Origin of the sequence: Leptothrix ochracea, assembly GCF_041083635.1 — a bacterium.
GTDB classification, from domain to species: domain Bacteria; phylum Pseudomonadota; class Gammaproteobacteria; order Burkholderiales; family Burkholderiaceae_C; genus Sphaerotilus; species Sphaerotilus ochraceus.
The window spans coordinates 1-56,087 of record NZ_JBFPHB010000013.1; the positions used below are offsets into that span (position 1 = coordinate 1).

The window sequence follows — 56,087 nt, forward strand, 5'->3', positions numbered from 1 at the left end:
ATTTCTGCCTGATCGGCCACCACGACCACGACAAGCTGCGCCATGCCGAAGCCCCCGGCCACGGGCCGATCCAAGCGACGTTGTCAGCCTTGGCGCGCCAGCATCAGCTCTGGCTGATCGGCGGCACGCTGCCCTTGGCGGTGGACGGTGACCCGAGCCACGTCTGGAACAGTTCGCTGGTCTTTGACCCTCAAGGCCAGCCCGTGGCGCGTTACGACAAGATCCACCTGTTTCGCTTCGACGACGGCCAGCGGCGCTACGACGAAGCCGCCACCCTCCAAGCCGGCCAGCGCCCCGTGGCCTTCAACGCCACCACCCGCAGCGGCCTAAGCCTGCGGGTAGGGCTGTCGATCTGCTACGACCTGCGATTCCCTGAGCTGTATCGCCAGCTCATGCACCCACCCTGCGATCTGCTGCTCCTGCCCGCAGCCTTCACCGACGTGACGGGCCGCGCGCACTGGGAGCTGCTGCTGCGCGCCCGTGCAGTCGAAAACCAGTGCTACATGCTCGCCGCCGGCCAAGGCGGCCTGCATCCCAACGGCCGGCGCACTTGGGGCCACTCGATGCTCGTCGAACCCTGGGGCCAGATCAGCGCCGTTCGCCCCGAAGGCCCCGGCGTGGTGCTCGGCACCCTTGATCTGAGCCAGCTGCAACACGTCCGCAGCCGCTTGCCCGCGTTGGAGCATCGGGTGCTTTGAGGTCAACACCGCATTCATTCTAATGATGATTAGAATGAACGCATGGATAAGCGCACGCTCAAAGATCTGCTGTTCGAACAAGTCGCCCGCATCGGCAAAGCGGTCGCCAGCCCGAAGCGCTTGGAGCTGCTTGAATTGCTGGCCCAAGGCGAAAAGTCGGTGGAGGTCTTGACCCGTGAGCTCGGCACCGACATCAAGCTCACCAGCGCGCACCTGAAAACCCTCAAAGACGCCCAACTGGTGAGCGTGCGCCGCGAGGGCAAATACATGGTCTATCGCCTCAGCGGGTCGGATGTGGCCAGCTTGTGGGTGCTGCTGCGGTCGGTGGCCGAGGAGCACTTGCTGGAGCTGCAAGGCGCGCTGGCACAGATGGTGTCCGACCCCGCTCAACTGGCCCACGTGGATCGCCACACCCTGCTTGATCAGGCCCGCCGGGGTGAGATCGTGATGCTGGATGTGCGCCCCGAGACCGAATTCACCACCGCGCACCTGCCCTTTGCACGCTCCATGCCCGTGGCCGACATCGAACGACGCCTCGGTGAGTTGCCGCGCGACAAAACCATCGTCGCCTACTGCCGAGGCCCGTTTTGCCTGTTCGCTGACGAGGCCTTGGCGATCCTGCACCGCCACGGCTTGCAGGCTCGCAAGCTGCAAGACGGCGTGAGCGAATGGGCCGCCGCCGGCTTGCCCCTCACCACTCACGCCACTCACGCAACCTGCGCCACCCGCGCTGCGCTGTGATGGCCCGACGCCACGGTCTGCACGCCAACATGGGGCAGATCGGGCATCTGCTCGTGCAAGTGCTCTTGGTCGGCATGACCTTGGGGCTGATGCGCACCGTGGTGCCGACGCTGGCTGAAGCGTCATTTGGCGTGGCGCGCGACTCCTTCTTGCTGCTGGGCAGCTTTGTGGTGGCCTTCGGCGTGGTCAAGAGCGTGATGAATTTGATCGCTGGGCGGCTCTCAGAGCGCTGGGGGCGTCAGCGCGTGCTCTTGCTGGGCTGGATCAGCGCCCTGCCCATCCCGCTGGTGCTGGCTTGGGCCCCAAGCTGGGGTTGGATCGTGTTGGCGACCACCCTACTGGGTGTGCATCAGGGCCTGAGCTGGTCGATGACTCAAACCGCCAAACTCGATCTCAGCCTTCCTGAAGAGCGCGGGCGGATCCTCGGTCTGAACGAATTCGCCGGCTACCTCGGCATGGCCTTGGCCGGGGTGATCACAGCGTATGGCGCGGTGGCCTTGGGCGCTCGGGAAGCGTTGCTCGCTTGGGGCAGTGGCGTGATCGGACTCGGCTTGATCTTGACCCACGGCTGGATCAAGGACACCCGGCCCTGGGTCACCACCTCGGTAGCCACCCCGGTGATCGCCGCCCCCTTCAGAGCGGTCTTTGCCAAGGTGTCGTGGCAAGACCGCCGCTTGGCCGCCTTGGCCCAAGCTGGCTTGGTTGAAAAATTTGTCGATGCCTTGGTCTGGGTGATCTATCCGGTTTTTCTGCACCGACAAGGTCTGGCGCTGCCCGACATCGGCTGGGTGATCGGCACCTACGGGGTGGTTTGGGGCGTGGCCCAAGTCTTTACCGGCCGGCTTTCCGACCGCATCGGCCGCCAACGGCCCAACGTCTGGGGCATGCTGATCTGCGGTACCGGGGTGATGCTGATGGTGGTGGTGCATGGCGTCTGGGGCTGGAGCTTGGCCGCCGGCCTCTCCGGTTTCGGCATGGCGTTGCTCTACCCCAATCTGTCGGCCGCGGTGGCCGATCTGGCGGCACCGGCGTGGCGCGGTACGGCCTTGGGCGTCTACCGCTTCTGGCGCGATCTGGGCTACGGTATCGGCGCGCTCGGCTTGGGTCTGGCCGCACATCTCAGCCAGCAGATCGAAGCTGCGTTCGTTTTTGTCGCTCTGTCGATGGCCGTCTCAGCCGCTCTGCTGGCCTACTTTGGCACCGAGAGCCATCCCAAATTCACCCACCCCACCGTTTGAAGGAGACACGATGAACCGCACCCTGAAAAAAACACTGTGTACCGGCCTGAGCTGTGCCGCCCTGCTGTGGGCACTCCCCGGCTTGGCGGCAGACACCAAAGCGATCGCCACGGACGAGATGGAGGCCTATCTCGATTTCGTCGATTACGGCGGCGCAACGATCGCGCCGGAGCAAATTCCACGGGCATCGTGGCCGACCATGCACGTGATCGACGCCCGCGATGCCGGGCAATACGCCAAGGAGCACATTCCGGGCGCGGTGAATCTGGAATGGCGCAAGGTGCTGGCGCAGCGCAGCACGATTCCGAAGGACAAACCGGTGCTGATTTACTGCAACACCGGCAGTCTTTCGGCCCAAGCTGGTTTTGCCCTGCGGGTGGCGGGCTTTGAGAACGTCCGCATCTTGCAAGGCGGCTTTACCGAATGGAAAGCCAAGGGCGGCTTGGATGCCTCAGCGCCGGCCGAACATCATCTGCCGCGCTAAGCCCGATTTGAACAGCGGCAGGTGCTGTAAACCGGCCAGCGCCAACGAACGCACAGTGGTCAGACCCGGCACGTGCCACGTGAAGCTGCGAGCAAGGAAATCGGTGGTGCCCATCAAAAGCCAACGATCCGGGGCGCGTTCGCGGGCCATCTGACGCAAGGCGGCGTCCACGCCCGCGCTGGTGGGGGCCTTGGCGCGCAAGGCGTCCATCAAACTGCGGGCGTCGCGCAGGCCCAGATTCAAGCCTTGCCCGGCCACCGGATGCATGGTTTGGGCGGCGTTGCCGATACGCACGCTGCGCCCTTGCACCAGTTGGCGTTCGGCATTGAGGCCCAAGGCAAAGGACTTGAGCGGCGACAAGCCCACCAAGCGGCCCACCTCGGGCGGCAGCAAGTAGCGGAGCACCGTCAGCCGCTGGGCCTCGCTCAGGCTCGCGATATCGTCGCCGTCTTCGGCGACGCACCACACCAAGGAGGCGCGGCGGGTTTTGTCTCCTGCTGGCGAAGGCAAGGGCAGCAACGCCAGCGGCCCTTGGGGCGTGAAGCGCTCAAACGCGGTGCCCGCCTCGCCACCTTCCAGCGTGACCGTCCCCACCCAAGCCGTTTGGTGATAGTCACGTTGGATGGCGCGCCGCGCCTGATCAGCAAACACCCCACCCTCAGCCACCACGGCCAAGTCAAAGGTTTCGACCACGCCTTGCTCGTCTTCGATCTCAGCGGGCTGGTTGGGTAGCGCTTTGAGGGCGCGCACCTTGGTGCCCCAGCGCGCGCTATGGCGCTGCGGCTGGTCGGCACACAAAGCCAGCCAAGCCGCGCGCATGGGGGCAACGATGGCGCCGTAATGCGCCACCGCGCCCAACTGCGCCACGCCTTCTTCACGCGCATTGATCCACAACCCGGCGTCCCCCCCCAAGCCCAGCAAACTCAAGCCCGGTTGCTGCTGTGAGACGTGCACGCGGCGAATCGGCGCGGCCACCTCCCGCACCGCCGACCACACACCGAGACGCTCCAAGATCTGCACGCTGCCGAGCGACAAGGCCAAGGCCCGCGGATCCGTCGAAACATCCCGATCTGCGGGCAAGGCGTCGAAGACCGTGATGCGCGCTGCGGGCAGGCGTGCGGAGGCTTCGAGCGCCAAGGCCAAGCCCACGGGTCCAGCGCCGATCACGGCCACGTTCAAAGCAACATGGGGGGTCTTCACATTGGGGGTGTTCATATCGATACAGGGTCCACATCCACTGCCCAGCGCAGCACCTTGGGCAAGGCGGCCCGCTGCGCTTGCAACACATCCAGCCAAGCGCTGAGAAAGCGCTGCAACACCGCGCGCGAAGACGCCTCCAGCAGCATCTGCACGCGCTCCACATTCGCCACCCGCTGCACTTGGGCCGGCACCGGAGGGTAAAGCAACAACTCGCCCGCCGACAAGGCCGTGCCGTCCAAACCCTCGGCCAGCTCGGTCGCGGCCTGCAAAAAGGCTTGCGCGCTGGCTTGATCCCGCGCCTCAACCCGCAGCAGGGCCAGATGGGTGTAGGGCGGCAAGCCGGCGATCTGGCGCTCTTCGAGCTGGCTGCGGGCAAAGGCCACGTAGTCGTGGCGTTGCAAGGCTTGGTAAAGCGGATGGCTGGGGTGCCAAGTCTGAACCCACATCTCGCTGGCAGCCGCTTGTTCGGCGTCACGCCCGGCCCGCCCTGCGGCTTGCATCAGCAAGGCAAAGAGCCGCTCAGGCGCGCGGAAATCCTGCGAAAACAGCGCCGCATCGGCGTTCAAAGCGATCACCAAGGTGATGCGCCGAAAGTCGTGGCCCTTGGCCACCATCTGCGTGCCCACCAGCACATCGACGTGACCATCGTGGACTTGGGCAAGCTGCTCTTCCAAGCTGCCCCGGGTGCGGGTGGTGTCAGCGTCGATGCGCGCCATGCGCGCCTCGGGCAAGAGCGCGCCAAGTTGTTCTTCGAGCCGTTCCGTGCCCCGCCCCAAGGGCTGGATGTCCATGTCACCACAATCGGGGCAAGAGCGCATCACCGGCTCGACCGAGCCACAGTGGTGGCAACGCAAGGTACGGTCGATTTTGTGAAACACCCGCCAAGCGCTGCACTGGCTGCACTGGCTTTTCCAGCCGCAGCTGGTGCAATGCAGCACCGGCGCGTAACCCCGACGGTTCAGCAGCACCAAGCTCTGCTCGCCGCGCGCTAGGCATTGCTTCATGCGCTCGATCAGCGGTGGCGCAATCGGCATCTCGTAAAGCACCGAGCGGCCATGACGGGCCACCACCTCGGCCAAATTAAGCAGCTTGACGGCGGGCAAAGCGCCAGCGCCGATGCGGCTTGGCATGGCCAAGCGCCGATAGCGGCCCTGCACGGACTCACCCACCGGCTGGGCGTTGAGCCAAGTTTCGAGCGACGGTGTGGCCGAGCCGAGCAGCACCGGCACGCCCTCCAAGCGCCCCCGGTAAACCGCCAGATCGCGCGCCGAGTAGCGCGCGCCTTCTTGCTGCTTGTAGGACGGATCGTGCTCTTCATCGACCACGATCAGCCCGAGCCGTGGCAAGGGCGCAAAGATCGCCAAGCGCGTGCCGAGCACCAAATCAGCGTGCCCCAGATGGACCGCCAACCAGTTTTGCAAACGCTGCGCCGGCGTCAGGCCACTGTGCAAAGCGCGCAAGCGTGAGGCCCCGAAACGCTGGGCAAAGCGCGCTTCGAGCTGCGGCGTGAGGTTGATCTCGGGCACCAACACCAGCACTTGGCGGCCTTGGGCCAGCACCCGTTCGGCCTCACGCAAATAGATTTCGGTTTTGCCGCTGCCGGTCACGCCGTGCAGCAAGGAGGTGACCGGCTCGCCCAAGGCCAGTTGCCTCAGCACCTCGGCTTGTTCAGGGCTGAGGTCGGGGCGAAAAGGTCGGGCATCTGCGACCGCTGCTTCTGGGGCTGCGGCTTTCAAGCCTTTGTGGAGTCGGCGCAGACGGCGCTCAAGCTGCGCGGCGTCGATGTCTTTGAGTTCCGGCGGCAAGACGGCCAGCGCCATCTCACCGGGACTGCGCTGGTAATACGCAGCGGCAAACGCCACCAAGCGCAGCCAAGCCGTCGAGAGTGGCGGCAAGGCCGAGAGCACTTCGGTGATGGCCTTGAGCCCGTCCATCGGCGGGGCCTCACCGTCACTGCGTTCACCGTGTTCGCCGTGCGGCCAGACCAAGCCGCAGACCTGCCGCCTACCCAAAGGCACCCGCACGAGCGTGCCGGGGGCGAGCGGTACGGCGGGCTCCGCCCCTGGAGGCTCAAGGTAGTCAAGCGCCCCGGCCGCCAAGCGACTGTGGCGGGGCAGATCGACCAGCACCCGGACCACCGTCGGGATCTCGCTGCGGTGGATGGGTCCGTCCGCTCAGGCGGACTTGCGCATCGCAGCCGAGTGGCTGTGAACCGCATCGACCAGCACCGAGACCGCTTCTGGCGGCGTGTACTGGCTGATGCCGTGGCCGAGGTTGAAGACGTGACCCGGATGCGGACCAAAGCTGTCGAGCACCTTGGCCGCCTCAGCGCGGATCGCGGCTTCGGGCGCAAAGAGCACGTTCGGGTCCAAGTTGCCCTGCAAGGCGACCTTGTGACCGACACGCTGACGCGCCAAGCCGAGGTTCATGGTCCAGTCGAGGCCCACGGCGTCGGTATCGCTGGCGGCGATCTCGTCCAACCACAAGCCACCGCCCTTGGTGAAGACGATGCTGGGGATGTGAACACCGTCCCACTGCTTGTGCAGCTTGGCCAGCACGCGGCGGGTGTAGGCCAGACTGAAGGTCTGGAAAGCACCGTCCGCCAACACGCCCCCCCAGCTGTCAAAGATCATCACGGCCTGCGCGCCGGCTTCGATCTGGGCGTTCAGGTAAACCGCCACGGCGTCGGCCGTGACTTCAAGCATGCGGTGCATCAGGTCGGGGCGCGCGTAAAGCATCGACTTGACCAAACGGTAGTCGTCGCTGCCCTTGCCTTCCACCATGTAGCATGCCAAGGTCCAGGGGCTGCCGGAGAAACCGATCAGCGGCACGCGACCGTTCAAGGCCTTGCGGATCGAGGTGACGGCGTCGGTGACATAGCGCAGCTTGGCCATGTCCGGCACTTCCAGCTTGGCCACGGCAGCTTCGTCGCGCACCGGCGTGGCAAAACGCGGGCCTTCGCCGGCAGCGAACGACAGGCCCAGCCCCATGGCATCGGGCACGGTCAGGATGTCCGAAAACAAAATCGCCGCGTCCAACTTGTAGCGCTCCAGCGGCTGCAAGGTCACTTCGGTGGCGAAATCGACGTTGGTGGCCAAACCCATGAAACTGCCGGCCTTGGCGCGGGTGGCGCAGTACTCAGGCAAGTAACGCCCGGCCTGACGCATCAGCCACAAAGGGGTGTAGTCGGTGGGTTGGCGGCGCAGCGCGCGCAGGAAGGTGTCGTTGACGAGGGGAGCAAACATGGGCGGTTTTGACGAAAAAAAGCCTGAAAAGACCAACGCCCGCACAAAGGCGGGCGTCAGCGTCGTCTCAGATCCACTGCAGAGGGTCTCTGCAGGGGGTCATCACTTCTTGCGGAACTTGCGAATCGCAGCGAGCTGAGCCGCCATGGTGGCGAACTCGCCTTGTGCTAAAGCCAAGTCAAGATCACTTTTGGCATTCTTGATCGCTTCAGCAGCAACACGCTTGGCTTCTTCAGCCTTGGCTTCATCGAGGTCATGGCCGCGAATGGCGGTGTCAGCCAACACGGTCACGCCGTGCGGTTGCACTTCCAAAATGCCGCCAGCGACGAAGATAAATTCCTCTTGGCCGTTATCAGCGCGCTCAATACGCACAGCACCCGGCTTGATACGGGTGATCAGGGGCGTATGGCGGGGCAAAATGCCCAGCTCGCCGGCTTCACCGGGAAGCGCGACAAACTTGGCTTCGCCCGAGAAGATCAACTCTTCTGCGGAAACGACGTCAACGTGGATAGTTGCCATGGTCCTATTCCTTCACAAGGAGGTTCAAGAAGCAGATGCAGTTGGCGCTTTAAGCTTGGGTTTCACCCAAACTCAAAACGCCCAACAGACCGTGCTTACTGAATCTTCTTGGCCTTTTCGAAGGCTTCGTCGATGGTACCGACCATGTAGAAGGCCTGTTCCGGCAGGTGATCGCACTCGCCAGCCACAATCATCTTGAAACCACGGATGGTTTCCTTCAGCGGCACATACTTGCCCGGTGAGCCGGTGAACACTTCAGCCACGTGGAACGGCTGCGACAGGAAACGCTGGATCTTACGAGCGCGCGAAACCAGCAGCTTGTCTTCAGGAGCCAGCTCATCCATGCCCAAGATGGCGATGATGTCGCGCAGTTCCTTGTAGCGTTGCAGGGTGCCCTGCACGCCACGGGCCACGGCGTAGTGATCTTCACCCACCACGTTCGGGTCCAGCTGACGCGAGGTCGAGTCAAGCGGGTCCACAGCGGGGTAGATACCCAGCGAAGCGATGTCACGCGACAGCACCACGGTGGAATCCAAGTGGGCGAACGTCGTGGCAGGCGACGGGTCGGTCAAGTCATCCGCAGGGACGTAGACGGCTTGGATCGAGGTGATCGAGCCGACCTTGGTCGAGGTGATGCGCTCTTGCAGACGGCCCATTTCTTCCGCCAGCGTCGGCTGATAGCCCACGGCAGAAGGCATACGACCCAGCAGTGCGGACACTTCGGTACCGGCCAAGGTGTAGCGATAGATGTTGTCCACGAAGAACAGCACGTCCTTGCCTTCGTCACGGAACGATTCGGCAATGGTCAGACCCGTCAGGGCCACGCGCAGACGGTTGCCTGGCGGCTCATTCATCTGACCGTAGACCATGGCGACCTTGGACTCAGCCAAGTTCTCCAGATTCACGACGCCCGAATCGGCCATTTCGTGATAGAAGTCGTTGCCTTCACGGGTCCGCTCGCCCACACCCGCAAACACCGACAGACCGCTGTGGGCCTTGGCGATGTTGTTGATGAGTTCCATCATGTTCACGGTCTTGCCCACACCGGCGCCACCGAACAGACCCACCTTGCCGCCCTTGGCGAACGGGCAGATCAAGTCGATCACCTTGATGCCGGTTTCGAGCAGTTCTTGCGACGGGCTCAGCTCGTCGTAAGCGGGGGGCAAACGGTGAATCGACGCGGTTTGGGTCTGGCTGACCGGACCACGCTCATCGATGGGCGCGCCCAGCACGTCCATGATGCGACCCAGAGTCGCCTTGCCCACCGGCACAGTGATGTTCTCACCGGTGTTGAAGACTTCGCTACCACGGCGCAGGCCGTCGGAGGAGCCCAAAGCGATGGTACGCACCACGCCGTCACCCAGCTGCTGCTGAACTTCCAGCGTCAGGGTGGAACCTTGCATCTTCAGCGCGTCATAGATCTTCGGCATCTGGTGACGTGGAAACTCCACGTCCACCACGGCGCCGATGCACTGAACGATCTTGCCAACTGCGTTGGTTTGAGTGTTCGACATATCGTTTCCTTCAATCAGTATTCGTTGCGTCTGGTTCAGCGTGCTGCAAGGCGATCAGCCCACAGCGGCCGCGCCGCTGACGATCTCGGACAGTTCCTTGGTGATGGCGGCTTGGCGGGTCTTGTTGTAGACCAGCTTGAGCTCACCAATCAAGGTGCCGGCGTTGTCGGTTGCGGCCTTCATGGCCACCATACGCGCCGACTGCTCTGAAGCCATGTTCTCCGCTACAGCCTGGTAGATCAGAGCTTCCACGTAACGAACCATGAGGTTGTCGATGACCGACCTCGCATCCGGTTCGTAGATGTAGTCCCAGCTGTATTGCTGCTTTTCAACGGGCGTCTGAGCCAGACGATCCGTCGGCAAAGGCAGCAACTGCTCGACCACCGGCTCCTGCTTCATCGTGTTGACAAAGCGGGTGCAGCAGATATAAACCGCGTCCAGCTTGCCCTCAGCATAAAGATCGAGCAACACCTTGACGGGGCCGATGAGCTTTTCCAAGTGCGGCGTATCGCCCAACTGAATGGCGTGCGCAACAACTTGTGCACCGATGCGATTCAGAAAGCCCAAGCCCTTGTTGCCGATGGCCACAGCTTGAACTTTCAAACCCGCCGCATCGAACTCACGCATCTTGTTGGTGGTGGCACGCAACACGTTGGTGTTCATGCCACCGCACAGACCCTTGTCGGTCGTGACCACGATCATCCCAACCTTGCCCGTGCCATTGTTTTTCACCACGAAGGGGTGGTGATACTCCGGAATAGCCCGAGACAGGTTGGCGGTGATGTTGCGGATCTTGTCTGCGTACGGGCGAGACGCACGCATGCGTTCCTGCGCCTTGCGCATCTTGGACGCGGCAACCATCTCCATGGCCTTGGTGATCTTCTTGGTGTTTTCCACCGATTTGATCTTGCCGCGTATTTCCTTGCCTGACGCCATGACGTTGCTCCTTGTCGATCAGTCGCTGGGGATCAGGCGAAGGTCTTCTTGAAGGCAGCGATGGCGCCTTGCAACTCGGCTTCCGCGTCCTTATCCATGGCCTTGCTGTCATCGAGCTTCTTGAGCAGCGCAGCGTGGCTGGCCTTCAGGAACTGATGCAAACCGGCTTCGAAAGGCAACACCTTCTTGACGTCGATGTCGTCCAAGTAGCCCTTGTTGACGGCGTACAACGTCGCACCCATCAAGCTGACCGACAGCGGCGAGTACTGAGCTTGCTTGAGCAATTCAGTCACACGAGCACCACGGTCGAGCTGCTTACGGGTCGCAGCGTCCAGATCGGAAGCGAACTGCGCAAACGCAGCCAGTTCACGGTACTGCGCCAAGTCGGTACGGATACCGCCGGACAGGCCCTTGATCAACTTGGTCTGAGCAGCACCACCGACGCGCGACACCGAGATACCGGCGTTGATGGCGGGGCGGATACCGGCGTTGAACAGGTTGGTTTCCAAGAAGATCTGACCGTCGGTGATCGAGATCACGTTGGTCGGCACGAAAGCAGACACGTCACCCGCTTGGGTTTCGATGATCGGCAGAGCCGTCAGCGAACCGGTCTTGCCCTTGACGGCGCCTTGCGTGAAAGCTTCGACATAGTCGGCGTTCACACGCGCTGCACGTTCGAGCAGACGGCTGTGGAGATAGAACACGTCGCCAGGATAGGCTTCGCGGCCTGGTGGGCGGCGCAGCAACAACGACACTTGGCGATAGGCCACAGCTTGCTTGGACAGATCGTCATAAACGATCAAGGCATCTTGACCACGGTCACGGAAGTACTCGCCCATCGTGCAGCCGGTGTAGGCCGAGATGTATTGCATGGCGGCCGATTCGGACGCCGTGGCAGCCACCACAATGGTGTAGTCCATCGCACCAGCTTGCTCCAAAGAGCGCACCACGTTTTTGATCGACGAAGCCTTCTGGCCGATCGCAACGTAGATACAGGTCATGTTCTGACCCTTCTGGTTGATGATGGCGTCGATGGCCACGGCTGTCTTGCCGGTCTGACGGTCACCAATGATCAGTTCGCGCTGACCACGGCCCACCGGCACCATCGAGTCGATCGACTTCAGACCGGTTTGCACCGGCTGGTCCACCGACTTACGGGCGATCACGCCCGGCGCAACCTTTTCGATCACGTCGGTCATCTTGGCGTTGATCGGGCCTTTGCCGTCGATCGGAGCGCCCAGAGCGTTGACCACGCGACCCACGAGTTCGGGGCCAACGGGCACTTCCAGAATGCGGCCGGTGCACTTGACAACGTCGCCTTCGGAGATGTTCTCGTAAGCGCCCAAGATCACGGCGCCCACGGAGTCACGCTCCAAGTTCAACGCCAGACCAAAGGTGTTGCCCGGGAATTCGAGCATTTCGCCCTGCATCACGTTGCTCAGGCCGTGGATACGGCAGATGCCGTCAGTCACGGAAACGACCGTGCCCTGATTACGGACATCCGTAGAGGCACCGAGACCTTCGATGCGGCTCTTGATCAGTTCGGAAATTTCTGCGGGATTCAGTTGCATAGATTGCTCCCAGTCTGGTCAGGCGGCCACATCTTGGTACATGGACGAACGACGCAGAGAAGATTCGGGTGCGAGCGATTAAGCTCTTACGCGGCCAGGGCCACCTTCATACGTTCGAGACGGGCTTTGACAGAAGTGTCCAACACTTCATCACCCACCACGACGCGGATACCACCGATGAGTTCAGGCTCGACGACCACGGTGGCTTGCAGCTTGCGGCCAAAGCGCTTTTCGAGCACAGCCAGCACCGGACCAAGGTCCGCAGGCGTGATCGGAAAAGCACTGAAGACCACCGCATCAGCCACGCCCTTGGCCGCATCGGCCAGAGCGTGAAACTGCGCGACGATCGCCGGCAAAACCACCAAACGGTCGTTCTCGATCAGGGTGTGCAGAAAATTCTGCACGCCACCCGAAAGCGATTGACCGAACGCAGCCGCCACGACGTCAAACACCTGTGCCGACGTCGACGTCGGACTGGCTGCGAATTGCAGCAAGCCTGCGTCACCGGCGATCAGGGCGAGCCCGTCAAGCTGTTGTGTCCAGGCGGCCAGATCACCTTGGCGAGCGACTTGGTAGAGCGCCTCGGCATAGGGACGCGCGATGGTTGCGAGATCAGCCATGATCAGAGCTCCGTCTGGAGACGACCCAGCAGATCAGCGTGCACAGCCGGATTGACTTCGCGCTTGAGGATCTGTTCGGCGCCCTTGACAGCCAGCACAGCCACTTCGCTGCGCAGGGCTTCGCGAGCCTTGATCGATTGCTGTTCGGCGTCAGCCTTGGCAGCTGCGACGATCTTCAAACCTTCTTCATCGGCACGCTTTTTAGCGTCTTCGATGATCGACTGCGCGCGCTTTTCTGCTTCAGCGAGCAGCTTGGCAGAGTCGTTGCGCGACTGTGTCAGTTGCTCTTCGATCCGCTTGTTCGCGCTGGCCAATTCAGCCTTAGCGTTGTCAGCAGCAGCCAAGCCATCCGAAATTTGCGCAGCACGCTCATCCAGCGCTTTGGCAATCGGCGGCCAGACAAATGACATCGTGAACCAGACCAAGATCGCGAAAACGATCATCTGGACGATCAGAGTTGCAGTAATGCTCACGTGAGTGCCTCAATGGGTAATGGACGCGACGAAAGTCCGTCTCTGCACGCAGCAGGAACGGAGCTGGCGACGCGAATTACTTGGCGGCGATCTGAGCGAGCTGAGCCAGGAACGGATTGGCTGTAGCGAACCACAGAGCAACACCGGTACCGATAATGAAGGCGGCGTCAATCAGGCCAGCCAACAGGAACATCTTGGTTTGCAGTTCGCCCATCAGTTCAGGCTGGCGAGCAGCCGACTCAAGGTACTTGCTACCCATGATGCCGATACCGATACAAGCACCAACGGCACCCAGACCAATGATCAGGCCAGCGGCGAGGGCAACAAAGCTGATAACTTCCATGATGGACTCCTAGTTCGAGAGGTTATGTGGGAAAAGAGAAAGGAAAAACTGACTAACTTGATTCAACGCCGCAAAGCGCGATCAGTGAGCGTCATGCGCTTGGCCGATGTACACCAGCGTCAGCATCATGAACACGAAGGCTTGCAGGGTGATGATCAGGATGTGGAAGATCGCCCAAGCCGAACCAGCGATGATCTGACCGATGGCCAAACCGATGCCCGTTGCACTCAAGGACCAAGCACCGCCCATCATGGCGATCAGCAAGAAGATGAGTTCACCGGCGTACATGTTGCCGAACAACCGCATGCCATGCGAAACAGTCTTGGCCACGAACTCGATGATTTGCATCATGAAGTTGAAGGGATACAAGGCCCAGTGATCACCGAACGGCGCAGAGAACAACTCATGCACCCAGCCGCCAATACCCTTGATCTTGACGTTGTAGACCAAGCAAACCAGCAACACGCCGACCGACAGACCCATGGTCACCGACAAGTCAGCCGTCGGCACAGAACGCAGGTAAGCGTGATGCGCATCGTGGCCCGTCGCACCGTAGATCGAACTCCAGATCGCCGGGAGCAAATCAACCGGCAACAAGTCCATGGCATTCAGGATGAAGATCCAGACAAAGACGACCAACGCCAAAGGAGCAACCAGCTTGCGACTGTTGGCGTTGTGCACGATGCCCTTGGCCTGGGACTCCACCATCTCGACCAGCATTTCAACGGCGATCTGGAAGCGACCCGGCACCCCGGATGTCGCCGCACGCGCAGCGCGCCACAGAACAAAGCAAGCCACGACACCCAACAAGATCGAAAAAATCAGCGAGTCGTAGTTGATCACCGAAAAGTCAACGATCGACTTCGGCTTAGCGCTCTGAAGATGGGTCAGGTGGTGAACGACGTATTCACTCGCTGTGAGGACATGCTGCTCGGCAGAAGACATGGTTCTGATACTTTTAACGACCCCGCCACGAGAGCGCAAGCCAATAGACCTTCATACACAACATCACAGCCACCAGCAAAACCGGCCAACTAAGATGTTGCACGACCCGTGACGCCAACATCAGCATCACGACCGAAACCACAATTTTCAACAGCTCCCAGATCACAAACCCAGCCGCACCGGCCAGAGGTGACCCCAAGGAAAGCCGACTGGTCATTCCACGCGCCATCAAGACACCCGGAACAACCACTGCCGCCGCACCGTAGAGCGCAGACCAAGCTACAGAGATTTCGCCCGACCACCCAAAGGCGACCAAAGCAAACACAACACCGACCAACACCTGAACGCCAACAACTCGCCACGGACTGACCGAAGCAAATTGCGACTTCATGCTAAGCACATCTTCACGACTCAGCCGCTTGAAAGGTGTACTCTCGTACTTGTCAGCCTCGTCTTCCCAGCCATGGGCTCGAACGTTTCGTTCCATTTTTGAGAATTGCTTGGGCTTTTCAGCAGAATTCCGCATTGTATACGTATAAACGAGCAATTCCGACCTGATGCCCTTACGGCGCCCTCAGACATTCTCAAGGCTTGAGCTAGCGCAAGGGATCACAGCCTTCGTGCCAACGGTGCTGCGAGCCCAGCAACAGCGACCCTCATCGACAAGACTCTGCCCGCCCAAGGCTGGGCCAATAGCTCAGCAGCGGGCCGGTTATGGCTTGCTGTCGTGACGTAAAGCGTTCGTAAATCCTCTCCGCCAAAGGTAAGCATGGTGGGACATTGCACAGGCAACGCGATTTCATCCGTCACATGTCCTGATGCATTCAGGCGCAAAAGGCGAGCCCCTTCGTACATGGCGACCCAGTAGCCACCCTCTTGATCCATCGCAGCGCCATCGGGCCGCCCCCCATAAGTTTCAAGGGATTGCTCGGGATGACGCAAAGGGAACGTGGCAAACACACGTCGTCGACTGATGGCACCCGCAGCAGGATCAACGTCAAAGGCATCAATGCGATGGGCCTTGGTATCGGACCAATACATCGTTCGACCATCCACGCTCCACGCCAACCCATTGGCAGTCGTGACATCCGAGGCACAAGCCTTGAAACCATTCGGATCCAATCGATAGAGCGAGGCCAACAACTTGTCACGCGGCTCGTAGAGGGTACCGACCCAAAAACGACCTTGGGGATCACATTTGCCGTCATTGAATCGCTCTTGGCGCACGTCATATGGTGCAGCAGCAAGCAGTTCAACGCACTGCCCCACCAGAGGATCGAAGCGATGCACCCCATCGCGCAACGCGACCCAAAGTCCCCCCTCCGCCGCAGGCACGACACAACCGGGCTCCCAAGGCAGTTGCCACGCTTGCTCTTGCTCGGTCACAGGATCAAGGCGATGAAGGCTTTGACCGGGAATGTCACACCAGTACAAAACTTGGTCGATGGGATGCCAAAAGGGCGATTCACCCAACAAACAAGACCTGCTAACCGGACGAATGGCGGAACACAACATGGCAAAGATGGCTCAGGGCAGTGATTAATAGGCGGATAACGGCCCTTGAAGATCAGCTTTCAGATAGTGCGCTCCGGGGACCGGACTGTAATGGTAGGGGGGTACCTCGATGAAACCCAGCGTGGCATAGAGCTCGCGCGCCGTTTCCATATCATCCAAGGTATCAAGCAACATCGTCGAATACCCGGCTTGGTAGGCCCGATCCATCAAAACGCGCACCAGAACTCGGCCCAATCCGAGGCGGCGAAAAGCAGGGCGAACATACAGGCGCTTCATTTCGCAAGCATTGGGATAATCCACATCCACTTGCTGACGAAAAGCGCCGCATCCGGCAATCGCTCCACGCCACTGCGCAAGCAACAACAACCCGCCTTGCCTTTCTGCATAGCAGCCGGGTAAGGACCGCATCTCCCCCTCAAAGTCACCGAGAACATCGCGCACCGAAAGAGCATCGGCGTAGTCTCTGAAGATCGCCTGAGTCGCATCAAGATGGATCGGCGTCGATGGCGAGAAAAGATGGAGGTCAGACGATTCCATCTGCGTGAGTTTAGCCGCCCGCTTGCCCCAAGCTGACAAGGCCAACGACACCCAGCAGACAAAGACAAAACCAACCCACGGCCTTGACCCGCTGGCGCGCGTTATCCACGGATGGCACCACACTTGCTGCCAACTTCGGCGCATACACCTTGTCGCCATGCCACATGGGCCCGATCAGATCTTCATGGCGCAAGTGCTGGTGATAGATCACGGCACCCAGATGCAAACTGATCCACCCCCACAACAAGCCTTGACCCCAGTGGCGATGCCAATGCGTGGTGCTTTCAGAAAACGAGGCGGTGACTCCATGGACCCAAGGACCTGCGTAGGCAACCCCATCGTCAGCAACCCATCCCGTGAGCACCATCAGGGTCAAGAGCCCCCAGAGTCCCCATACCGAAAGCGCCCCCAACGGGTTATGCCCCACCGTTGGCGGCAACCCGTCACGCAGATACCGCACCCACTGAACCGGCCCCACCATGAGGGTTGTAAACCGCGACCAGTACCCGCCGACAAACCCCCACACCCACCGAAACAGCAGCAGCACAGCCACACCGTGACCAGAGCGCATGTGCCAATCCATCCAGTCGGCACCCACACTGGCCGTGACGAGCGCCCCGGCCACCATCAGCACCAACGCGCCATGGGTCAAACGGGTGGGTAGATCCCAAACCCGCAGCAAGGCAGAAGGATCAGGCTTGCGCAACAAGAGCTGAGCGCATCTTCTTGAGGGCCGCGACTTCAATTTGACGAATGCGTTCGGCACTCACCCCATACTCAGCGGCCAAATCGTGCAAGGTCATGCCACCGCTGCCATCGTCATTGACATGCAACCAACGCTCCTCGACGATGCGACGGCTGCGCGCGTCCAATGCGTCCAAGGCGCGCAACAATCCCGGCCCAGCCAACTCATCCATGCGACGAGCTTCCAGCAATCGAGTCGGCTCTTGGCGTTCATCGGCCAAATAGGCGATGGGTGCGACGGCCTCATCGTCATCGTCCGAACCGGCCTCCAAAGCCACATCACCCCCAGCGAAACGGGTTTCCATCTCGATGATGTCTTCGCGCGCCACGTTCAACTCACGGGCGACCGTTTCGATTTCTGCCTCCGACAGCGACATCCGATGCGTTTGCCCATCGGCGGCCTCAGCCTTGAACTGGCGCTTCATGGAGCGCAGATTGAAAAACAACTTACGCTGGGCTTTGGTCGTCGCGACCTTGACCATGCGCCAGTTTTTCAGCACGTACTCGTGAATCTCTGCCTTGATCCAGTGCGTGGCGTAGCTCACCAAACGCACGCCCTGCTCGGGGTCAAAACGCTTCACAGCCTTCATGAGGCCCACATTGCCCTCTTGGATCAGATCACCTTGAGGCAAGCCATAACCCACGTACTGGCGCGACAGCGACACCACCAGCCGAAGATGCGATAACACCAAACGACCGGCAGCATCCAAGTCACTGTGCTGCTGCAAGCGTTGGGCCAGCGAAACTTCTTCATCTGCCGTCAACATCGGCAACCGATTCACGGCCGAAATATAGGCATCCAGATTTCCCAGCGACGGCACCATCGCCCACGGATCCCGGGGGCTTAACGAAGCAGCAGAAGGAAGAACCATAGCATTCATGAAGAGGGCACAAGGGTGGAGATTGCCCCAGTCTAGCACTCACCCAACAAGAGTGCCAAAGCACTTCATCACAGCCCCAAGAACCCTCTGGGGTATCTTTTCAGAGCCGTCTATCGAGTCGCACCAGCACAACGCTGGAGCTGCGACCGGTTCTGAATCCGGACGGTGTATCCCTGCATGCTGATGAGCCCGCGCTGTTCAAGGTTGCGGATCAAGCGAGAAAGGGTCTCGGGGGTCATCGCCAGTTGTTGCGCAATATCACGCTTGCGTTCTTGCAAGCGAACTTCACAAGTCAAGCTCTCACCCGGCGGACAGCGTTGCAACAACCACTGCGCAAATCGGGCCGAAGCATCGTTGTGCAACAAATTACGCGAGGCCCCCGTCAGGACCCCGATTTGTTGGGCCAAACACACACACAACCGCGCCGACAGAGAGGCATGCGCGGCCAGTTGCAGGCGCAAAGCATCCAAGGGCAACTCGGCCACCGTCACATCAGACAGTGCTTGGGCCTCCATGGCATGCGGCTCAGCCAGCCAAGCCGAGCTCAGATCCAACCATGCGGGCCCCGTCAGCGTGCGCTCGGTACGCAACTCACCATCCATGACCCGAGAACCCAGCACCACATCACCACGCAGCAGCACCACCAAATGCTGAGCAATCCCCCATCGATCCAGCACGGATTCACCCGCAGACACTTCGCGGCGGATCGCTAAGCGAGCCAAGACTCCCCATTCCTCAGCGGTGAGGGGAGCTCCAAAAACTTTCTCCCACGGCGTGGGATCAGCAGGAGGGGGAGGCGGCCCGGACACCCTGCGACGCGGACGCGGCAAGGCTTGGGCACCATCCAGAAAAGCCAAGGCATCGGCAGGCACGTCAAAACCCAAGTAAAAATTGTGGGCGCACTGTCTCCCAACTCCTCAGACCACTCTTTGAGATAGGTCAAGCCCCGCCCACCCCTTAGTCTTCCAGCCCCAGATCTTGAATCTTGCGGGTGATCGTGTTGCGGCCAATCCCTAACTTGTGGGCCGCTTCGATGCGGCGCCCCTTGGTCATGGACAGGGCCGTGCGGATGAGCTGCCCCTCAAAGTCCCGCGCCAAGCGGTCCCATATCTCAGGCTCACCGCGCTCCAGCAGGCTGCGAGCTTGGCGCTCCAGATCAAGCAACCAGCCCTCTCCCATGGCATGCGCAGTGCTCAAACCCTCCACCGAAGACACCGCAGGCATCATGGCCGCAGTCACCAGATGGGGCTCTGCGGGCCCGGTGCGCAACACCCCGGCGCCCGGTGACATGGGCAAACTGGCTGGCGGCGATCCAAGGATCTCTGGTGGCAAATCCTTCGGATCGACCACCTGCGCCGGCGCCATCACGGTCAACCAATGGCACACATTTTCCAGCTGACGTACGTTGCCAGGAAAGTCGAAATCCATCACCCGCAGCAAAGCAGCTTCGGAAATTCGTTTCGCTTCAACACCCAATTCTTTGGCACTGCGAGCCAAGAAATGGCGCGTCAGACCAGCAATGTCTTCGCGGCGTTCCCGCAAAGGTGGCAAGCGCAGGCGGATCACATTCAAGCGATGGAACAAGTCCTCGCGAAAAACCCCCTCACGCACCCGTTCTTCCAAGTTTTGATGCGTGGCAGCAATCACTCGAACATGGGTCTTGATCGGCTGATGCCCCCCCACGCGGTAGTACTGCCCGTCGCTGAGCACCCGCAAAAGACGGGTCTGCAAATCGAAGGGCATGTCGCCGATTTCATCCAGAAACAGCGTGCCGTTGTCGGCTTGCTCAAAACGACCCCGACGCATGGCTTGGGCGCCCGTGAAGGCACCGCGCTCATGGCCAAACAGCTCGCTTTCCAGCAAGTCCTTTGGAATCGCCGCCGTATTGATCGCCACGAAGGGGCCTTCCGCGCGCGGACTGTGCTTGTGCAGCGCCCGCGCCACCAGCTCCTTGCCTGAGCCCGATTCACCGGTGATCAGCACCGTGACTTGGCTCTGGCTCAGCCGCCCGATGGCACGGAAGACGTCTTGCATCGCCGGCGCCTGACCGAGCATTTCAGGCATCTCGGTGGTGCTTTCGTCGATCAGTTCTTCGCGCAAGCTTTCTTCGGCGGCCCGACGGATCAGCTCGACCGCCTTGGTCAGATCAAAGGGCTTGGGCAGATACTCGAAAGCACCGCCTTGGAAGGCCGAAACCGCGCTATCCAGGTCGGAATAAGCCGTCATGATGATCACGGGCAACCCCGGATACATCGTCTTGGCACGCCCCAGCAGGTCGATGCCCGAGCCACCCGGCATGCGGATGTCACTCACCAACACCTGCGGGGAATCCTCTTGCAAAGCGACCAAAACGTCGCGTGGGTTGGTGAAACTGCGCACGGGCAGGCCCTCCCGAGCGAGCGCCTTCTCTAAAACGAAGCGGATAGATTGGTCGTCATCAACGATCCAGATGGATTTCATGTCTTGCCCGTTTCCCTTGCATGTCCTTGGCGTGTCACCGGGCCGGGCACCATGCACACCCGGAATCACGGCAACGGAATCAGGATCCGAAACAACGTCCGCCCAGGTTCGCTCTCACATTCAATCGTGCCCCGGTGCTGCTGGATGAAATCCTGCGCCAGCGTCAGTCCCAAGCCCGACCCGCCGTCCCGGCCGGAAACCAGCGGGAAGAAGATGCGATCACGAATCTCGGCGGCGACGCCGGGTCCGTTGTCCTCGATATGCAATTCCAGTGCCAGTCGGTAGCGATGCAGACCAATGGTGATCTGCCGCGCTGCGCGGGTACGGAGAATGATGCGAGCCGAGCCTTCTTGGCGGCGAGCTGCCAAAGCTTGAGCAGCGTTTTGCGTCACATTGAGCACGGCTTGAATCAACTGCTCACGGTCCCCCCGGAACTCGGGCAGAGAAATATCGTAGTCGCGCACAAGCTCCAAACCCTTGGGGCACTCGATCAGCACCAAGGCACGCACGCGCTCTAGCACCTCGTGGATATTGACGTCAGCCACCATTTGCGGCCGACGATGCGGTGCGAGCAACCGGTCCACCAAACCCTGAAGCCGATCCACCTCGTGGATGATGACTTGGGTGTATTCGATCAAGGCCTTGTCGTTGAGATCCATCTCCAACAACTGCGCCGCTCCCCGGATACCACCGAGCGGGTTTTTGATCTCGTGCGCCAAATTACGGATCAGCTCCTTGGTCATCCGAGCCTGGTCCAAAGTCCGGGTTTCACGGTCTTGGCGAGCCTGCTGCTTGATCTCCACCACCTCCAGCAACACCTGCTGCTGACTGCGCTCGATCTGAGTCACGATCACATGCACCGGCAGCGGCTCTTGGCTCAGCACATGGGGCTGGCGCAAGCTGGCATCAAAGCGCCCGGTGCTGTATTCGTTATCGACCACAGCCTGCACGGTGCTCATGAGCAAGGAGCGCTGAATGAACCAGTCAAACACACACTGCTGCTGCAAGTGACGCCGTGGCAACCCCAAGGTGTTTTCAAACGCAGCATTGGCAAAGACGCACTGTCCTTTGACATCGATCACGGCCACCATGGTGGCGAGATGATCAAAAGCATCGAAAGCCGATGGGCTGCGCGCAAGGGTGTTCATGGCGCGGCCACTTTGGAAAGCTCACGCCGAATCGCCGCAATGTCGGCTTCTTTGCGCGCAATGGCGGCCTTCATGTCAGCGACCCGTTCTTGGTAACGCGAGAAATTACGCTCCTCGCCACGACGCTCAGGCTCGCCGCCGTTGTAATCCTTCTGCATCTGCGCCAGCCGCTCTTCGTCCTTGCGCAACTCGGCTTCCAAGATACGTCGCGCATCGCTGTCACGGGCACGCTGCTCAGCTGGATCGACCCGCACCGCACTGGCTGGGCCCGAAGCGCCTCCCGCCGCGGACGACCCCGCTCGACGAGGGGTGGACGATTGAACGACCGTGACCGGCGCACCATCCAAGGTCTTGCAACCCCGGGCCGCAGCCTCTTTGACACTGATCTGATCGGTGTACAGATTGCCGGGGCATCGGTACACCTGACGGTCCTGAGCATGGGCCGAGCTCAAGGTCAAGCCCAACACACCAGCAACAGACCACAGCACGATGCGTGACATTCAATGAACTCCAGTGATCATGATTTCCAAGCGAGGCGAGTATGGCGCAAAAAAAGAGACGGCCTTGGCGGCCGTCTCTCGTCGTGTGCGCGAGCAAGTTGGCCGCCTTAGGAGCGACCAAAAAGCCTCACAGACTGTAGTACATGTCGAACTCGATCGGATGAGTTGTCATGCGCATGCGCGTGACTTCTTGCATCTTCAACTCGATGTAGGCATCAATGTACGAATCGGTGAACACGCCACCCTTGGTCAGGAAGGCACGACCCTTGTCCAAGTATTCGAGCGACTGCTCCAAGCTCGAGCACACGGTCGGGATCAGCGCGTCTTCTTCTGGCGGCAGGTGATACAGATCCTTCGTGGCGGGCTCGCCCGGATGGATCTTGTTTTCCACGCCGTCCAGACCGGCCATCAACAGCGCGGCAAAACCCAAGTACGGGTTCATCAAAGGATCGGGGAAACGGGCTTCGACGCGACGGCCCTTCGGGTTCGGCACGTGCGGGATACGGATCGAAGCCGAGCGGTTCTTGGCCGAGTAAGCCAACTTCACCGGAGCTTCGTAACCCGGCACCAAACGCTTGTAGCTGTTGGTGCCCGGGTTGGTGATCGCGTTCAGCGCGCGAGCGTGCTTGATGATGCCGCCGATGTAGTACAGGGCGAATTCCGACAGACCTGCATAGCCGTCGCCAGCGAACAAGTTCTTGCCGTCTTTCCACACCGACTGGTGCACGTGCATGCCGCTACCGTTGTCGCCAACGATGGGCTTGGGCATGAACGTGGCGGTCTTGCCGTAGGCTGCCGCGACGTTATGGATGATGTACTTTTGCAGCTGAACCCAGTCAGCGCGCTGGATCAGCGTGCTGAACTTGGTGCCGATTTCCATCTGACCCGCGTTGGCCACTTCGTGGTGATGCACTTCAACCGGGATGCCCATGGCTTCCAAGATCAAGCACATTTCCGAACGCATGTCTTGGCCGGAATCGACCGGGGGCACGGGGAAGTAGCCGCCCTTGACGGTCGGGCGGAAGCCCTTGTTGCCGTGCTCGTAGTCCTTGCCGGTGTTCCAAGCCGCTTCTTCCGATTCGATCGAAACGAAGCAACCCGACATATCGGCGTTCCAACGCACGCTGTCGAAGACGAAGAATTCAGGTTCCGGACCGAAGTAGGCGGTGTCGCCCAAGCCGGTGGACTTCATGTAGGCTTCGGCGCGCTTGGCCAAGGAGCGCGGATCGCGCTCGTAGGGCTTGCCGTCACCCGGCTCGATCACATCACAGGTGAGGATCAGGGTCGGTTCATCGAAGAACGGGTCGATGTTGGCGGTATTGGGATCCGGCAACAGGATCATGTCCGAAGCTTCGATGCCCTTCCAGCCAGCGATCGAAGATCCGTCGAACGCATGACCCGACGCGAATTTGTCTTCGTCAAAAGCAGAAATGGGCACGGAAACGTGCTGTTCCTTGCCACGGGTGTCTGTGAAGCGGAAATCAACGAACTTGACTTCGTTTTCTTTCACCAGCTTCATCACGTCGGCGACGTTCTTGGCCATCAGAGGGCTCCTAGGGAGATGAAAAATATGCGTTGAGCGGTAGTGTGTCCCGCGCTGTGCAACGGGGCGCCCGGCAATGTAGCAGAAAGCATGCCGCCGACCCAAGCGGCCTCATGGAAGCGAATCCGCACGCGCCCGGGCCGCATGGACCCGCATTGCACCACATTGGTGCAAACAAGGGCACCAATGCCGAGCAGGAGCGCTCAAGCACCGCGCACCATTTCGGGGCCAAGCTTGGCAGACACCTGCACCAAGCCCTGTTTCAAAGCATCGAAGGCCGCCAGCAGCTGTGGGTCACGCCCTTTGACACCCAATTCGATGTGCCGCCCGTACTGCGGGTGATCGACGCTGGGCAAACTGAACACCTTGATGCCCGCAAAACTGGCTTCGATCTCGATCATCAGCGGCGTGAGACTGGCCTCCATCGCCCCGAAAACGATCACGGAGCGTTCCCCTTGCGCTTGGCCGCCGTGCAACGCCGCGTAGCGACCGTCCAGCAAGGCCTCGATCATCGGATGCGCCATCACCGGGAATCCGGGCACGAAATGCACACTGCCCACCGAGAAACCAGCAATCCGGTTGTAGGGGTTCGGAATGATCTCGGCCCCAGCGGGGAAATACGCCATGTTCAGGCGATGGATGTTGTCCGGATGCTCCGGCTGATAGGCCTCGCCACGCTGCTCGGCCAGTTCACGCATGCGCTCGTGGATCAGCTCAACCGCTTGCGGATGCGCCTCCAGCGGCCGACCCAAGGCTTGGGCGGCACATGCGCGCGTGTGGTCGTCAGGCGTGGCGCCGATACCACCACAGCAAAACACCACATCCCCGCTGGCAAAGGCGTCCTGCAAAGCCGCCGTGATGCGCGACCGGTCGTCACCGACATAGCGCACCGCGTCCAGCATCAACCCGCGCGCCGTCAGCAACTCGATGACTTTGGCCATGTGCCGATCTTGGCGCTTGCCCGAGAGAATTTCGTCGCCCACGATGATCAACGCAAAACGCGGGGCAGCTTGGGGAGGAGAGACAGCCGTCATGAACGATCTTTCTTGAAAAACAGCAACCGCTTCAACCCCAACCACTGCTGAGCCCAAAAGCCCTCGCCGTAGTCGCGCCCGCCCGCTTCGGGTGCTTGATCGCGGATGCCGGTGGGCTCGTTGCCACCGTCAAAACGGGCCGTGCGAAAGAGCATGTCCCACACCGGCAGCAGCACCGCAAAATTGTGCCCACCCAGCGTGCCTTGGCCTTGGGACTCGTGGCCGATACCAACGCCGTGATGCACACGGTGGAACCGGGGCCCAACCACCAAGCGCGCACCCAACCAGCCAAAAGACAAGCGGGCATTGGCGTGCGACAGGTTCTCGACCAACTGCGTACACGCCACCACCGCCACAAACTGCCCCGGAGCCACGCCGATCGCATGGCCCAGCGTCACCATCAAGGCGTCGCGCAGCAGATCGTCGAGCAAGTGATTGCGGCTGTCGGTCCACATCGTCATCTGGCGCTGGCTGTGGTGCACAGCATGCAAGGCCCACCACCAGTTGAAACGGTGCTGCGCCCGGTGCAAGCCGTAATCGGCCAAGTCAAAGGCCACCAAGTAGACCAAAAAGCCCGCCAGCGCCGTATCGGTCACCCCGACCCACAGCGGGGCAACCCAAGCGTCAAGCTGCACGCCCGCCACACCTTGCACCGCCAACCAGCCCCAGAGATCGTTCCAAAACGGATCGACCGTGAAGAACAAGGCCAGCCGGATCAGCCCCAAGCGGTGCAGCAGGGTGTAGAGCACATCGACGCGCACGGCGCGTTGATCAGGCCAGACTTCAATCGGCCGCCAACGCTGCAAGGGCCCGATCAGCGCCAGCATCACCGCCAGCTGGATCAGCCCCACCAGCAGCCAGCCGGTGGCGTCATAGGCGTCTTCGAGGATGGAGCCACCGCCCGTGGCAAACACCAGCGGCTGCACCACGTGCTCGAACAAGGTTTGCTGCGCCGCTGAAAACGCCGACGTCAGAGCATCGATCATCGCCACACCCGTTTCTTCAGAGCTTCACACCAGCGTTCACACCGGCTTTTACACCGGCCTTCACACCCCCCGTGCGAATCCAGTCCCGGTAATCGGGATGCTCTGCCAAGGTGGCAAAGCAGTAGCCTTTTTTCAGCAAACCCGTGACCAGCGGCTCAAGCACCGCCGGTGCCCAAGGGTCTTGGCGCGACCAGATCCCTAAGTGCGCCGCCAAGATGTCGCCGGGGCGAATGTCGCGCAGCGCCTTGGCCAGCAGCTGGGCGTTGGGATAGCGCTCGCTGGGCAATTCATCGCCCAAAAAGCCCGCTGGGCTCCACGGCACCATGCGATAGCCGCATTGCTTGGCAGCCGCCTCCAACTGCGGTGACACCTTGCCACCGGGGGCGCGAAAGATCGGCGCGATGCTGCGCCCGCCGCTCATCTCGGCAAACCGCTGGGCCGGCCGATTCAGTTCGGTGCAGAACTGGGTGGCATCCCAAACCTGCGTCTTGCCAGCCTGCGGACCAAACGACGCCTTCATCTCAAAGCGCCCATCTGGCAGATCGCGCCGCCAGCCCACGTGATCCCACGTGTGGCTGCCAAAAAGGTGGCCTTCGTCGGCGCGCGCCTTCCACCACGGTGCCCAGTGGTCGTCGAGGCTGCCGCCATCGGCGGTGCGCTCGTTGGCCATGAAGAAAGTCACCTTGATCTGATGGCGCTGCAAGACCTCAGCGATCAGCGGTGCCACGCCCATGTGGCCGGTGTCAAAGGTCAGAAAAATGGGTTTGGCGCAACGGGGCGGGTTGAGCAGCGCGGGCTCCACCGGAGCCGCCATCGCCGACCCCATGGAAGCGACCGCACCCGCCGCCATCAAAGCGACCACGGCCTGGCCAAGCCCACAACGCGACAGAAGATTCATACAAGCGCCTTATTGACGGGGGGCGTGATCCAGCATCCAAACCCCATGGGGCGATTTGCCCACATTGATTTGCTGCACCACTTTCTTCGACGCCGTGTCGATCACCGTGAGCTTGCGCGCCCAGCGCGAAGCCACATAGATGAACTTGCGGTCGGCCGACAAATCCATGCAATCGGGACCACTCGGCCCCGGATAAGTGTCGGTCACACTCAGGGTTTGGATGTCGATGCGACTGATGGAGTTGGCCACGCGGTTGCTCACCAGCACATGGCGCTTGTCGCCCCAAGCGCGGAAAGCGTGCGCGCCGTCGCCGGTCGGGATGCGCTTGATCAGCTTGGGCTCGGCCCCTTGCACGTCCCACGCCTCGACCACCGAGTCCCCCGTCAAACCAACCAACAAGGTTTTGTCATCGGCACTGAGAAACACGTCGGCCGGCATCTTGCCCGAGGGGTGCGTCCAACGCGGGGTTTGGGTGGCCAAATCAATGGCGATCAGCTGGTCGCTGTCTTGCAAGCTGGCGTAAACCACCGTGCTTTTGCTGTCGATGATCACGTGGCTCGGCGTTTTACCTGCCGGCACGCGCTTGGCCAGTTGCAGCTCGAAGCCGCCCCCTGCCGGACGAATCACCTTGTAGATATCGATGTGGTTGAGCCGATTGGCGGCGGTCACAAACCACTTCATGTCGGGTGAAAAACGCAGCTGATAGGGATCGACGATGTCGTTGATCGTGCGTTGGATATCGCCCGTGCGCGGATCAACCAAGGTGAGCGAATTGCCCAGCGCATTGGCCACCAAGAGCGATTTCTCGTCCGGCGAAAGGTAGAGGTGATGCGGCTCTTTGCCCACCGGCACGCGCTTGATCTCAGTCAGCGCCACCGGATCAATCACGCTCAGCGTGGCGTCGAGCGAGTTGAGGACAAATATCGGCGTCTTGGCGGACGCAGCGGTTGAGGCCGCTGGCGCCGCCGCGCCCCCTTGGGCTTGGGCCGACATCCACACCCCCAAGCTCAAGCCCAAACTCAGGCCAACCCACCGTGCCATCGATGACCCGTCACGGCGGCCACCCATCTTCGTCAAACCCATATCGTCCTTGTTGATCGATTCAGAACATCAAAAAGCGCTCAATGCGCATGCATACCGCTCACGATAAGCGAGATTGACCCCAGTCCAGCCGCCAACCAGATCAATTGCGACAAGGTTTCGCGCCAGTGCAGGCGGCGTTGCAACTGCGGGATCAAATCGGCCACCGCGATGTAGATGAAACTGCTTGATGCGGCCACCAGAAAATACGGCAGCAGGTCCTGAAAAGGTCCGATGACGTAATACCCCAACACCCCACCCACCACCGCAGCCACCCCGGAGAGCGCGTTGTAAAGCAAGGCCCGGGTGCGAGAGAAGCCAGCGTTAAGCAACACGATGGTGTCGCCCACTTCCTGGGGAATCTCATGGGCAATCGCTGCAATCGCCGTGATCCAGCCCAGTTGAACGTCGGTCAGGAACGCCGCAGCGATCAAGATACCGTCGCAGAAGTTGTGGATGCTGTCGCCCACCAGCACGCTCCAGCCACCGCGCCCCGCTTGCTGCGCGTCAAACCCGTGATGGTGATGATGGGCCGGGTCATCGCCTTCGTGGTGGTGACCGTGGCGATAAAGCTCGGCCTTTTCGAGCATGAAGAAAAACAGCAGGCCCACGAGCAGGGTCAGAAAAAGCTCATGGGCATCGGCATGGCTTTCAAACGCTTCCGGCAAAACATGCAACAGGGCCGTCCCAAGCAACACCCCGGTCGAGAGGCTGACCATGTGCGGCACCACGCGCCCCAGCACCTGATACGTCAGAAATGCGGCAATAAAGACCGACAGCACACCACCTGCAAAGGTGGCCAACACGATGAACAACAGGGTCATGCAATCTTTCTGGGGTGATCAAGCCACGCCATGGGAACGCAGCCATGCGAGGCTACGCCGCCAACCGTCCTCGGCCGCTTCTTTGCGATAACTCGGGCGGTAATCCGCGTGAAAAGCGTGAGGGGCATCAGGGTAAACCACGAAATCGGAGGCTTGGGCCGCTTTGGTCCCCTTTGCTAAGCCTAACTTCATTTGTTCGACCTGCGCCAACGGAATACCGACATCCTGCCCGCCATACAACCCCAGGACCGGCGCAAACAACTTGGCCGCAACATCCAGCGGATGCACCGGTGAGCGCTCATTCACCGGACCCGTCAAACGGCCATACCAAGCCACCGCCGCTTTGAGACGCGGGTTATGTGCGGCATAAAGCCAACTGATGCGCCCGCCCCAGCAAAAGCCGCTCACCCCCAAGCGATTCAGATCGCCGCCTTGGGTCGTGGCCCAAGCCGCGCAAGCGTCCAAATCAGCCAACACTTGAGCATCGGGCACTTTCGAAACCACCTCGCTCATCAGCTTGGCGATTTCGCCATAGCTGCCCGCATCGCCTTGACGGGCGAAAAGTTCAGGGGCCACCACCAAATAGCCTTGGTGGGCCAAGCGGCGTGCCACATCCGCGATGTACGCATGGACGCCGAATATTTCACTCGCCAAAAGCACCACCGGCCATGGCCCGGGACCTGTCGGCACTGCACGATAGGCCGGCATTTGGAAATCAGCCACCGCGATCGTCACCTCTCCTGCCACCAAACCACGGGTATCGGTATGCTGGGCGGTCTGCGCCAAAACGGGCAAAACAGCCGCTGCAAAACCAACACCTAATCCAGTGCGCACAAAATCGCGCCTGTTGTAATTCTGTGACGGCGTCGGTGCGTCAATTTCCAAGGGACGGGCATCATCACGATCCATAACGATTTCTTTCATGCGCTGGGGTCGCCATTCTAGGAATTCAACCCTTGCTCTGCACCACAGGGACTCTTCGGACCATGCTCGCTACGCCATCTCATACGCTTGACGGTCGTCTTTATGCTGCGTTGGATCTCGGCTCCAACAGCTTCCGACTTGAGATCAGCCGTCTACGCCAAGGCCGCTATCTGCGGCAGGACTACTTGAAAGAATCGGTGCGGCTTGGTGCAGGTCTGAGTCGTCACGGACGGTTGAACGAAGACGCGATGCGGCGCGGCTTGGCCTGCCTGGCACGCTTTCGAGATCGTCTGGATGCCGTCCCTGAGGCCCAAGTTCGGGTGGTGGCCACCCAAACCTTGCGCGAGGCCGTGAATCGAGACAGTTTTGTTCATCGTGCTGAATTGGTCCTCGGGCATCCGATTGACCTGATTGGCGGGCGCGAAGAGGCCCGCTTGATCTACTTGGGCGTTTCGCGCCTTCAGCCCGCCAAGCGCACCCGACTGGTCATCGACATCGGGGGGCGCTCCACCGAATTGATTCTGGGTCGTGGCGCAGAGGCTACGGCCACCGAATCCTTTGGGGTCGGCTGCATCAGCTTGGCCCAGCGCCATTTCCCCGATGGACGCTATACCCCCGAAGCCTTCAGAGCCGCTCAAATCACCGCTGCGGCCTGCTTTGGCCCCGGACTTGGCACCTTCGGAGCCTCGCACTGGCAAGAAGCCTTGGGCTCTTCAGGCACGGTGGCCTCCATTGCCGACATTCTTTACGTCAACAAGATCACCGACGGCACCGTCACTCCAGCCGGTCTGCGCTGGTGCATCGAAGCCTGCCTCCAAGCAGGCCGACTCGATCGACTCGATCTGCCGGGGCTTGAACCGGGTCACCGCGCTGTGCTGGCCAGCGGCTTGGCGATCCTGTACACCTTGGCGATCCATCTGGACATTCAGTCCCTCTTGCCAGCCCGGGGAGCCCTGCGTCAAGGCGTGGTGTTCGACCTTGATGACCGGCTCAATGCTCAGCACATTCTGCCTGGTCGCCCCTCACCCACCGACTTGCGCGACCTCACGGTTCAAACCCTGCAAACCCGGTTTCAAGTCGATGGGCGTCAAGCACGCCGGGTCCATGCCGTGGCCTTGATGTTGTTCGATCAGGCGTGGCCCTGTGCCCCGCGCGAAGCTCGCCAACAACTCGGTTGGGCAGCCGCGCTCCACGAAACGGGACGCTTGGTGTCACACCATGAGCCGCACCGCCATGGCGCCTACTTGGTGGAACACGCCGATGCACCAGGCTTTTCGTACAACGAGCAACAACGCATCGCAGCCCTGATTGGCACGCATCAGGGTCCTCTACCGAGCGAACATGGCACGCCCTGGGATGACACCCAGATTCATCAAATGTTGTGCCTACGCTTGGCCACGTTGATCTGCCATGGTCGAGATCAGGGACTCTCCCAAGGCACGACGCTCCATGTGGACCGACAGCAGGTACGCATCCATCTTCCTGAAGGTGGCACCAGCCTTCATCTGCGCACCACCCACTTGCTTGGCGAGGAGATCTATCTCTGGCAACGAGCACCCCATTTGCGTCTGATGCTGAGCAGCCGGACGTCACCCGGCTTTCTGCGCTGAAGCCCATTGAACCTTCCTGCACGAATCACCACCATGCATGCCGACAAAGAAATCGACACCCGAGGCCTGAATTGCCCTTTGCCCATCCTCAAGGCTAAAAAAGCCTTGGCCGACATGAACAGCGGCGAAGTCCTCAAAATCTTGGCCACCGACAACAGTTCGCTGCGCGACTTCAAGATGTTTGCCAAGCAAAGCGGCAATGAACTCGTTGAGCAACAAACCCTTGCACCCAACGAATTCGTGCACTGGTTACGCCGCCGCTGAGCCTTCAAGGCGGCGCAGCTTTCACAGCGCCAGCGATTTCAGATAAGCCCGGAAACCCTCGCCCAACTCGGGGTGCTGTAGGGCCAGTTCGACGTTGGCTTCGAGCCAGCCATCCTTGCTGCCGCAGTCGTAGCGCTTACCGCTGTACTGATAAGCAAAGACTTTTTCCCGACGCAGCAACGAGGCAATGCCATCGGTCAGCTGGATCTCACCGCCCACACCCCGGGGTTGGGCGGCGATTTCGTGGAACACCCCCGGCGTCAGGATGTAGCGCCCGGCCACACCAAGACGTGAAGGCGCCAGCTCCGGCGAAGGCTTTTCAACGATGCGCTGCACATCGATCAGCCGGTCACTCACAGACACACCGGCGACAACGCCATAACGCCGGGTGTGTTCGAGCGGCACCTCCTGAACGGCCAGAATCGAAGCGCGCCACTCTTGGAACTGCGCCACCATTTGCTGGAGGATGGGCGGCTCACCGATCATCAAATCGTCAGCCAGCAAGACGGCAAACGGCTCGTTCCCGACAAGGCGTTGCGCGCAAAGCACGGCATGCCCCAAACCCAAGGCCTGAGACTGGCGCACATAGATGCATTCCATGTCCGCAGGCTTGACGCTACGAACCACCTCCAACAATTCACGCTTGTTCGCCTGTTCCAAAGCGACCTCAAGCTCAAAAGTCATGTCGAAATGATCCTCGATCGGCCGTTTGTGGCGTCCTGTCACAAAGATCATCTCCCGTACCCCTGCCGCATAGGCCTCCTCAACGGCATACTGGATCAGTGGTTTATCCACCACAGGCAGCATTTCCTTGGGCTGGGCTTTGGTAACGGGTAGGAAACGTGTTCCCAAGCCGGCTACCGGAAAAATCGCTTTCTTGACTTGCATAAAAGAGACCATGTTGTGACTGAAATGATTCTGTCATGTCAAATCCCGCGCGATTCGTCCGCTTGTGAACAACTGTGCGGCCCTGCACATGTTTAACATGCAGGCTATATCAAGGACATCGTGAACCCATGGACCTGCTCATTGCCGAACCCCTTGAGGCTGACGTGCTGCAGTGGCTGGATGCGCGCCACGAGCTTTTCTACGCGCCCCGCTTAGCTCGGGAACGTCGTGCGTTCCAAGAAGCTCTGGCCAGCACGCGTGCTGTGCTGATCCCACCACAGATTGGCATCGACGCTCAGACCCTCGAAAACGCCCCCAACCTTCAGGCCATTGGTCGGATTGTGGCGGGGCCAGAAAATATCGACCTCTCCGCCTGCGCGCGCCAAAAGATCGAGGTGGTCCGCAGTTCAGACGCCGCTGCGCCCGCTGAGGCTGAATTCATGCTGGGGGCGCTCTTGGCCTTGCTACGCCCCAGCCCGGAAGACGCGGACCGTATCGCTGGACGGGAGCTGGGGGCGTGCACCGTGGGCTTGGTCGGCATGACCCAAACCTCACGCGTCTTGGCGCGACTGTTGCAACCGCTGGGCTCAAGAATCGTGGGCTACGACCCCTCCTTGCATGCCTCCGACGGCCAATGGAGCCGCTGGGGTGTCCAACCCTTGGGATTGCGCGAACTGTTCGAAAACACCGACGCGGTGTGCGTGCAGATGAGCTACTACAACCGCTACCGGGGCTTGCTCGGCGAACGGGCCCTGCCCTATTGCCGTCAAGGCCAAGTGCTGGTGAGTGTCTCGCCTTTGGCGCTGTTCAACGAAGAAGTCTTGGCAGATGTGCTGAAAAGTGGGCGCATGGCTGCGGCGTGGCTCGACAGCATGGGGCCGGGCAGCTTGGACCCAGGGCAGCCCCTGCACAACGCAAGAGGGCTGCTCGCCACACCGCGGTTGGCGGCCTACACCCGTGAAGCGCGCCTGCGCAGCGCTTGGGGCGTGGCGCGCCGCATCGACGAGATCCTGCGGACCTCCAACGCCAAGACGCCCATGTCGCGCAGCAGCAGCACCCCTCGTCCCAGTGCCGCCACGCCGGAGCCAGCCCCCGCACCCATGCGGCCCATCGCGCCGATGACGGATGATCCACTGCTGCAACCGCCGCTGCATGGTCTGTCCTCGAACTTGGCACCCACCGCACCGGTCCCGTTGCACAGCAATACCGCGTCACAACCGATCATGACCCCGCTATCCCCCTCGGCGAGCAAGTCGCTGAGTGCGAACCGGGGCAGTGGCAGTGGTTATCGCAGCAACAATCCGGTCTCGTCCGACAAGGATGAAGGGCAGCCGACACTGCCCTTCCCTCACAACGACGAACAAGACATGCTGTTCCGGCAAAACGAAATGCAGCAGATCTTTGCCAACGATCTGCTGTTTCGCAACACCGTCAGCCCAGACGCTGCGCCTGCTCCCGCACCCGTTCGAGAGTCAACTTAAAGCCGGCAACCCGCTCGCGCTCCTGCGCCACCACGGCCGCCGGGGCGCGGGCCACAAAGCTCTCGTTGCCCAACTTGGCCTCGGCTTTGGTGATCTCACCCGCCAAACGGGCGATTTCCTTGGCCAGACGGACCCGCTCAGCCGCCACGTCCATCTCCACCTTCAGCGCCAAGCGCGCTGCGCCCTGCACCGCCACCGGCGCCATCTCGGTGGCAGCGGCAAAAGCGGCTTCTTCGCTCAGCACCTGCACATCGCTGAGCTTGGCCAACGCCTTGAGCAACGCTGCGGCGGAGGTGATGAACTCGGCGTCCCCCAAGGTCACCAAAGGGACACGCTCTGCGGGCGACAGACTCATCTCGCTGCGCAGGCCTCGGCACACGCCCACCACCGCTTTAAGGCGCGCCACCCAAGCGTCAGCGGCCGCATCCACACGCTCCAGTTGCGCCAGCGGATAGGCCGCCGTGACGAGGGATGCGGCGGAGCCCGCAGCCTTACGCCCAGCCACCGGCGCCACCGCTTCCCAAAGTTCAGCGGTGATGAACGGCGTGATCGGATGCAGCAAGCGCAGGATGGTTTCCAGCACGCGGATCAAGGTGCGGCGCGTTGCACGGGCTGCTGCCTCGTCGCCGCTCTCTTTGGCCACGGCCAGCTGCACCTTGGCGATTTCCAGGTACCAGTCGCAGTACTCGTCCCAGACAAACTGGTAGATCGCGTTGGCCACAAAGTCGAGCCGGTAATCGGCAAAACCTTGGGCCACAGTGGCTTCAAGGCGTTGCAACTCGCTGGTGATCCAGCGGTCCGCTTGACTGAAGGACAGATAACCGCCCGCCACGCAGACCGCGGCACCATGCTCGGCCAAACCGCAGTCTTGCTCTTCGGTGTTCATCAACACGAAGCGGGTGGCGTTCCAGAGCTTGTTGCAGAAGTTGCGGTAGCCCTCGCAGCGCTTGGCGTCGAAGTTAACGCTGCGCCCCAAGCTGGCCATGGCGGCAAAGGTGAAGCGCAGCGCATCCGCGCCGTAGCCGGGAATGCCTTCGGGGAATTCCTTCTCGGTGGCTTTGCGCACCTTGGGCGCGGTCTCGGGCTTGCGCAAGCCTTGGGTGCGCTTGTCCAGCAGCTCGGGCAGTGCGATGCCGTCGATCAGATCGACCGGATCGAGCACGTTGCCTTCCGACTTGCTCATCTTCTTGCCCTGCGCATCGAGCACCAAGCCGTGGATGTAGACGTGCTTGAAAGGCACCTTGCCCTCTGGGCACTCCGGCGTCCGGGTGAAGTGCTTGGTCATCATGATCATCCGGGCGACCCAGAAAAAGATGATGTCGTAGCCGGTCACCAGCACCGAGCTGGGCAAGAACAAGTCTTGCTCAATGGTTTTTTCAGGCCAGCCCAGCGTGCTGAAGGGCACCAGCGCCGACGAATACCACGTGTCCAGCACATCCTCGTCGCGGGTCAGCGCGCCGCTGTAGCCGGCCGCCGTGGCCTTGGCACGGGCCTCATCTTCGCTGCGCGCCACGAAGAGTTCGCCGCTCTCGCCGTACCAAGCCGGGATTTGATGGCCCCACCAAAGCTGGCGGCTGATGCACCAGTCTTGGATGTTCTTCATCCACTGGTTGTAGGTGTTGACCCACTGCTCGGGCACGAAGGTCACCTCGCCCGAATCAACCGCCTCGATGGCCCCTTGGGCGATGCTCTTGCCGGAGGCCCCCGGCTTGGTCATGGCCACGAACCACTGGTCGGTCAGCATCGGCTCGATGATCTGGCCGGTGCGGGCGCAACGCGGCACCATCAGCTTGTGCTTTTTCACCTCGACCAGCAGGCCTTCGGTCTCCAGATCAGCCACCAGCGCCTTGCGAGCGACAAAGCGATCCAAGCCGCGCAGGCCGGTGGGAATGTCGTCCAGATCCGTGCGCACGCTGGCGTCGAGCGTGAAGATCGTGATCATCGCCAAGCCGTGGCGCAGGCCGACTTGGTAGTCGTTTTGATCATGCGCCGGCGTCACCTTGACCACGCCAGTGCCGAAGGCCTTGTCCACGTAGGCGTCAGCGATGATGGGCACCAAGCGACCGGTGATCGGCAGCTTGACTTGCTTGCCGATCAGGTGGGTGTAGCGCTCGTCCTCGGGGTGCACCATCACGGCGGTGTCGCCGAGCATGGTTTCCGGACGGGTCGTCGCCACCACCAGCGTTTCATCCGAACCGTCCACCGGATAGCGGATATGCCAGAGATGGCCGTCTTCTTCCTCGCTCTCGACTTCCAGATCCGACACCGCCGACTTCAGGATCGGATCCCAGCTCACCAGCCGCTTGCCCCGGTAGATCAGACCTTCGTCATAGAGACGCACGAAGGTCTCGGTGACGACCTTCGAGAGCTTGTCGTCCATCGTGAAGTACTCGTGCGGCCAGCTCACCGAGTCACCCATGCGGCGCATCTGACGGGTGATGGTCGAGCCGGACTGCTCCTTCCACTCCCAGACCTTGGCGACAAAGTTCTTGCGCCCCAAGTCGTGGCGCGTCTTCTGACCTTCGACGCCTTTTTCTTGCAACTGGCGCTCAACCACGATCTGGGTGGCGATGCCTGCGTGATCGGTACCCGGAATCCACAAGGTGTTGTGGCCCAGCATGCGGTGATAGCGCGTCAACGAGTCCATGATGGTCTGGTTGAACGCGTGGCCCATGTGCAGGGTGCCGGTCACATTGGGCGGCGGCAACTGGATACAGAAGCTCGGCTTGGTCGGATCAAGCGTCGGGGCGTACACCCCACTCGTTTCCCAAGCCGGCCCCCATTGGGCTTCGATCGGTTGGGGCTCAAAAGACTTGGAAAGCACGTGGGTCATGGGATTGAACGTCTAGGAAGGCACAAAGTCTGTGCAAAGGCGAGATTTTAGGGAGATCCCTTCTCATCAAGGGTGTCCGCTTGATCGTTTCGGCCCGACAATTCGGCACTTGAGTTACAGGACGGAAAGAATTGGAGTCCCCCAGCATGAGCAGTACGAGCCCGAACAACAGCCTTGGCCGTGAAATTCAAACCGTCGGCGTCATCGGCGCTGGCACCATGGGCAACGGCATCGCCCAAGCCTGCGCGGTGTCCGGCATTCAGGTCGTGATGATCGACATCAGCGAAGCCGCCGTTCAAAAAGGCTTGGCCACCATCAGCGGCAGCCTTGATCGGCTGCTCAAAAAGGACAAGATCAGCGCTGAAGCCAAGGCCAGCGCCTTGGCCCACATCCGCATCTCGACCGACTACGCTGACTTGAAAGAAGCCCAGCTTGTCATCGAAGCAGCCACCGAGAACGAAGCCCTCAAGGTCAAGATCCTCCAGCAGCTCGACGCCATGCTCGCGCCGGACGTGATCGTTGCGACCAACACCAGTTCGATCTCGATCACCAAGCTGGCCGCAACCACCCAGCGCGCCGACCGTTTCATCGGCATGCACTTCTTCAACCCGGTGCCGATGATGGCGCTGGTGGAGTTGATCCGAGGCTTGCAAACCAGCGACGCCACCCACGCCAAGGTCAAGACCCTGGCCGAAACGCTGGGCAAAACACCGATCACGGTCAAAAACGCGCCGGGCTTTGTGGTCAACCGCATCTTGATTCCGATGATCAACGAAGCCTTCTTCGTCTTGGCCGAAGGCTTGGCGACGCCAGAAGACATCGACGCCGGCATGAAACTCGGCTGCAACCAACCCATCGGTCCCTTGGCCTTGGCCGACATGATCGGTTTGGATGTGTGTTTGGCGGTGATGGACGTCTACATGAAGGAGTTCAACGACTCCAAGTACCGCCCAGCCCCCTTGCTGAAGGAGTACGTCGCTGCGGGCTGGCTGGGCCGCAAGAGCGGTCGAGGCGTCTACAGCTATTGAGGCCCTCTGCTTGGTGCGCGCTCTGCCCCTCTGACCCATGTCGACCAACGCCATCGTCATGCTCAATCGCCATGCGGGTCATGGCATGGCGAGCCAACTTCAAACCCCCATAGAAGCTTGGTTGAAACGCCACGCTCCGGGGGTGCCGCTGCTGGCACCGACCAGTGCCCACGCAGCCTTGGCCACGTTGATCATCTTGGCCCCACGCACCCGGGTGGTGCTGGTGGGGGGCGATGGCACGATCAACACCATGCTACCGGCCATGCTGCGGCGTGGTCACCGCCTCGGATTGGTGCCGGCGGGGCACACCAACAGTTTGGCCCACGCCCTGGGACTGACGGGCATGACATGGCAAAACGCCTTGCCGTTCGCCCTCAATCACCCCTCGGCGGCGATCGACGTGGGGCAAATCGATACCGGCAAAGGCAGTTGGCCCTTTGCGTCTCGGCTCAGCATCGGTCTGGACGCGTTGATGGGATTGCGCGCCCAGATGGCCCCCGCTTTTTTGCGGAGCAGTGGCATGCGACGACTCTGGGGGGTGATGCACGAATGGCCCCGCAGCAAGGCCTTGCCGATGCGCGTCTGGGTGGACGGCAAGTTGGCCCATGAAGGGGACACGCTCGCGGTCTCTGTCACCAACACCCCCCGTGTGGTCGCGACCCGAGGGGATCGCACCGAACCCATCACCGCAGCGCCTCCGGGCACCATGGATGCCCTGATCCTTGGCAAGCTGGGCAGCCTGCGAGGCTTGTCAGCCATGATGCGCGCCACCCCCCAGCCCAGCCCCCCGAAGATCATCAGCATGCGTATGCATCAGATCCAGATCGACTCGGGCACCCCGCTGCCTTTGTGTGCCGATGGCGAAGAGCTACCGGCCACGGGCCGGCTCGGCATCCAAGTCCTGCCTCGCTCTTTACAAGCCGTGGGGCAACACGCCGAGGCAGAACTCTGGGCGCCCTCGACCCAAAGTTAAAGGCCGGCACGGTTCGCCTACCGACGGTGATCCATCGATTCAAACGCTGGTACAAATCGCGCCAACTCCGTCAGCGCACGCTCATAAACTTGGCGCTTGAACTCGATCACCATTTCCAGCGGCACCCAGTAATCGTGCCAACGCCAAGCGTCGAACTCGGGATGATCGGTGGCGCGCAGATTCACGTCACTGTCATGCCCTAAGAGCTGCAACAGAAACCAGATCTGCTTTTGACCCTTGTAATGCCCACGGGCATCACGCCGGATGTAATGATCCGGCACCTCATAGCGCAGCCAGTCCCGAGTTCGGGCCAAGATGCGCACATGCTCAGGCAAAAGACCTATTTCTTCGTGCAATTCTCGGAACATGGCCTGCTCGGGCGACTCACCATATTTGATGCCGCCTTGCGGAAACTGCCAGGAGTGGGTGCGAATACGTTTGCCCCAGAACACCTGATTCCACGGATTGAGCAGGACGACGCCGACGTTGGGCCGGAAGCCTTCACGGTCGAGCATAATCAGACCCCAGATTTTTAACTGAGCCGATTATTGCACCGACCTTGTGTGGCACAAGCCCGCACAAATCCCGATCCGGTGACGGCTCCCCCCGCCCATCATGAAAGCATCCCAGTTCTTCATCGCCACGCTGAAGGAAGCGCCCGCCGACGCCGAGATCAACAGCCACAAGCTGATGATGCGCGCCGGTTTTATCAAGCGCCTCGGCGCGGGCATCTACAACTACATGCCGATGGGCTTGCGGGTCATCCGCAAGGTCGAAGCCATCATCCGAGAGGAAATGAACCGCGCTGGAGCCGTCGAGCTCCTGATGCCCATCGTGCAGCCGGCTGAGCTGTGGCAAGAAACGGGCCGCTTCGACAAGATGGGCCCCGAGTTGCTGCGCGTGAAGGATCGCCACGAGCGCGACTTCATCATCCAGCCGACCAGCGAAGAAGTCGTCACCGACATCGCCCGCCAAGAGCTGCGCAGCTACAAGCAGCTGCCGAAAAATTTCTATCACATCCAGACCAAGTTCCGCGACGAACGCCGGCCGCGCTTTGGCATCATGCGCGGGCGCGAGTTCACCATGAAGGACGCTTACTCCTTCGACCGTGACGCCGCCAGCGCGGCCAAGAGCTACGAGGCGATGTTTGCGGCTTACAAGCGCATCTTCGAGCGCTTCGGCTTGCAATACCGCGCGGTGGCCGCCGACACCGGCGCCATCGGTGGCGATCTCTCGCACGAGTTCCAAGTCATCGCCGACATCGGTGAAGACGCGATCATTTACTGCCCGACCAGCGATTACGCCGCCAACATCGAGCTGGCCGAAGCGCTGCCGCTGCTGGACAGCCGCGCCGCACCGACCCAAGCCTTGACGAAGCAGCCCACCCCGGTGACCACCGTCTGCGCCGATGTGGCCCGGATGCTGGGCGTGGACCTGAGCCGCACGGTCAAGTCGCTGGTGCTGGCCACCGACGAGTTGGGGGAGCACGGCGAGATCGTCAAGACCCGCGTCTGGCTGCTCTTGGTACGCGGTGACCACGATCTGAACGAAGTCAAGGCTGGCAAGGTCGAAGGGCTGAAAGGCGGCTTCCGCTTTGCGTCCACCCTTGAGATCGAAGAGCACTTCGGCTGCAAGCCGGGCTACCTTGGGCCGATCTTCAACAAAGAGGGCCTGACAAAGCCGGTGAAGGTCATCGCTGACCGTACCGTCGCGCGGATGAGTGACTTCGTCAGCGGGGCCAACGAGGAAGGTTTCCACCTCAGCGGCATCAACTGGGGCCGCGATCTGCCCGAGCCCGACGTGGTGGCCGACATCCGCAACGTCGTGGCGGGTGATCCCTCGCCCGACGGCCAAGGTGTGCTGGCCATTCAGCGCGGTATCGAAGTGGGCCACGTGTTCTACCTCGGCACCAAGTACTCCAAGGCGATGAACGCCACCTTCTTGGATGAAAACGGCAAGCCGCAGTTCATGGAAATGGGCTGCTACGGCATCGGCGTGACGCGCATCTTGGGTGCGGCCATTGAACAGAGCCACGACGCGCGCGGCATCATCTGGCCGGACGCCATCGCCCCGTTCACCGTCGCCATCTGCCCCATCGGCATGGACCGCTCCGAAGCCGTCAAAGCGGCCGCGCAAGCGTTGCATGACGAGCTGCAAGCCGCTGGCGTCGATGTGATCCTCGACGACCGGGGCGAGCGTCCGGGGGCGATGTTTGCCGACTGGGAACTGATCGGCGTGCCGCACCGCGTGGTGATCTCCGACCGGGGCCTCAAAGAAGGCCAGGTCGAATATCAAGGGCGGCGCGATGCCGCGGCCACCCCAGTGGCAGCGGCAGAGGTCGCGGCCTTCTTGAAGGGCCGCGTGAAGGTTTGACGGCATGACCCCCGCCCGACGCGCCCTGCTCGTCTTGGCGGGTGGGGCCTGCCTCAGCCTCAGCGGTGGGCAACCCGCCCAAGCGGGCTCACAAGTCGAAGAGCCCTTGGCCGATGCGGTCCGGGGCGCTTTGTCTTCGGCGGTGGCCGAACACGCCCCGCCCAAACCCGAATTCAGCCGCACCGAAGAGCGCATCGCCTACCTGCGCTGGCTGGGCAAGATGAGCCCCAAGCTGGCGCGGCGCTATCAAGACTTCGACAGCCGGCGCGAGTTTCTCGAAACCCTTTGGTACGAGAGCCGTCGCGCCGGGCTGGAGCCCAATCTGGTGCTCGGTTTGGTGGAAGTGGAAAGCGGCTTTCGCAAGTACGCCATTTCCAGTGCGGGAGCGCGCGGCTACATGCAGGTCATGCCTTTTTGGACTCGGCTGATCGGCGACGGCAATCCGGCAGCGCTGTTCCACATGCAGACCAATCTGCGCTTTGGCTGCGTGATCCTGCGCCACTACCTCGACCGCGAAAGCGGCGACGTCTTCATGGCGCTGGGCCGCTACAACGGCAGCCGAGGCCAAGCGCCCTATCCCAACATGGTGCTCGGGGCCAAGAAGCGCTGGGAGTCCGGCTAGACTGGCGCCCACCGCCAACCTTCAACCCACGCCCCCACCATGTCGCCAGAACTCAGTTACGCCGTGACCGGGTTGGGCATTTTGCTCTGCCTGTTTTGTTTTGCCGTGGTCTTTCGCGGCCAGCGCATTCCCGGAGATGAAGGCAGCGCCCAAGAGCTTGAGTTCAAGGGGTTGAAGCTCAAAGCCAATTCGCTGGTGACGCTTTTGATCGTCTCAGCGCTGCTGGCCGGTTTTCCGCTCGGGCTGCAAGCGTGGATCCAGATCAACACACCGGCCGCAACGCCGACCGCGCCCGCCACAGCGCCACAACCGGCCACGCTGCGGCTGTTTGTGACCGGCCAAGTGCTGGACGGCAACGGCGGCCAGATTGAGAACGCCACCGTGCGCGTCTTTGATGTGCGCCAAGGCCGCCAAATCCACGAGGCCCAAACCGACGGCTTTGGCAGCTTCGACTTCCCGCCGTTGGAGCTGGGCCAAGACGATCGCTACAAGGTTGTGATGTCCAAAGACGGCTTTTTGGAACAGACCGTGCTGATGGGCCCGGGCGGGTCGGTTGGCTTCAACGCTGCGCTGGTCAAGCGCAAGACCCCGGGGACACCACCATGAACGCACGCGCAGCACTCGTCATCACCGCCGGGCTGTGGGTGGTTGCGGTACAAGCTACTGAGCTCGCCACCACCCACATCAGCCCCATCGACCAAGCTGAGATGGTGCTGGTGCCCGCTGGGCCGTTCATCTACGGCGAGGAGGGCCGCAAATTGCGCCAACTCCTGAGCGATCGGCTCCAAGCGGCGTGGGCCCCCAATTACGCCAGCGAAGCCCCTCGCCAGACGCGCAACCTGCCCAGCTTCTACATCGACCGCTTTGAAGTGAGCAACGCGCGCTACAGCGCCTTCTTGCGCGCCCAGCCCGGCCACCGCGCCTCGCGCTACGCCAGCTATCCGCAGTTCAACGCTCCTGATCAACCCGTGGTGGGTATCGGCTGGTCAGAAGCGGCGGCGTTCTGCGCTTGGGCGGGCAAGCGTTTGCCGAGCGAAGAAGAATGGGAAAAAGCCGCCCGAGGCACCGACGGTCGCCTCTGGCCCTGGGGTGACGCCTTGAACGAAGCCAGCTTCAACGGCCGCAGCGCCGGGGTCTACAACCCCGCCCCGGTCGGCAGCCACCGCAGCAGCGACAGCCCCTACGGCGCAGCGGACATGGCCGGCAACGTCTGCGAAATGACCGCCACCCCGTGGGATGCCACCCCAAAGCACGTCATGCGCGGCGGCTCCTTTCTGAACCGCCTTCCCGACGTCCGCACCACCGTCCGCTGGGCCACCCCGGACGAAGACAACGGCACCAAGTGGCTGGGATTCAGATGTGCGAGTGCGGTGAAACCGTGACGGCAGCAGCCAACAATGTATATACTTTGTGTATATATACATCAGGAGTCTGCCATGAGCTACGCCCGCATCTTCCAGTCTGGCAACAGCCAAGCTGTGCGCTTGCCCAAAGAATTCCGCTTCGACGTCGAACAAGTCGAGATCTTTCGTCGCGGCGATGAGGTGGTGTTGCGCCCGATGGCGGTGAATGGCGCGGTCGCCTTTGATGTCTTGCGCCGTCTTCCCGACGATTTCATGGCCGATGGCCGTGAGGAGCAGCCGCCTCAAGAACGCGAGGGGCTGTGATGGGTGTGCGCTACTTGCTGGATACCAACATCTGCATCTACATCGCCAAGCACAACCCACCGCAGGTTCGTGCCCGATTTGCCCAACACACACTCCAAGAACTGGTGATGTCGGTGATCACGTTGGGCGAGCTGCAATTTGGTGCCGAAAAAAGCCAGCAGCGCGAACGAGCCCTCAGCACCATCCGCGATCTGACGCACCTGATCACCGTTGCACCGCTGCCAGAAAGCGTCGGCACTCATTACGGTCAGATTCGCGCCGATTTGCAACGCAGCGGCCAAATCATCGGCAACAACGACCTCTGGCTGGCAGCCCACGCACGCGCCGAAGGCTGGATTCTGGTCACCAACAACGAACGCGAATTCACCCGGGTCGAAGGTTTACAGATCGAAAACTGGGCCTAGCCCCTCACACCCCCACCCAACTCTTGGGCGTGGCTTGGGGGATGCCGCTGAGTTGCAGCACGCGCTCGACGGTGTCATCGACGAGTTCGTCGATGGTTTGTGGTCGGTGATAGAAGGCCGGCAGCGGCGGGAAGATGATGCCGCCCATCTCGGTCACCAGCGTCATGTTGCGCAGGTGGGCGAGGTTGAACGGGGTTTCGCGCACCATCAGGATCAGGCGGCGGCGCTCCTTGAGCGTGACATCAGCGGCGCGGGTGAGCAGGTTGTCGCCAAAACCATGGGCCACGGCGGCCAAGGTTTTCATGGAACAAGGGGCGACGATCATGGCGTCCGTGGTGAAGCTGCCGCTGGCGATGCAAGCCCCGACGTCACCGGGCGCGTGCGCCTCGTCGGCCAAGGCTTCAAGCGCCTTGCGATCCAAGCCCAATTCGTGATGCACATTGATCACCCCCGCAGGCGTGACCACCACATGGGTTTGCACCCCAAGAGCGCGAGCCCGTTGCAGCAGGCGCACGCCATAAACCGCCCCGGACGCACCCGTGATGCCAAGGATCAAGCGAGCAGCGGTGGACATCGGAACTCCTCGGGGCCTCGACAAGCTCAGCCCGAACGGTCGCTGGAAACGAGCGGCTTAGGCCTTGAGCAGTTCTTGCAGCTCACCGGCTTGGTACATCTCCATCATGATGTCCGAGCCGCCGACGAATTCGCCCTTGACGTAGAGCTGCGGGATGGTCGGCCAGTTGGCGTAGTCCTTGATGCCTTGGCGAATGGCCTCGTCTTCGAGCACGTTGACCGTCTTGAGCTCGGTCACGCCGCAGGCCTTGAGGATCTGCACCGCACGGCCTGAGAAGCCGCACATCGGAAACTGGGCGGTGCCCTTCATGAACAGAACCACGGTGTGGGTCTTAACGAGGTCGTCAATGCGCTGCTGAACAGGATTCATGATGTCGGAAGAGATGAAAAGAAGGAGGCGGGAAAGCCCGCTTTATACGGCAAAGCACGCCCCCGTGCAGCGGCAGTGCCCGGCAAGGTCATGGCGATGGGTGATATGACGAAAACCACGGGTCTGAAGCAGCCCGGCCACCGCCGGCCCTTGATCGTGGCCGTGCTCCAACAACAGCCAACCGGCTGGCAGCAGATGGTCGGGCGCTTGCTCGACGATGTGGCGGATCGCATCCAACCCGTCCGCGCCAGAGGTCAAGGCCAACAAGGGCTCATGACGCAGCGCCGGCAGATGCGGGTCGCCTTCAGCGATGTAGGGCGGATTGCTGACGATCATGTCAAAACGCTGGTCGATCAAAGGCTCGAACCAGCTGCCCTGCAACCAATGCACTGGCAGGCCCAATCGCTCACCGTTCGAACGCGCCACGTCGAGCGCTGCCGGCGACACATCGACCGCCCAAACCGCTGTGTGGGCGGCACTGCGACAACGCAGCGCCAAGGCAATCGCGCCACTGCCCGTGCCCAAATCGACCACCTGTGGGGTGGGATGAGGATGACTGGCAAGCAATTCCAAAGCCCAATCGACCAAGGTTTCGGTGTCGGGACGCGGGTCCAGCACGGCCGAAGTGACGTCTAAATCAAGGCCGTGAAACTCATGGCGCCCGGTCAAGTACGCCAAGGGCACACCCTCGGCGCGCTGCTGCACCATCTGCGCCCACGCTTCGGCCTGCTCGGGAGCGAGCACCGCATCATCGTGAGCGATGAGCCAGCCGCGCGAGCAACGCAGCACATGCGCCAAAAGCAGCTGCGCATCCAAACGCTCGACGCCCAAGGTGCGGGCTTGGATCAGGGCCTCAGCAAGGGAGGGGCAAGGCAAGGCACTCAACGGTTTTCCAATTCAGCCAACAGCTCAGCCGCGCGGGCCGTTTGCAAGGCCGTCAAGATCTCATCCAAGGCACCGTCCATGATGGCGTCGAGTTTGTAGAGCGTGAGGTGGATACGGTGATCGGTCAGCCGCCCTTGCGGGAAGTTGTAGGTGCGGATGCGGTCGCTGCGGTCACCGCTACCGATCAGGCTCTTGCGCGCTGCGGCTTCGCGGCTTTGGCGCTCAAGCCGGTCGCGGTCGCGCAAGCGCGCCGCCAACACCGCCAAGGCCTTGGCCTTGTTGCGATGCTGCGAGCGATCGTCCTGACACTCCGCCACCAAGCCGGTGGGCAAGTGCGTGACGCGCACCGCCGAATCGGTCTTGTTGATGTGCTGCCCACCGGCACCGCTGGCGCGGAAGGTGTCGATGCGCAACTCGGCCGGGTTGATCGTGACTTCTTCGGTCGCATCGGGCTCGGGCAGCACCGCCACGGTGCAAGCGCTGGTGTGGATGCGGCCCTGGGATTCGGTCACCGGCACACGCTGCACACGGTGGCCGCCTGACTCAAACTTCAAAGCGGCGTACACCGCCTCGCCCTCCATGCGCAGCACCACTTCCTTGTAGCCGCCCAGATCCGACGCACTGGCCGACATCAACTCGGTCGTCCAGCCTTGGCGCTCAGCGTGGCGCAGATACATGCGCAGCAAGTCAGCGGCAAACAAGGCCGATTCATCGCCCCCGGCACCGGCACGAATTTCAAGAAAAACGTTGCGTTCATCATCCGGGTCGCGCGGCACCAACGCCAAATGCAGCAAGGCTTCGAGCCGCACCAGATCAGCTTGGGCGGCGCGGACTTCTTCCTGCGCCATCTCGGCCATCTCGGCGTCCAGCGCCGGGTCGGCCAACAAGGCCTCAGCTTCAGCCTGATCGCGCTCGCGCTGGGTGAATTGCGTCCAATAGCCCACCCGCTCGCTCACTTGGGCGTATTCACGGTTGAGGGCGCGCAAGCGGGCCAAATCGGTCGCCACGCTGGGCTCAGCCAAGGCGGCGTCGATTTCAGCCAGACGCAGCGGCTGGCGATCAAGCTGGAGACGGAGGAAGGGGGTCAACGGGAACGATCTGCGAAAGGGGTCGTTGTATCGGCCCCTTGGGGACGTTCACCGCGCAAAAAGAGCCGCGTGACAGCGGTCGCCATCTGCGCGCGCTGCACCGGATCAGCGTTGTGCAACTCAGCCAAGGCACCGTGCAGCATCTTTTGGGTCAAACCCCGCGCCAAAGCCTCCAACGCCTCTTCGGGGGATGCGCCCTTGGCCAAGAGCTTGCGGGCCCGCCCAAGCTCCGCATGACGCCAAGCTTCGGCCTGAGTGTGCAAAGACTGAATCAGCGGCACGGTCGAGCGCTGATCAAGCCAGTGCACAAAGTTCTGCACACCCGACTCGATGATGGCTTCGGCTTGGGCCACTGCGGCTTGGCGCTTTTCGCTGGCGGTTTGCACCAGCGCCGACAAATCATCGACGGTGTAGAGGTAGACGTCATCCAGCCGCGCCACTTCGGGCTCGATATCGCGCGGCACGGCCAAATCGACCATGAAGATGGGCCGCCGACGTCGGGCCTTGAGCGCGCGCTCAACCGCCCCCAAACCGATGATCGGCACTGGGCTGGCGGTGCAGGAGATCACGGCGTCGAATTCATGCAAGCGAGCCGGCACATCTTCGAGCCGCATGGCTTCGGCACCAAAGTGAGACGCCAGCTTTTCGCCGCGCTCCAGCGTGCGGTTCGCCACCGACATGTGGGCCGGATTGCGCGCTGCAAAGTGCGTCGCCGCCAGTTCAATCATTTCACCCGCACCCACAAAGAGGATGCGGATACGGCTCAGGTCCTCAAAAAGCTGAGCCGCCAACCGCACGGCTGCGGCCGCCATGCTGATGGAATGCGCGCCGATCTCGGTCGATGTCCGAACTTCCTTGGCCACCGAAAAAGAACGCTGAAAAAGCTGATGCAGCGTGGTGCCCAAAGCCCCGGCCGCGTCAGCTTCGCGCACCGCTTGCTTCATCTGGCCCAAGATTTGCGGCTCACCCAACACCATCGAATCCAGCCCAGAGGCCACCCGAAAGGCGTGGCGTGCGGCGGCGTGGCTTTCCATGACGACGGTGTGATCCATCAACTGATCCGGGCTCACCCCCCCGCGCTGCGCCAGCCACTCCAAGGCCGGCCGAATCAGGGACGAAGCCCGATGTGAGCCCGTCGCGACGTACAGCTCGGTGCGGTTGCAGGTGGACAGCAGCGCCGCCTCGGGTCCCAGCTTGGCAAGGTTGACACAGAACTCTTGCAAGGCCGGCGACAATTGTTCCGGGGCGAACGCAAACCGACCGCGCAGATCAAGGGGTGCGGAATGATGGTTCAGGCTCAGGGCTACGACGCTCATAACCTCGATTGTAAGATTGCGCAAAACTCATGGGTCTGATTGACGCCTTTTGGCACCTTCTTAACTTCGTTGCACCGGCCTTTGCTGTCGGATTGATCAGCACCGGCATGGCGCGTTTGCTCTGGCGTAAGGAGCTCGCTGGCACGCCGTGGCAACGGATGGCGACATGGGCCATCGGTGCTGATTTGCTGGTTTTATGTGCGGGTTTGGCGCTAAGCGGCCATGACGGCAAAATGACCACTTATGCCAGTTTGCTGATGGTCAATGCGGGGGCGTTGTGGTGGGGAGGTTTCGGACCGGGAAAACGGGTTCGGCGTTCCTGACGCACGGCACAGACCACAGACATGCACTCATGAGGTCATCAATGCGCATTGAAGGTCAATTCATCGCCTGGGACGAAAAGCGTCATTTCGGCTTCATCCAACCTGCTCATGGCGGCAAAGACATTTTGGTCAGCGATGGGTCGTTCGACAACAAGGCCGCACGCCCCTCACTCAATGACAAGGTGAGTTTCGAAGTCGAGCTCAGCTCCAAAGGGCGTGAACGAGCCCGGCGAGTGCGCCCACTGTCAGACACCGACACCAAGCCACAAGCGACAGCCGCCCACTCACCCACAGAGGCCGCCGCCGAGGCCTCACCCAGCACCACGCCGCATCATCATCGTCGCCATCCCACCGCCAGCGCATCCTCGTGGGACGTCCCCACGCTCTTCGCCATTCCACTGTTTCTGGCGTTTTTTCTTTTCATCAGCGCCGTCTGGAAGATTCCCAAGATCAGTTTGCTCTGGCCCTTGATGATGAGCATCGCCACCTTCATTGCTTATGCCAAAGATAAGCGCGCGGCTCACAGCCCCGAAGGCGAGGAGGAAGACCGTATTCCAGAGACGACGCTGCATGGTCTGGCCTTGCTCGGCGGCTGGCCGGGGGCGCTGCTGGCTCAGCAGATGCTGAAACACAAAAACGATCAGCGTGTCTTTCGCCTGATGTTCTGGCTCAGCGTGGTCGGCAACAGCGTCTTGTGCGTCGTGTTGTCCATGTCCTACGCCGCTTGGTTCCTACGCAAAGCCGTCGCCGAAACCTGCACCAGTCTGCCCTGTTGACCCATGTAGGTACAACGCCACGCTCACCCCATCCAAGTGAGGGTGGCGACGTGGAAAGCTCCGGCTGAAGGGCTCCTGATCCTGTACAAGCAGAGCCATGGAGCTTGACGCCAGAGGCCCGCAATGGGGGGCCCCACTGATCCCCTCATCCCGACAACCCACCCTGTCGGCAGCGTTGGGTCGTTCGCGCGTCGCGGGTTTGGATGCGGTGCGAGCGGGGGCCGTGTTGCTCGTCTTGCTTGATCACTCCGAACTCACCCCTTTGTGGGACATCGCCATCATTGATGGGGGGTTGGGCGTCGAGATGTTCTTCGTCCTCAGCGGCTTTCTGATCACGTGGCTGCTGCTTGGCGAGAACGAACATCACGGCCACATCGGCCTGATCAGCTTCTACCGACACCGTGTAGCGCGTTTGATGCCAGCCCTCTTCGCGTATGTCGGTACCGGTTTGCTGCTCCTGCTGGTGCAAGACAAGCCTGTGCCATGGGGTGCGGTGGTGTCTTCGGCGTTGTATGTCATCAACTACTACCAAGCCTTCACCGGTGCCGAAACCCATTACCTCGCGCACTGCTGGTCGCTGGCCATTGAAGAGCAGTTCTATCTGCTCTGGCCGCTGATTCTGATCGTGCTTTTGCGCCGCCACGAACCCTTGGTGCGCGTGCTGGCCTTGACCATCGGGGCGCTTTGGTTGCTCAAAGCGGTGTTGATTCTCGATTCCGGCGCCAGCGATGCCTACGTTTACAGGGCCCTGGAAACCCGCACCGATCAACTGGCCATCGGCTGCATGCTGGCAGCCATGCTGAAGTCGTTTTTCTGGCGCGAATGGTTCGAGAATCTGGCGCGCCAACGTTGGTTGTTATGGACACTCGGGGGCCTGCTGCTGCTATCGACCCTGTTGCTGCGCCACTCGATGATCGAGAAGTACCTGATCGGCTACACCTTGGAGCCCCTGCTGGTCGCGCTCATCTTGCCTTTGGTGATTCTGGAAGCGCAACGCAGCAGCTGGCTCGCCCAACTGCTGAATGCCCAACCCTTGATTCTGATCGGCCAAGTGTCCTACGGCATCTACCTCTATCACCCCTTGGTGATGCACCCGGTTCGACGCATCGTCGAAACATGGAGCGGCTCAGCCACGCTGGGCATCAGCACCTCCATCTTGGCCGTGATCGGCATGGCCTACCTCTCCTTCCGCTTCTTCGAGCAGCCGCTGCGGCAGAAATTGCGGGGCCACTGAAACAAAAAAGCGCGGCTTGAACCGCGCTTTTTTGGGGGGAGGCGAGTGCTCAGCCTTGAGCCGCCATGGCTGCATTGCGCAAGCGGATGTGCAATTCGCGCAGTTGCTTTTCATCGACCAAGCTCGGCGCGCCGGTCAGCAAGCACTGGGCGCGTTGGGTCTTGGGGAAGGCGATGACGTCGCGGATCGATTCCGCCTTGGTCATCATGGTGACGATGCGGTCCAGACCGAAGGCCAAGCCACCGTGCGGCGGCGCGCCGTATTGCAGCGCGTCGAGCAAGAAGCCGAACTTGACTTGGGCGTCTTCCTTGCTGATGTTCAAGGCGCTGAAGACCTTGCTTTGCACCTCGGCACGGTGGATACGGATCGAGCCGCCGCCCAGCTCCCAGCCGTTCAAGACCATGTCGTAGGCCTTGGCGATGCACTTGCCCGGATCGGTGTCCATGTAGTCTTCATGGCCGTCCTTCGGCGCGGTGAACGGGTGATGGACCGCGTTCCAGCGGTTGTCATCCTCGTCGTACTCGAACATCGGGAAGTCCACCACCCACAGCGGGGCCCAACGGTCTTCAAAGAGGCCGTTCTTCTTGCCGAACTCGCTGTGACCGACCTTCAGGCGCAGCGCGCCGATGGCGTCGTTGACCACCTTGGCCTTGTCAGCGCCGAAGAACAGCAAATCACCGTTTTGCGCGCCGGTGCGGCTGAGGATGTCAGCAATCGCTTGGTCGTGCAGATTCTTGACGATAGGCGATTGCAGACCGTCACGACCTTTGGCCGCATCGTTGACCTTGATCCACGCCAAGCCCTTGGCGCCGTAGATCTTGACGAACTCGGTGTAGCCGTCGATCTCGCCTCGGCTCATCGCGCTGCCGCCGGGCACGCGCAGCGCCACCACGCGGCCCCCCTTGGTGGTGGCCGGCGTCGAGAAGACTTTGAAGTCCACCGTGCCCATGACGTCGGTCAGCTCGGTGAATTCGAGCTTGACGCGCAGGTCGGGCTTGTCGGAGCCGAAGCGGTGCATCGCTTCGCCGTAAGCCATCACCGGATAGTCGCCCAGCTCGACGTTCAACGCCTTGCGGAAGACGTGACGGATCATGCCCTCGAACATCGCGCGGATCTCTTCCTCGGTCAGGAACGAGGTTTCGATATCGATCTGGGTGAATTCGGGCTGACGGTCCGCACGCAAATCTTCGTCACGGAAGCACTTGACGATCTGGTAGTAGCGGTCAAAACCGGCCACCATCAACAGCTGCTTGAACAGCTGCGGCGACTGCGGCAGGGCAAAGAAATGGCCGTCATGCACACGGCTGGGCACGAGGTAATCGCGCGCACCTTCCGGGGTGCTCTTGGTCAGCATCGGGGTTTCGATGTCCACGAAGCCGTGTTCGTCGAGGAACTTGCGCACCTCCATCGCCACCTTGTAGCGCAGCATCATGTTCTTTTGCATCGCGGGGCGACGCAGATCAAGCACACGGTGCGTCAGACGGGTGGTCTCGCTCAGGTTGTCGTCGTCGAGCTGGAAGGGCGGTGTGACGCTGGGGTTGAGCACCTCGACCTCATGGGCCAGCACTTCGACCTTGCCGCTGATCAGATTGGCGTTTTCGGTGCCAGTGGGCCGAGCACGCACCAAGCCGACGATCTTGAGACAGAACTCGTTGCGCACGCCTTCGGCGGTCTTGAACATCTCGGCGCGGTCGGGGTCGCAGACGATCTGCACCAAGCCCTCGCGGTCGCGCAAGTCGATGAAGATCACGCCGCCGTGGTCACGACGACGGTGGGCCCAACCCATGAGGGTGACGGTCTGACCGGTCAGCGCTTCGCTGACAAGGCCGGCATAGCAAGTACGCATGAAACAGATCTCTTTGGCTAAGGAACGCCGGGCTCAGAGGCCGGCGGGGCGGGTGGTCTGCGGCGCGGAGGCAAGACCCTCGGCCGTCGGCGCAACCACGCCCATGGAAATGATGTATTTGAGAGCCTCATCGACGCTCATGGCGAGCGGGATGACATCGGCGCGCCGCATCATGAGGAAAAATCCCGAGGTCGGATTGGGCGTGGTTGGCACATACAAACTGACGTACTCCCCGTCCAGATGTTCCGCCACCGTGCCGCTCGGACGCCCGGTCACAAAAGCGATGGTGAGCGAGCCCGCGTGCGGATAAGGCACCAACACCGCCTCACGAAAAGCTTGGCCGCTGGACGAAAACAGCGTGTCCGAAACCTGCTTGACCGAGGTGTAGATCGACTTGACGATGGGGATGCGTGACACCAGCGCATCCCACTGCCGCAAGGACCATTGCCCCACAAAGTTGGTGACGAAGATCCCCGTCAGCAGCAGCAACGACAGCAAAATCGCCACGCCCACGCCAGGAATTTCCACCAGTTGATGAAGCACATCGTGGGTACTCAAGGGCAGGATCGCCGCCGCACCCTGCACCAAAACGTCAAAGACGCTTTCGAGCAGGTTGATGACCCAACGCAGCACCCAAACGGTGATGGCCAACGGCAACCAAGCCAGCAGGCCGGCAATGATGTATTTCTTCACAGGGTCCGTTCAGTGACAAGCACACGAACCGCCACAGGGCGTCGCAGGCGCAGCAGCAGCCTCGGAAGAAGCACTGCTTGTGGGCGCTGCTGCGGGTGCCGCAGCATCAGCCGATGGGCTGGCCACGGCCGTGGTCGAAGCAGCTGTGCCCGAACCATGGCGGAAATCCGTCGCGTACCAGCCAGAACCCTTGAGCTGAAAACCTGCCGCCGTCACTTGCTTGGCAAACGCCTCGGCGCCACAAGCTGGGCAGAGGGTCAGCACAGGATCAGACAGCTTTTGCAACACGTCCTTGGCGTGCCCGCAGGCACCGCATCGATAAGCATAGATCGGCATCCCAACCCCTTGAATCAAACCATCCACAAGCGCGCGAGTATACGAGAGCCCCACGGCGGAACCAGCGAACCCAACACCATCCCAATCACCGCCATGACCAAGCCCACCAGCTGCGGGGGGAAACCGGACAAGGCGCTGGGCACACCCAGCCCGAGAGCCCACGTGCCCAAACCCAAGACGATCGACAGCACCGCGCCTTGGGTCGTGGCCCGGGACCAATAAAGCCCGGCGGCCAAGGGCACAAAGGCCCCAACGAGGGTGACTTGGTAGGCGCTCGACACCATCTCGTAGATCGAGGTGCCTTGCAAAACAATGGCGTAGGTACAGACCAACGCGCTGAACACCAGCACCGCCACCCGCATGGTCAAAAGCTCCTCGCGATCGCTTTGCCGGGGGAAAAACTGGCGCCAGATGTTTTCGACAAACGTCACCGAGGGCGCCAGCAAGGTGGCCGAAGCGGTCGATTTGAGGGCCGAGAGCAAAGCGCCAAAGAACAGCACCTGCATCGCAAACGGCATGCGCTCCATCACCAACGTTGGGATGACCTTTTGCGGGTCGTCTTTCATCAGCGCGCCAGCCTGCTCGGGCATGATCAGCAAGGCACTGGTGACGATGAACATGGGCACAAAGGCAAACAGGATGTAGCTCAAGCCGCCAATCACCGGCCCCCGGGTGGCGGCGTACTCATTCTTGGCCGACATGACGCGCTGGAACACGTCTTGCTGCGGGATGGAGCCCAGCATCATCGTGACAGCCGCCGCGACAAAGGCTGTGATCTGCTCGAAGGTCGGCTCCGGCAAAAAGCGGAACATGTCCTTGTCCACCATCAGCTGCACCACCCGGTGCGCCCCACCGGCTTGATCGGCAGCGAACAGGGCGATGATCGACAAGCCCACCACCAAGATGATCATCTGAATGAAGTCGGTCACCGCCACCGACCACATGCCGCCAAACAGCGTGTACGCCAAGATCGACACCGTGCCCAACACCATGCCCACGGGCACGCTGATGCTGCCACCGGAGAGCAAGTTGAACACCAGCCCCAGCGCGGTGACTTGGGCTGAAACCCAGCCAAGGTAGCTCAGGATGATGATGAACGAGCACAGCACCTCGATGCTGCGCCCGTAGCGTTCACGGTAGTAGTCGCTGATGGTCAGCAGCGTCATGCGATAGAGCTTGGCGGCAAAAAACACCCCGACCAAGATCAGGCAAGTGCCCGCCCCAAAGGGATCTTCCACCACGCTGCCCAAACCGCCATTGACGAACTTGGCCGGGATACCGAGCACCGTTTCCGCCCCAAACCAAGTCGCAAAGGTGGTGGTGACGATCATCGCCAAGGGCAAATGTCGCCCAGCGATGGCGAAGTCGGCCGTGTTTTTCACCCGCCGGGCAGCCCACAGGCCGATGGTGATCGTGCCCAACAGATAGACAAAAACAAGCGTCAGCAGCATAGGGTCGGCCCTCAAAGCCTCGAAAAATTCAATACGGCAGACCGAGCCCACCGTGCCCATGAAGCACAAAGCGCACGATCACAGCCCCCAGCACAAAGCCCATCACGATCGAGATCAGCGCCAGCAGCAGTCGGTTGGTGCGACGCTGCTCAAGCAACAGGGCCGTCATCACCGCCTCTTCGTTTTGACCCCGGCCCTTGCCGGTTTGCAGGGACAAGGTTTCGTGCATCAGGCGCGGCAAAGCGGGCAAGAACTTGGCGTAGCGCGGTGCTTCGTCCCGGAGGTGATGAAGCAGCGCACGCCAACCGACTTGCTCGTTCATCCAGCGCTCAAGGAAAGGCTTGGCGGTGCTCCACAGATCAAGCTCAGGGTCGAGCTGCCGGCCCAAGCCCTCGATGTTGAGCAAGGTCTTTTGCAGCAGCACGAGCTGCGGCTGGATCTCGACGTTGAAGCGGCGCGAGGTTTGGAAAAGCCGCAACAGCACTTGACCCAAAGAAAGGTCTTTGAGCGGACGGTCGAAATGCGGCTCGCACACCGCCCGCACCGCCCCTTCGAGCTCATCGACCCGGGTGTTGGGCGGCACCCAACCGGATTCAATGTGCAGCTCAGCCACCCGGCGATAGTCACGCTGGAAAAAGGCCAAAAAGTTGTGCGCGAGGTAATCCTTGTCGCGCTGATCCAGCGTGCCGACGATGCCAAAGTCCAGCGCGATGTAGCGCCCGAACGTCGCCGGCTCTAGGCTGACTTGGATGTTGCCCGGGTGCATATCAGCGTGGAAAAAACCGTCGCGAAACACCTGCGTGAAGAAAATCGTCACCCCGTCGCGGGCCAGCTTCTGGATATCGACGCCCGCTGCGCGCAGACGCTCAATCTGGCTGACCTGCACGCCCTTCATGCGCTCCATCACCAGCACCTGCGGCGTGCAGTAATCCCACACCATCTCGGGCACCAAAACCAGATCCAGACCGGCCATGTTGCGCCGCAATTGGGCGGCGTTGGCTGCCTCGCGCACCAGATCAAGCTCGTCGTGCAGGTACTTGTCGAACTCGGCCACCACCTCACGCAGGCGCAAGCGCCGACCGTCTTGCGAGACTTGCTCGACCCACCCGGCTGCCGTGCGCAGCAGACCCAGATCAGACTCGATCACCTTGAGCATGCCGGGTCGCAGCACCTTGACCGCCACCTCGCGCCCGCCGTGCAGTCGCGCAAAGTAAACCTGCGCGATCGACGCGCTGGCAATCGGTTCGGCATCGAACTGCTCAAAAACAGCGTCGATGGGCCGCCCAAAAGCACCCTCGATCAGCGCCCGAGCCTGTTCGCCCGGAAACGGCGGCACTTGATCTTGGAGCTTGGACAACTCATCGGCGATATCGGGCGGCAACAAATCCCGCCGCGTCGAAAGCACTTGACCAAATTTGACAAACACCGGCCCCAAGCGCTCGAAAGCAATCC

At 61.4% G+C, this 56,087-nt stretch carries 57 protein-coding genes and 1 pseudogene (1 of these 58 running past the window's edge); 18 read left to right on the top strand and 40 right to left on the bottom strand.

All coding sequences use genetic code 11. The features are described 5' to 3' along the window. The 4 genes from AB3X39_RS05485 to AB3X39_RS05500 form a co-directional block, all read left to right on the top strand. A partial coding sequence (locus AB3X39_RS05485; protein WP_369416354.1) for a carbon-nitrogen hydrolase family protein occupies nucleotides 1-698 on the top strand: 698 nt, incomplete at its 5' end. 42 nt (nucleotides 699-740) lie between these two features. After that, nucleotides 741-1,439: an ArsR/SmtB family transcription factor gene (locus tag AB3X39_RS05490; RefSeq protein WP_369416355.1), complete on the top strand. Its 699-nt coding sequence runs from the start codon at nucleotides 741-743 to the stop codon at nucleotides 1,437-1,439. Then, entirely contained in the window at nucleotides 1,439-2,677 is a 1,239-nt protein-coding gene (locus AB3X39_RS05495; RefSeq protein ID WP_369416356.1) for an MFS transporter, read from the top strand. The genes AB3X39_RS05490 and AB3X39_RS05495 overlap by 1 nt, the downstream gene beginning before the upstream one ends. A 10-nt stretch (nucleotides 2,678-2,687) precedes the next feature. Further along, a complete protein-coding gene (locus tag AB3X39_RS05500; RefSeq protein WP_369416357.1) occupies nucleotides 2,688-3,161 on the top strand; it encodes a rhodanese-like domain-containing protein in 474 nt (157 codons plus the stop codon). Here the strand turns inward: AB3X39_RS05500 and AB3X39_RS05505 are convergent. The 27 genes from AB3X39_RS05505 to AB3X39_RS05635 all read right to left on the bottom strand — a co-directional run bounded on the left by AB3X39_RS05505 (nucleotide 3,129) and on the right by AB3X39_RS05635 (nucleotide 29,601). Then, nucleotides 3,129-4,376 (bottom strand): FAD-dependent monooxygenase, encoded by a 1,248-nt coding sequence (locus AB3X39_RS05505; RefSeq protein WP_369416358.1) that lies wholly within the window; start codon nucleotides 4,374-4,376, stop codon nucleotides 3,129-3,131. The two genes, AB3X39_RS05500 and AB3X39_RS05505, sit on opposite strands and share 33 nt — an antisense overlap. Beyond that, nucleotides 4,373-6,508: a replication restart helicase PriA gene (gene priA, locus AB3X39_RS05510; RefSeq protein ID WP_369416468.1), complete on the bottom strand. Its 2,136-nt coding sequence runs from the start codon at nucleotides 6,506-6,508 to the stop codon at nucleotides 4,373-4,375. Before priA ends, AB3X39_RS05505 begins: the two co-directional genes overlap by 4 nt. A gap of 27 nt (nucleotides 6,509-6,535) precedes the next feature. Next, on the bottom strand, nucleotides 6,536-7,606 hold the full coding sequence (gene hemE / locus AB3X39_RS05515) for a uroporphyrinogen decarboxylase (protein WP_369416359.1): 1,071 nt from the start codon (nucleotides 7,604-7,606) through the stop codon (nucleotides 6,536-6,538). A 102-nt stretch (nucleotides 7,607-7,708) separates the two neighbouring features. Then, nucleotides 7,709-8,125 (bottom strand): F0F1 ATP synthase subunit epsilon, encoded by a 417-nt coding sequence (locus AB3X39_RS05520; RefSeq protein ID WP_369416360.1) that lies wholly within the window; start codon nucleotides 8,123-8,125, stop codon nucleotides 7,709-7,711. A 95-nt stretch (nucleotides 8,126-8,220) separates the two neighbouring features. Continuing rightward, a complete protein-coding gene (gene atpD, locus AB3X39_RS05525) occupies nucleotides 8,221-9,639 on the bottom strand; it encodes a F0F1 ATP synthase subunit beta (RefSeq protein WP_369416361.1) in 1,419 nt (472 codons plus the stop codon). A gap of 54 nt (nucleotides 9,640-9,693) precedes the next feature. Then, nucleotides 9,694-10,575, bottom strand: coding sequence for a F0F1 ATP synthase subunit gamma (gene atpG / locus AB3X39_RS05530; protein ID WP_369416362.1), 882 nt, complete (start codon nucleotides 10,573-10,575; stop codon nucleotides 9,694-9,696). Between the two features lie 32 nt (nucleotides 10,576-10,607). Then, nucleotides 10,608-12,146 (bottom strand): F0F1 ATP synthase subunit alpha, encoded by a 1,539-nt coding sequence (gene atpA / locus AB3X39_RS05535; protein WP_369416363.1) that lies wholly within the window; start codon nucleotides 12,144-12,146, stop codon nucleotides 10,608-10,610. 86 nt (nucleotides 12,147-12,232) lie between these two features. After that, on the bottom strand, nucleotides 12,233-12,766 hold the full coding sequence (locus AB3X39_RS05540; protein ID WP_009453431.1) for a F0F1 ATP synthase subunit delta: 534 nt from the start codon (nucleotides 12,764-12,766) through the stop codon (nucleotides 12,233-12,235). Between the two features lie 2 nt (nucleotides 12,767-12,768). Continuing rightward, nucleotides 12,769-13,239 carry a F0F1 ATP synthase subunit B gene (locus tag AB3X39_RS05545; RefSeq protein ID WP_009453432.1) on the bottom strand — a complete coding sequence of 157 codons (471 nt, stop codon included), beginning with the start codon at nucleotides 13,237-13,239 and terminating at the stop codon, nucleotides 12,769-12,771. 76 nt (nucleotides 13,240-13,315) lie between these two features. Then, complete coding sequence (gene atpE / locus AB3X39_RS05550) at nucleotides 13,316-13,582, bottom strand: F0F1 ATP synthase subunit C (RefSeq protein WP_009453434.1); 267 nt, start codon at nucleotides 13,580-13,582, stop codon at nucleotides 13,316-13,318. Nucleotides 13,583-13,663: 81 nt separating this feature from the next. After that, complete coding sequence (atpB, locus tag AB3X39_RS05555; RefSeq protein ID WP_369416364.1) at nucleotides 13,664-14,527, bottom strand: F0F1 ATP synthase subunit A; 864 nt, start codon at nucleotides 14,525-14,527, stop codon at nucleotides 13,664-13,666. A gap of 13 nt (nucleotides 14,528-14,540) precedes the next feature. Further along, on the bottom strand, nucleotides 14,541-15,053 hold the full coding sequence (locus AB3X39_RS05560; RefSeq protein WP_369416365.1) for an ATP synthase subunit I: 513 nt from the start codon (nucleotides 15,051-15,053) through the stop codon (nucleotides 14,541-14,543). Between the two features lie 83 nt (nucleotides 15,054-15,136). Next, entirely contained in the window at nucleotides 15,137-16,042 is a 906-nt protein-coding gene (locus AB3X39_RS05565; protein WP_473964891.1) for an SMP-30/gluconolactonase/LRE family protein, read from the bottom strand. 24 nt (nucleotides 16,043-16,066) lie between these two features. Beyond that, a complete protein-coding gene (locus AB3X39_RS05570; protein WP_369416367.1) occupies nucleotides 16,067-16,579 on the bottom strand; it encodes a GNAT family N-acetyltransferase in 513 nt (170 codons plus the stop codon). 10 nt (nucleotides 16,580-16,589) lie between these two features. Next, nucleotides 16,590-17,288: a cytochrome b/b6 domain-containing protein gene (locus AB3X39_RS05575; protein ID WP_369416368.1), complete on the bottom strand. Its 699-nt coding sequence runs from the start codon at nucleotides 17,286-17,288 to the stop codon at nucleotides 16,590-16,592. Then, nucleotides 17,272-18,204, bottom strand: a complete 933-nt coding sequence (rpoH, locus tag AB3X39_RS05580; RefSeq protein WP_407069043.1) for an RNA polymerase sigma factor RpoH — start codon at nucleotides 18,202-18,204, stop codon at nucleotides 17,272-17,274. The genes AB3X39_RS05575 and rpoH overlap by 17 nt, the downstream gene beginning before the upstream one ends. Before the next feature lie 110 nt (nucleotides 18,205-18,314). Further along, complete coding sequence (locus AB3X39_RS05585; RefSeq protein ID WP_369416369.1) at nucleotides 18,315-19,076, bottom strand: Crp/Fnr family transcriptional regulator; 762 nt, start codon at nucleotides 19,074-19,076, stop codon at nucleotides 18,315-18,317. 85 nt (nucleotides 19,077-19,161) lie between these two features. Then, nucleotides 19,162-20,664 carry a nitrogen regulation protein NR(I) gene (gene ntrC / locus AB3X39_RS05590; protein ID WP_369416370.1) on the bottom strand — a complete coding sequence of 501 codons (1,503 nt, stop codon included), beginning with the start codon at nucleotides 20,662-20,664 and terminating at the stop codon, nucleotides 19,162-19,164. 65 nt (nucleotides 20,665-20,729) lie between these two features. After that, the gene (gene glnL, locus AB3X39_RS05595) at nucleotides 20,730-21,812 is read right to left on the bottom strand and encodes a nitrogen regulation protein NR(II) (protein WP_369416371.1); all 1,083 of its coding nucleotides are present in this window, start codon (nucleotides 21,810-21,812) and stop codon (nucleotides 20,730-20,732) included. Continuing rightward, complete coding sequence (locus tag AB3X39_RS05600) at nucleotides 21,809-22,312, bottom strand: hypothetical protein (protein WP_369416372.1); 504 nt, start codon at nucleotides 22,310-22,312, stop codon at nucleotides 21,809-21,811. Before AB3X39_RS05600 ends, glnL begins: the two co-directional genes overlap by 4 nt. Before the next feature lie 127 nt (nucleotides 22,313-22,439). After that, entirely contained in the window at nucleotides 22,440-23,855 is a 1,416-nt protein-coding gene (gene glnA / locus AB3X39_RS05605; protein ID WP_369416373.1) for a type I glutamate--ammonia ligase, read from the bottom strand. 203 nt (nucleotides 23,856-24,058) lie between these two features. After that, nucleotides 24,059-24,889 carry a competence/damage-inducible protein A gene (locus AB3X39_RS05610; RefSeq protein ID WP_369416374.1) on the bottom strand — a complete coding sequence of 277 codons (831 nt, stop codon included), beginning with the start codon at nucleotides 24,887-24,889 and terminating at the stop codon, nucleotides 24,059-24,061. Next, entirely contained in the window at nucleotides 24,886-25,875 is a 990-nt protein-coding gene (locus tag AB3X39_RS05615) for a sterol desaturase family protein (RefSeq protein ID WP_369416375.1), read from the bottom strand. The genes AB3X39_RS05610 and AB3X39_RS05615 overlap by 4 nt, the downstream gene beginning before the upstream one ends. A 16-nt stretch (nucleotides 25,876-25,891) precedes the next feature. Continuing rightward, nucleotides 25,892-26,701, bottom strand: a complete 810-nt coding sequence (locus AB3X39_RS05620) for a polysaccharide deacetylase family protein (RefSeq protein WP_369416470.1) — start codon at nucleotides 26,699-26,701, stop codon at nucleotides 25,892-25,894. Between the two features lie 81 nt (nucleotides 26,702-26,782). Continuing rightward, nucleotides 26,783-27,766: a YncE family protein gene (locus AB3X39_RS05625; protein WP_369416471.1), complete on the bottom strand. Its 984-nt coding sequence runs from the start codon at nucleotides 27,764-27,766 to the stop codon at nucleotides 26,783-26,785. 128 nt (nucleotides 27,767-27,894) lie between these two features. Continuing rightward, on the bottom strand, nucleotides 27,895-28,677 hold the full coding sequence (locus AB3X39_RS05630) for a ZIP family metal transporter (RefSeq protein ID WP_369416376.1): 783 nt from the start codon (nucleotides 28,675-28,677) through the stop codon (nucleotides 27,895-27,897). Between the two features lie 18 nt (nucleotides 28,678-28,695). Further along, entirely contained in the window at nucleotides 28,696-29,601 is a 906-nt protein-coding gene (locus AB3X39_RS05635; RefSeq protein ID WP_369416377.1) for a dienelactone hydrolase family protein, read from the bottom strand. A gap of 62 nt (nucleotides 29,602-29,663) precedes the next feature. Between AB3X39_RS05635 and AB3X39_RS05640 the strand changes: the two genes are divergently transcribed. Together AB3X39_RS05640 and AB3X39_RS05645 are read left to right on the top strand one after the other, a co-directional pair. Further along, complete coding sequence (locus tag AB3X39_RS05640) at nucleotides 29,664-31,211, top strand: Ppx/GppA phosphatase family protein (protein WP_369416378.1); 1,548 nt, start codon at nucleotides 29,664-29,666, stop codon at nucleotides 31,209-31,211. A 33-nt stretch (nucleotides 31,212-31,244) separates the two neighbouring features. Beyond that, nucleotides 31,245-31,475, top strand: a complete 231-nt coding sequence (locus tag AB3X39_RS05645; protein WP_009453129.1) for a sulfurtransferase TusA family protein — start codon at nucleotides 31,245-31,247, stop codon at nucleotides 31,473-31,475. A gap of 21 nt (nucleotides 31,476-31,496) precedes the next feature. Here the strand turns inward: AB3X39_RS05645 and galU are convergent, their stop codons facing one another. Then, entirely contained in the window at nucleotides 31,497-32,363 is an 867-nt protein-coding gene (gene galU, locus AB3X39_RS05650; RefSeq protein ID WP_369416472.1) for a UTP--glucose-1-phosphate uridylyltransferase GalU, read from the bottom strand. Nucleotides 32,364-32,491: 128 nt separating this feature from the next. Between galU and AB3X39_RS05655 the strand changes: the two genes are divergently transcribed. Further along, entirely contained in the window at nucleotides 32,492-33,844 is a 1,353-nt protein-coding gene (locus AB3X39_RS05655) for an NAD(P)-dependent oxidoreductase (protein ID WP_369416379.1), read from the top strand. Here AB3X39_RS05655 and AB3X39_RS05660 read toward each other — a convergent pair. Next, complete coding sequence (locus tag AB3X39_RS05660) at nucleotides 33,795-36,677, bottom strand: valine--tRNA ligase (RefSeq protein WP_369416380.1); 2,883 nt, start codon at nucleotides 36,675-36,677, stop codon at nucleotides 33,795-33,797. The two genes, AB3X39_RS05655 and AB3X39_RS05660, sit on opposite strands and share 50 nt — an antisense overlap. Nucleotides 36,678-36,823: 146 nt before the next feature. Between AB3X39_RS05660 and AB3X39_RS05665 the strand changes: the two genes are divergently transcribed. After that, nucleotides 36,824-37,705, top strand: coding sequence for a 3-hydroxybutyryl-CoA dehydrogenase (locus AB3X39_RS05665; protein ID WP_369416381.1), 882 nt, complete (start codon nucleotides 36,824-36,826; stop codon nucleotides 37,703-37,705). Nucleotides 37,706-37,742: 37 nt separating this feature from the next. Next, a complete protein-coding gene (locus tag AB3X39_RS05670) occupies nucleotides 37,743-38,678 on the top strand; it encodes a diacylglycerol/lipid kinase family protein (RefSeq protein ID WP_369416382.1) in 936 nt (311 codons plus the stop codon). A gap of 47 nt (nucleotides 38,679-38,725) precedes the next feature. Here the strand turns inward: AB3X39_RS05670 and AB3X39_RS05675 are convergent. Further along, nucleotides 38,726-39,193: pseudogene (locus AB3X39_RS05675) on the bottom strand (RNA pyrophosphohydrolase); the annotation flags it as partial. 100 nt (nucleotides 39,194-39,293) lie between these two features. Between AB3X39_RS05675 and AB3X39_RS05680 the strand changes: the two are divergent. Genes AB3X39_RS05680 through vapC form a run of 6 tightly spaced genes read left to right on the top strand, consistent with a single transcriptional unit; the run spans nucleotide 39,294 to nucleotide 43,744 of the window. Further along, complete coding sequence (locus AB3X39_RS05680) at nucleotides 39,294-41,051, top strand: proline--tRNA ligase (RefSeq protein ID WP_369416383.1); 1,758 nt, start codon at nucleotides 39,294-39,296, stop codon at nucleotides 41,049-41,051. 4 nt (nucleotides 41,052-41,055) lie between these two features. Next, a complete protein-coding gene (locus AB3X39_RS05685) occupies nucleotides 41,056-41,673 on the top strand; it encodes a lytic transglycosylase domain-containing protein (protein ID WP_369416384.1) in 618 nt (205 codons plus the stop codon). A gap of 39 nt (nucleotides 41,674-41,712) precedes the next feature. Then, a complete protein-coding gene (locus AB3X39_RS05690) occupies nucleotides 41,713-42,279 on the top strand; it encodes a carboxypeptidase-like regulatory domain-containing protein (RefSeq protein ID WP_369416385.1) in 567 nt (188 codons plus the stop codon). Continuing rightward, the gene (locus tag AB3X39_RS05695; protein ID WP_369416386.1) at nucleotides 42,276-43,055 is read left to right on the top strand and encodes a formylglycine-generating enzyme family protein; all 780 of its coding nucleotides are present in this window, start codon (nucleotides 42,276-42,278) and stop codon (nucleotides 43,053-43,055) included. The genes AB3X39_RS05690 and AB3X39_RS05695 overlap by 4 nt, the downstream gene beginning before the upstream one ends. Before the next feature lie 54 nt (nucleotides 43,056-43,109). Then, entirely contained in the window at nucleotides 43,110-43,340 is a 231-nt protein-coding gene (locus tag AB3X39_RS05700) for an antitoxin (protein ID WP_369416387.1), read from the top strand. Then, a complete protein-coding gene (gene vapC / locus AB3X39_RS05705) occupies nucleotides 43,340-43,744 on the top strand; it encodes a type II toxin-antitoxin system tRNA(fMet)-specific endonuclease VapC (protein ID WP_369416388.1) in 405 nt (134 codons plus the stop codon). The genes AB3X39_RS05700 and vapC overlap by 1 nt, the downstream gene beginning before the upstream one ends. Nucleotides 43,745-43,748: 4 nt before the next feature. On the opposite strand, the gene AB3X39_RS05710 is transcribed toward vapC, so the two are convergent. From AB3X39_RS05710 to hemA, 5 genes are read right to left on the bottom strand one after another with little or no spacing between them, the layout of a single operon-like run. After that, a complete protein-coding gene (locus AB3X39_RS05710; RefSeq protein ID WP_369416389.1) occupies nucleotides 43,749-44,318 on the bottom strand; it encodes a UbiX family flavin prenyltransferase in 570 nt (189 codons plus the stop codon). A 57-nt stretch (nucleotides 44,319-44,375) separates the two neighbouring features. Continuing rightward, nucleotides 44,376-44,687 carry a Grx4 family monothiol glutaredoxin gene (gene grxD, locus AB3X39_RS05715; protein ID WP_369416390.1) on the bottom strand — a complete coding sequence of 104 codons (312 nt, stop codon included), beginning with the start codon at nucleotides 44,685-44,687 and terminating at the stop codon, nucleotides 44,376-44,378. Between the two features lie 42 nt (nucleotides 44,688-44,729). After that, nucleotides 44,730-45,572 (bottom strand): peptide chain release factor N(5)-glutamine methyltransferase, encoded by an 843-nt coding sequence (gene prmC / locus AB3X39_RS05720; protein ID WP_369416391.1) that lies wholly within the window; start codon nucleotides 45,570-45,572, stop codon nucleotides 44,730-44,732. Next, on the bottom strand, nucleotides 45,569-46,660 hold the full coding sequence (gene prfA, locus AB3X39_RS05725) for a peptide chain release factor 1 (RefSeq protein ID WP_369416392.1): 1,092 nt from the start codon (nucleotides 46,658-46,660) through the stop codon (nucleotides 45,569-45,571). The genes prmC and prfA overlap by 4 nt, the downstream gene beginning before the upstream one ends. Then, nucleotides 46,657-47,976: a glutamyl-tRNA reductase gene (hemA, locus tag AB3X39_RS05730; protein ID WP_369416393.1), complete on the bottom strand. Its 1,320-nt coding sequence runs from the start codon at nucleotides 47,974-47,976 to the stop codon at nucleotides 46,657-46,659. The genes prfA and hemA overlap by 4 nt, the downstream gene beginning before the upstream one ends. Nucleotides 47,977-48,005: 29 nt before the next feature. Between hemA and AB3X39_RS05735 the strand changes: the two genes are divergently transcribed. The 3 genes from AB3X39_RS05735 to AB3X39_RS05745 all read left to right on the top strand — a co-directional run bounded on the left by AB3X39_RS05735 (nucleotide 48,006) and on the right by AB3X39_RS05745 (nucleotide 50,309). Then, a complete protein-coding gene (locus AB3X39_RS05735) occupies nucleotides 48,006-48,299 on the top strand; it encodes a hypothetical protein (protein ID WP_369416394.1) in 294 nt (97 codons plus the stop codon). 29 nt (nucleotides 48,300-48,328) lie between these two features. Beyond that, nucleotides 48,329-49,075 carry a DUF1294 domain-containing protein gene (locus tag AB3X39_RS05740; protein WP_369416395.1) on the top strand — a complete coding sequence of 249 codons (747 nt, stop codon included), beginning with the start codon at nucleotides 48,329-48,331 and terminating at the stop codon, nucleotides 49,073-49,075. 97 nt (nucleotides 49,076-49,172) lie between these two features. Then, nucleotides 49,173-50,309: an acyltransferase family protein gene (locus tag AB3X39_RS05745; protein WP_369416396.1), complete on the top strand. Its 1,137-nt coding sequence runs from the start codon at nucleotides 49,173-49,175 to the stop codon at nucleotides 50,307-50,309. Between the two features lie 49 nt (nucleotides 50,310-50,358). On the opposite strand, the gene aspS is transcribed toward AB3X39_RS05745, so the two are convergent. The 5 genes in view from aspS to ubiB are tightly spaced (at most 33 nt apart) and all read right to left on the bottom strand, a layout consistent with a single transcriptional unit that may run on beyond the window. Further along, nucleotides 50,359-52,155, bottom strand: coding sequence for an aspartate--tRNA ligase (gene aspS / locus AB3X39_RS05750; RefSeq protein ID WP_369416397.1), 1,797 nt, complete (start codon nucleotides 52,153-52,155; stop codon nucleotides 50,359-50,361). Nucleotides 52,156-52,188: 33 nt separating this feature from the next. After that, entirely contained in the window at nucleotides 52,189-52,848 is a 660-nt protein-coding gene (locus AB3X39_RS05755; RefSeq protein WP_369416398.1) for a DUF502 domain-containing protein, read from the bottom strand. 9 nt (nucleotides 52,849-52,857) lie between these two features. Further along, nucleotides 52,858-53,184 carry an FmdB family zinc ribbon protein gene (locus tag AB3X39_RS05760; protein WP_369416399.1) on the bottom strand — a complete coding sequence of 109 codons (327 nt, stop codon included), beginning with the start codon at nucleotides 53,182-53,184 and terminating at the stop codon, nucleotides 52,858-52,860. A gap of 14 nt (nucleotides 53,185-53,198) precedes the next feature. Further along, complete coding sequence (locus tag AB3X39_RS05765) at nucleotides 53,199-54,635, bottom strand: high affinity choline transporter 1 (RefSeq protein ID WP_369416400.1); 1,437 nt, start codon at nucleotides 54,633-54,635, stop codon at nucleotides 53,199-53,201. A gap of 28 nt (nucleotides 54,636-54,663) precedes the next feature. Further along, nucleotides 54,664-56,087 carry the 3' portion of a ubiquinone biosynthesis regulatory protein kinase UbiB gene (gene ubiB / locus AB3X39_RS05770; protein ID WP_369416401.1) on the bottom strand. Its footprint extends 160 nt past the window's final position, so the window shows 1,424 of its 1,584 coding nt (coding positions 161-1,584); the start codon falls outside the window, past its right edge; the stop codon is at nucleotides 54,664-54,666.

Coding starts and splice junctions, on each gene's coding strand:
- AB3X39_RS05685 (WP_369416384.1), top strand. CDS start 41,056: ATGACCCCCGCCCGACGCGCCCTGCTCGTCTTGGCGGGTGGGGCCTGC.
- aspS (WP_369416397.1), bottom strand. CDS start 52,155: ATGCGTACTTGCTATGCCGGCCTTGTCAGCGAAGCGCTGACCGGTCAG.
- AB3X39_RS05540 (WP_009453431.1), bottom strand. CDS start 12,766: ATGGCTGATCTCGCAACCATCGCGCGTCCCTATGCCGAGGCGCTCTAC.
- galU (WP_369416472.1), bottom strand. CDS start 32,363: ATGCAAGTCAAGAAAGCGATTTTTCCGGTAGCCGGCTTGGGAACACGT.
- AB3X39_RS05745 (WP_369416396.1), top strand. CDS start 49,173: ATGGAGCTTGACGCCAGAGGCCCGCAATGGGGGGCCCCACTGATCCCC.
- AB3X39_RS05740 (WP_369416395.1), top strand. CDS start 48,329: ATGAGGTCATCAATGCGCATTGAAGGTCAATTCATCGCCTGGGACGAA.
- AB3X39_RS05505 (WP_369416358.1), bottom strand. CDS start 4,376: ATGAACACCCCCAATGTGAAGACCCCCCATGTTGCTTTGAACGTGGCC.
- AB3X39_RS05630 (WP_369416376.1), bottom strand. CDS start 28,677: ATGACCCTGTTGTTCATCGTGTTGGCCACCTTTGCAGGTGGTGTGCTG.
- AB3X39_RS05665 (WP_369416381.1), top strand. CDS start 36,824: ATGAGCAGTACGAGCCCGAACAACAGCCTTGGCCGTGAAATTCAAACC.
- hemA (WP_369416393.1), bottom strand. CDS start 47,976: ATGAGCGTCGTAGCCCTGAGCCTGAACCATCATTCCGCACCCCTTGAT.
- AB3X39_RS05635 (WP_369416377.1), bottom strand. CDS start 29,601: ATGAAAGAAATCGTTATGGATCGTGATGATGCCCGTCCCTTGGAAATT.
- AB3X39_RS05680 (WP_369416383.1), top strand. CDS start 39,294: ATGAAAGCATCCCAGTTCTTCATCGCCACGCTGAAGGAAGCGCCCGCC.
- glnA (WP_369416373.1), bottom strand. CDS start 23,855: ATGGCCAAGAACGTCGCCGACGTGATGAAGCTGGTGAAAGAAAACGAA.
- AB3X39_RS05735 (WP_369416394.1), top strand. CDS start 48,006: ATGGGTCTGATTGACGCCTTTTGGCACCTTCTTAACTTCGTTGCACCG.
- AB3X39_RS05700 (WP_369416387.1), top strand. CDS start 43,110: ATGAGCTACGCCCGCATCTTCCAGTCTGGCAACAGCCAAGCTGTGCGC.
- AB3X39_RS05495 (WP_369416356.1), top strand. CDS start 1,439: ATGGCCCGACGCCACGGTCTGCACGCCAACATGGGGCAGATCGGGCAT.
- AB3X39_RS05640 (WP_369416378.1), top strand. CDS start 29,664: ATGCTCGCTACGCCATCTCATACGCTTGACGGTCGTCTTTATGCTGCG.
- atpG (WP_369416362.1), bottom strand. CDS start 10,575: ATGGCGTCAGGCAAGGAAATACGCGGCAAGATCAAATCGGTGGAAAAC.
- glnL (WP_369416371.1), bottom strand. CDS start 21,812: ATGAACACCCTTGCGCGCAGCCCATCGGCTTTCGATGCTTTTGATCAT.
- AB3X39_RS05655 (WP_369416379.1), top strand. CDS start 32,492: ATGGACCTGCTCATTGCCGAACCCCTTGAGGCTGACGTGCTGCAGTGG.
- AB3X39_RS05625 (WP_369416471.1), bottom strand. CDS start 27,766: ATGTCGGCCCAAGCCCAAGGGGGCGCGGCGGCGCCAGCGGCCTCAACC.
- AB3X39_RS05670 (WP_369416382.1), top strand. CDS start 37,743: ATGTCGACCAACGCCATCGTCATGCTCAATCGCCATGCGGGTCATGGC.
- AB3X39_RS05520 (WP_369416360.1), bottom strand. CDS start 8,125: ATGGCAACTATCCACGTTGACGTCGTTTCCGCAGAAGAGTTGATCTTC.
- atpE (WP_009453434.1), bottom strand. CDS start 13,582: ATGGAAGTTATCAGCTTTGTTGCCCTCGCCGCTGGCCTGATCATTGGT.
- vapC (WP_369416388.1), top strand. CDS start 43,340: ATGGGTGTGCGCTACTTGCTGGATACCAACATCTGCATCTACATCGCC.
- AB3X39_RS05600 (WP_369416372.1), bottom strand. CDS start 22,312: ATGTCACGCATCGTGCTGTGGTCTGTTGCTGGTGTGTTGGGCTTGACC.
- AB3X39_RS05570 (WP_369416367.1), bottom strand. CDS start 16,579: ATGGAATCGTCTGACCTCCATCTTTTCTCGCCATCGACGCCGATCCAT.
- atpB (WP_369416364.1), bottom strand. CDS start 14,527: ATGTCTTCTGCCGAGCAGCATGTCCTCACAGCGAGTGAATACGTCGTT.
- AB3X39_RS05610 (WP_369416374.1), bottom strand. CDS start 24,889: ATGACGGCTGTCTCTCCTCCCCAAGCTGCCCCGCGTTTTGCGTTGATC.
- AB3X39_RS05760 (WP_369416399.1), bottom strand. CDS start 53,184: ATGCCGATCTATGCTTATCGATGCGGTGCCTGCGGGCACGCCAAGGAC.
- AB3X39_RS05500 (WP_369416357.1), top strand. CDS start 2,688: ATGAACCGCACCCTGAAAAAAACACTGTGTACCGGCCTGAGCTGTGCC.
- AB3X39_RS05620 (WP_369416470.1), bottom strand. CDS start 26,701: ATGGGGTCGGCGATGGCGGCTCCGGTGGAGCCCGCGCTGCTCAACCCG.
- ntrC (WP_369416370.1), bottom strand. CDS start 20,664: ATGAAATCCATCTGGATCGTTGATGACGACCAATCTATCCGCTTCGTT.
- grxD (WP_369416390.1), bottom strand. CDS start 44,687: ATGAATCCTGTTCAGCAGCGCATTGACGACCTCGTTAAGACCCACACC.
- AB3X39_RS05690 (WP_369416385.1), top strand. CDS start 41,713: ATGTCGCCAGAACTCAGTTACGCCGTGACCGGGTTGGGCATTTTGCTC.
- atpD (WP_369416361.1), bottom strand. CDS start 9,639: ATGTCGAACACTCAAACCAACGCAGTTGGCAAGATCGTTCAGTGCATC.
- AB3X39_RS05765 (WP_369416400.1), bottom strand. CDS start 54,635: ATGCTGCTGACGCTTGTTTTTGTCTATCTGTTGGGCACGATCACCATC.
- AB3X39_RS05645 (WP_009453129.1), top strand. CDS start 31,245: ATGCATGCCGACAAAGAAATCGACACCCGAGGCCTGAATTGCCCTTTG.
- rpoH (WP_407069043.1), bottom strand. CDS start 18,204: ATGAATGCTATGGTTCTTCCTTCTGCTGCTTCGTTAAGCCCCCGGGAT.
- AB3X39_RS05615 (WP_369416375.1), bottom strand. CDS start 25,875: ATGATCGATGCTCTGACGTCGGCGTTTTCAGCGGCGCAGCAAACCTTG.
- AB3X39_RS05695 (WP_369416386.1), top strand. CDS start 42,276: ATGAACGCACGCGCAGCACTCGTCATCACCGCCGGGCTGTGGGTGGTT.
- atpA (WP_369416363.1), bottom strand. CDS start 12,146: ATGCAACTGAATCCCGCAGAAATTTCCGAACTGATCAAGAGCCGCATC.
- AB3X39_RS05660 (WP_369416380.1), bottom strand. CDS start 36,677: ATGACCCACGTGCTTTCCAAGTCTTTTGAGCCCCAACCGATCGAAGCC.
- AB3X39_RS05565 (WP_473964891.1), bottom strand. CDS start 16,042: ATGTTGTGTTCCGCCATTCGTCCGGTTAGCAGGTCTTGTTTGTTGGGT.
- AB3X39_RS05710 (WP_369416389.1), bottom strand. CDS start 44,318: ATGTCCACCGCTGCTCGCTTGATCCTTGGCATCACGGGTGCGTCCGGG.
- hemE (WP_369416359.1), bottom strand. CDS start 7,606: ATGTTTGCTCCCCTCGTCAACGACACCTTCCTGCGCGCGCTGCGCCGC.
- AB3X39_RS05560 (WP_369416365.1), bottom strand. CDS start 15,053: ATGCGGAATTCTGCTGAAAAGCCCAAGCAATTCTCAAAAATGGAACGA.
- AB3X39_RS05490 (WP_369416355.1), top strand. CDS start 741: ATGGATAAGCGCACGCTCAAAGATCTGCTGTTCGAACAAGTCGCCCGC.